Origin of the sequence: Aeromonas finlandensis (assembly GCF_000764645.1) — a bacterium.
GTDB classification, from domain to species: Bacteria; Pseudomonadota; Gammaproteobacteria; order Enterobacterales; family Aeromonadaceae; genus Aeromonas; species Aeromonas finlandensis.
Window position 1 is genome coordinate 1 of the sequence record NZ_JRGK01000286.1, and the last position, 57,671, is coordinate 57,671.

Below are 57,671 nucleotides of genomic sequence, written 5' to 3' on the forward strand. Positions count from 1 at the left end.
GCCATGTCCTATATCATGTAAAAGAGCTGCAACTAAAACAAGGTTTTTATCTCTCTCACAAATATCTATATTTATATTTGATAACTGCTTTTCAACATGTGAAATTATTTTTCTCATTACATGGTAAGTACCAATTGAATGTGAAAACCTTGTGTGATCTGCACTAGGAAATATCATGTTGGCAACTGACAACTGTTTGATTCTTCTTAGTCTCTGAAACTCATCAGAATTGATAACGTCAATGATTGATGAGCTAATATAAATGTCGCCGTGAACACTATCCCTAATTATTAAATCATTATTTTCATACCATTTACTAGGCATTAACAACTCCTAATGTTAAAAGCATATGTATTTAAAAAGCCCTTGAACAACTGATCATAAGAACCATCAAAGGTTCCTTATGGCAACCACCATATGATACTGCAAGGTGTACTAATAACAAGGTAGCTATACGAATAAACTTGCTCTTGCTGCTGTTAAAAAATAAACCTAAGCAGTAGTTGAGACCACTTAATGCGTTAGTTGATGATTAATTTCTTGATGCTTTGATAAAAACCTTAACGCAAAAAAGAACTCTGGCTATTAGCTAAAAACTAATGCTTCACACACTAATGTGAAGCAGTTTGCCAACCCCCTCCCCCTTGCTATTGGGCAGGGTCTGTTTAAAGGCGCCGAGCAGCTGATCGAGGTTGAGATCGCTGGTACCGAGGGAATCCTTGAGGGTATTGAGCTCGCTTTGCAGCGCATCGAGGCGGGTACTCTGGGTGCCGTTGGCCAGCTGGTTGCGGGCAGCATCGATGGCGGCAGGGAGGGATTGGCCGCCATTCTCCTGCCCCAGGGTCTGCATCAGCTCCCCCATAAAGTGGTTGATGGCCGCGCGGTTCTGTTCGCTGTCGGCATCCTTGATGCCGAGTCGCTGGAACAGACTCTGGACGGTCGGGGCGAGGTGCTCTTCCTGCACGGCAGGCTGCACGGGCTGGGGTTTACTACTACTGCTGAGCAGTTGACTGCCCAACTTGAGGGCGATCGAGGCAAGGGGAAGCAGGGTACTGATCATGATATCTCTCCGCGACGGCAGCCCTTGATGGTGATGTGAGAAAGTCTGCATAAGCGGGGCCAGAACGATGAAAAAAACGCCAACCATAGCCAACTCATTGAGCCACCGAACGATTTGCATGGCCGCCTCGTGCTTGGGCATGACCACGGCGAGTATCAGGAGGGAGCCGGGCGGCCAGCGGCTGCCGCGGTGGATCGGGGCGGCAAAGGGACATTGCCGGAGCAAACCGGAAGCGACGGGATTCCCTTCCCTCCACGCCCGCCACCCCTCGAGCACGCCATTTTTCATTCATGAAACTTATGACCATTAAGATCATGTAAATTTTCTTATATAGCATGTTCGCGCATGATGGCTCTCAAACCGGATTTGCCGTTGCCGCTATGCTACCCGGCAGCCGCGCTTCCCTTGCCTCTTTCGATTCTGGAGTCGTTATGTCCCTGATTACCCCCCATATCTCCCCCGAAGTCACTCAACTGGCCCCGGGCTTTCGCGCCCTGAGCATCACGGTGCAGGCCGCTGCAGTGGTTGACCCGAACGTGGGGGCGCGCGCCCTTGATGAAGCCAGCAGCGCCATGACGGCCGCCGATGTGCCGTGGGCAGAGGCGCACCTCGCAGCCTGGGGCGAGCTGTTCAGAAAGTTCGGCGCCAAACCGCAGCGGACCCCCTGCTCCGCCGAGGCTCTGAGAAAACGGGTCGCCCGTGACGGCAACCTGCCGGCCATCGATCCCGTGGTCGATCTCTACAATGCCATCAGCATTCGCTACGCCATTCCGGTGGGGGGCGAAAACCTGCTTGCTTATGAAGGGCAACCGCGACTGGTAGTGGCCGATGGCAGCGAGCAGTTCGATACCATGAAGGGGGGCGAGCCCGCCCACGAACCGGTGGAGCCCGGCGAGGTCGTCTGGCGGGATGACAAGGGGGTCACCTGTCGGCGCTGGAACTGGCGGCAGGGTGTGCGAACCCGATTGAGTGTCGATTCGGGCCAGATGTGGTTCATTCTGGAGAGCCTGCCCGAGATGCCGCTGGCAGCGCTGCATGAGGCGGGGGAAAAGCTGGTCGCCGGACTGCGGGAGATGATGCCGGAGGCGGTGATCACGCAGTGCCTGATCGGCGATGTCGAGTAAGCCGAAGGACGAGCCACCTCGTCACCGATAGATACAAAGAGGGGCGCCGCAGCGCCCCTCTCTCTTTCACCCGACTCAGCCCAGCAGCAGATAGAGCTGGTGCGCAGCCACCCCGGCGCACAGGCCGCCGACCGTGTGGGCGACGATGGCGCGGGAGGTGAGGTGGCGATAGCCGAGGGCATCCAGCATGGCAGTGTGGGTGCTCAAGAAACCGCTCCAGCACATCCCCATGGCGGTAAACACCGCGACCTCGTTACCGGTGATCCACCCCTTGGCAATAAAGGGGGGAACCAGCGACATAGCGGCACCGACCGCACCGAGCGAAGTAGCCGGGAAGGCGACCAGCTCAGGCTGCTGGAAGCCAAACAACAGGTCAAACAGCCAGCTCACCTTGGCGGCCAGCACCGGCAGCAGGGCAACCCCCTGAAACGCTTCGCCGGTATACCCCTTGTCGCCCGGGCCGAAGGTGAGCAGCATCACGAAGGTGCTGATGATCAGCACCCCGGGGATCACCGCCATCCCCAGCTCCACGCCGGATTTGCCGCCATCGAGCAGTGAGTTGAGGATCCGCAGCCAGCCGGGAGCGGCCTCTTTGGTCACTCCCACCTTGGGGCCGTTGCCCGCAGGCTGGTCATCGATCAGCACTTCCCCCACCAAGGGGCGGATCATCCGCTGCATCAGTCGGGTAGAGACCACCGAGCCAACCAACGCGCCAAGCAGGCCGATCAGCGCCGCGCTGGCGGTGGATTCGCCGCTCGGCAGTTGCAGGGTGGCCATAAAGGTGACCACGATCAGCCCCATGCCAAAGGCGGTACCGAAGTTGGTGAGCGACACCAGCTGCCAGGGGGTGAAGCCTTTGCGAAAGCGGCTGTCCTTGGCGAGGCTGATCACCGCCGGGTTGTCAGAGAAGAAGGTCATCAGGGCCGCCAGCGCGGTGCGGCCGGGCAGACGAAACACCGGCTTCATCAGCGGCGCCAGCAGCACCTCCAGCAGGCGGATCACCCCGAACTCGCTCAAGAGTTGGCTCAGGGCACCGGAGAGCACAGTGATCCCCATGATAAAGAGCACGGTATTGAGCAGCAGCTGGTGGGCGGTATTGAAGAGGGTGTTGACCATGGCGGAGAGGCCCATCTGGCTGCCGAGGTAACCGAACAGGCTGCCGAGAATAAGCAGCACCAGCACCGGCTCCAGCCAGTCCCGAATGGCGGCAAGTCGCCCCTTTGACTCTATAACTACATGATTTTCCATATCTATCCTGCGGTTCATCTGTGCGTGTGTGGTTGTTTTTATGGTTATAAACGGACTTGCCCCAATAGAAAAAAGCCCTTGTCTTGCGACAAGGGCTTTTTGAATTGGCTCCTCCTACTGGACTTGAACCAGTGACATACGGATTAACAGTCCGCCGTTCTACCGACTGAACTAAGGAGGAATTGTACTTCGGAGACCAGATATCGCTATCTCATCAACCTAATTGGTGCCCAGAGACGGAATCGAACCGCCGACACGGGGATTTTCAATCCCCTGCTCTACCGACTGAGCTATCTGGGCAAATGGTGCCGGCTACCGGAATCGAACTGGTGACCTACTGATTACAAGTCAGTTGCTCTACCTACTGAGCTAAGCCGGCACACTTTAAACCATTGTGCATGAACAAATTTTTTATTTCATGGCACCAAAATTGGTGCCCAGAGACGGAATCGAACCGCCGACACGGGGATTTTCAATCCCCTGCTCTACCGACTGAGCTATCTGGGCGTGGGCGCTATTAAACGGATTTTAAGGCGGATGGTCAACGGGAAATTTCACTTTTTGTCTCGTTCGTCTCTTTTTTGCGCAACATCACTCATTTCTGCCACTTCCTCGGCACAGGCAGCACGTTTTTTCCCCCATAGTCTGGGTTCCTCTCCCTTGAGTAGACGGGAGATGTTCTCGTGATGGCGGATCAGGATAAGGCAGGAGAGCAGCGAGACGGGCAGGGTGTATTCGGGTTTGATCAGGTAGGTAAATAGAGGAGTGAGCAGCACGGTAATGATGGAGGCCAGCGAGGAGTAGCCGCTCACCAGCAGCACAACCAGCCAGGTGCCTATCACAGCCCCCCCCATGGTAAAGCCGAGCGGCATCATGGTCCCCAGTGCCGTGGCGACTCCCTTGCCACCGCGAAAATGAAAGAAGATGGGGTACATATGGCCGAGACAGGCGGCGACCCCGATGAAGCCAAGATAGACGGGTTTGATCTGCAGATACCAGGCGAGATAGACGGGAGCAGTGCCCTTGATCACATCGAGCAGCAGCACCACCAGCGCCGCCATCCGGCCACCGAGGCGCAGCACATTGGTTGCCCCCGGATTGTGGGAGCCATGATCCCGCGGGTCGGGCAGACCGGTACAGCGGGAGACCAGCACAGCACTGGATAGTGAACCACCCAGGTAGGCCAGAATAATCATCAAAATCGTCAGGGCCGTCATCTTGGTCGTTTTTACCACGATATGAATGGGGTATGATGCGGGCCACATACGCTGGCATGGGCCCATGCCCACCCAGAGCGCCTCGGCAAGCCTGTTGCCCGGCCAGCATCCCTGCGCTGTCATCACAGCCCATCAAGAGTAAAGAAGAAGTACAGTCATGGACAAGGTGTTTATTCGCGGACTCGAAGTTTTGACCACCATCGGTGTATATGAGTGGGAGAAGGGCATTCGCCAGAAGCTCCGTTTTGACCTCGAGATGGGGTTCGACAACCGCCCCGCGGCAGCAACCGACGACATCAATCTGGCACTGGATTATGCCGACCTCTCCAACAAGATCTGCGAGCATGTCACCGGCAAGGTGGTCGAACTGGTCGAGACCATGGCCGAGCAGGTCGCCATGCTGGTTCTGACCGACGAGCGGGTGCAGTGGGTCAAGGTGACCCTCACCAAGCCGGGCGCCGTGCCCAATGCCGCCGGGGTCGGCGTCGAGATCCTGCGCCATCGCACGCCAGCCACGAGCAGCAACTGATGACCACCATCTATATCAGCCTGGGTTCCAACATCGCGCGAGATCGCCATATCCGCGCGGGGCTCGATGCCCTGCACGCCGAATTTGGCGAGCTGCGGGTCTCCCGGGTATTCGAGAGCGAAGCTGTCGGCTTCAACGGCCGCCCATTCTACAACCTGGTAGCGGCTGCCGAGACCGACCTGCCGCTGGCCACCGTCTGTCAGCGACTGCGGGCCATGGAGTTCGCCCACGGCCGCGAGCCGGATGCCAAGAAGTTCGCCCCGCGCACCCTGGATCTCGACCTGCTGCTCTATGGCGATCTGGTCTGCGACACCCCGCTGGTACTGCCGCGCGGTGAAGTGCTCACCAACGCCTTCGTGCTGTGGCCACTGGCCGAGCTGGCCCCCAAACTGCGCCACCCCGTCGATGGCCGCACCATGGGCGAGCTGTGGCTGACCTATGACAAGGCCTCCCAGCAGTTGTGCCCCATTCCCTTTCACTGGGAAGCGCGGGAGCTACAACACGACTGATCGAAAAGGGCACCTCGCGGTGCCCTTTTCGTTGATGCCACTTCTTATCCTTTGGCCTGAGCCGAAGTCGTTCCCCCATCGCGCGCCAGCTGGGCGAAGATCAGCGCCGCCAGCATGGAGAGCAGCCCGACACAGAGGTAGGTGAGGTGAAAGCCTCCCAGCCACTGCCCGTTGGCCGCTGACGATCCCGCCGAGAAGAGCCCCAGCAGGCTGGCGGCAATCGCTACCCCCAAACTCATGGAGAGCTGCATCACCACCGAGAGCAGGCCATTGCCGCTACTGGCCAGGGTCGGGCTGAGATCTTGCAGCGTGAGAGTGTTCATGGCGGAGAACTGCAGCGAGTTGATGGCGCCGAAGATCGCCAGCCAGCCCAGCAGCACGCCATAGGGAAGCTGGTTGTCGATAAAGTAGAAGCTGGCGATCATGGCGCCGAGCAACAGGGTGTTGCCGATCAGGATCCGGCGATAGCCCACCCTGGGGATGAGTTTGTTCACCAGCGTCTTGGTCAGCATGGCGCCCAGCACCGTCGGGATCATGGTCATCCCCGCCTTGCTCGGGGAGAAGCCGAGCCCCAGTTGCAGAAAGAGCGGGGTGAGGAACGGCATGGCACCGCTGCCGAGGCGGGCAAACAGGTTGCCCCAGACCCCGATGGCGAAGGTGGCGGTCTTGAACAGATTCAGGCTGAACAGCGGCTGCTCCGCATTGGCGGCATAAAGCCAGTAGCTCGCCATCGCCGCCAGCCCGAAGATCAGCGCAAACAGCGCCCAACCGGTAGAGATGCTGTGCTCCCCCAACCCCTGCAAGCCGACTGACACCAGCACCATGCCAACGCTGAACAGCACGAAACCCTGCCAGTCGAAGCGGGCGGTCTGCTGCCGCAGATCGGGCATGAAGTACCAACTCGCCATAAAGCCGAGCAGCCCCACCGGCAGATTGATGAGAAACACCCAATGCCAGCTCGCCACTTCCACCAGCCAACCACCGAGCGCAGGCCCCATCAGCGGGCCAAGCAGCCCCGGAATGGTGACGAACGACATCACCCGCAGCAGCTCGTGCTTGTCATAGACCCGCAGCACCGCCAGCCGCCCCACCGGCATCAACAAGGCGCCGCCGACCCCCTGCAACACCCGGGCAGCTACCAGCATGGAGAGGGAGTTGGAGGCGGCGCAGGCGAGCGAGCCCAGCGTAAAGAGCGAGATGGCGGCCAGATAGATGCGGCGGGTGCCGAACCTGTCCGCCAGCCAGCCGGAAGCCGGGATCAGCAGCGCCACCGTCAGCATGTAGGCGATGATCACCGACTGCATCTGCAGCGGGCTCTCCCCCAGGGTTTCGGCCATACTGGGCAGGGCGGTGTTGAGGATGGTGCCATCCAGCGCCTGCATAAAGAAACCGACCGCCGCCAGCAGGGGCAGCCACTTGCGCTGGGCCGGGGTCACCCCGAGTGAAACTTCCGCCATAACAGACCACCTCCACTTCAGGAATAAAAAGACCCGCTCTCGTTGTTACGGGCGGGTCATGTCAGACATCAGGCATCCGGCTGGCCAAGCATGGCCTTGAGCTGCTCTTCGATGCTGGGCTCGGGAGCCTTGAGCGTATCAAGAAACAACCGCTCTATCCCCGCCTTGTCCTGAGTTTTCACGATAAACACCAGTCGGGACTGGGCCTTGCCCTCCGGCCACTCACCCAGAGCCTGCAGCGGATAGAGCTGACCGTGGACGCCGTGGATCACCACCGGCTGGCTCTCTCCTTCCAGCTGCAAGATCCCCTTGAGGCGCAGCAGGGCATCGCCGTATTGGGCCTGCACCGCATCGATCGCAGCCAGCAGACGAGAGGGTTTGAGCGGCTCGCCGATGCGCAAAGAGAAACTTTCGATGTTGCCGTGCTCGAAGTGGGTGGGCGCCGCTGTGCCCACCTTGGCGGCGAACGGCTGCATCTTCGGCTGCATCGGTGAAGCCAATCCCTGCTTGGGGGATTCGGTACGCAGCCAGGCCAGCAGCTGGCGTACATCACGCCCAGCCGCTTCGTTGTAGGCACCGAGCTTCTCCAGCACCTTGGGCGAAAGCTCGCCATTGGTCACCAGCTGGAGCGGCGCCGCCGGATTGAGTGCCGCCAGCTGGATTTCGACCCGCTCCAGCTGCTCGCCATCCACCAGATCGCCTTTGCTCACCACCAGCAGATCCGCCAACGCCACCTGTTTCACCGCCTCATACTGGGCCGCCAACTGCTGCTCGATATGACCGGCATCCACCACAGTGACGGTGCCATCGAAGCGGTAGCGCTGGGCGATAAAACCCTCTTCCCTCAACGTGAAGAGCACGGGGGCCGGATCGGCGAGGCCAGTGGTCTCGATAATCAGCCGCTTGAACGGTTTGATCTTGCGCTGGATGGCCTTCATAAACAGCCCCTGCAACGCCTCAACCAGAGAGCCCTGCACCGAGCAGCAGATGCAGCCGGAGTCGAGCAGCATCACCTGCTCATCCACCTGCTGCACCAGATGGTGATCCAGCCCTACCGAGCCGAACTCGTTGATCAGCACCGCACACTCGCCGAGCTCCGGCTGCTTGACCCAGTGGTTGAGCAAGGTGGTCTTGCCGCTACCGAGAAAGCCGGTCAGCAGGGTCACTGGAATACGGGTATCTTGCATATCGGTCATGTCAGATCCTTACCGGTTGGCAAACAGGTCGCTGAGCCAGCGGTTTTCAAAGCGGCCATGGGGGTCGAGTTCACGCTGCAAGGCCACGAAGTCGTTCCAGCGCGGCAGCAGGGCCGGGAAGTCGTAGAGATCCATCGCCAGATGCTTGCCGAAGTGGGGAATGCCGCCGAGCGGCACCAGCAGTTGCTGCAGCTCGCGCATCTGCTCCATGGAGCCGTTGACGAAGGTGCCATCCGCCGCCAGATAGACCAGAAAACCGACCCAGCAGACCGACTGGCCATGGGCGGCGCTGAGCCAAGCCTCGGAAGGACCGGTGCAGCGCAGGATAAAGGGGTAGTGCAGCACACCCGGATTGGCCTGCTGCCACGCTTGCAGGGTCTCCAGCGCCTCGTTCATGCGATGGAGTGGTACTGCTACCTCGCAGTTGATCTGGGGTGCCGGGATCCCCTTGCAGAGGATCTGGTAGACGTTGCCCACCAGATCGGAGGCATCCTTGAAGCGTCGCACCGTCTCGAAGTGCTCCCCCGCCAGCGCCTCATCCTTGGTGTCCTTCGCCATCTTCTGCAAGGTGGCGTCAATGGTGGCATTCATGCGGGCGTCGATATCGCCCTCCAGCAGCAGCGGCTCGCTGCCACCGGCCCGGTAGCGAGCCACCTCGTCATCGGAGGCGGGATCCACCAGCCAGATGTGGCTCTCGCCGGTCCAGGCAAACCACCAGCTCTTCACGAAGCCGTGCTCGCGGTTGAGCCGCTCGTTGTGTTCCAGCAGGAAGGGGTAGTCGGTGGTGAACTTGGTGCAGCGCATGATGCGGTTGGGTACGGTGCGCAGAGTGACGTCGAGCAGGATGCCGAGCATCCCCATCCCCATCACGAAAGCGCCGAAGCGCGGGTCAGTGCGATCGACCCGGACGATGTCGCCACTGGCCAGCATCACCGTCATGGCCTCTACCGCATCGCAGAGGGCAGACTGGTGCAGCCCCTGACCGTGGGTGCCGGTGCTGAGGGCGCCGCCCAGGGTCTGGATACCGATAACGCCGGGGGATGCGGGCAGCATCCGCTCCATGGCGATCAGCTCGGCATAGACGGTATCGAGCGGCGTCCCCGCCTGATAGGTCACGGTATCGGCGGTTTTCGCCAGCTGGCCGCGCAGGTGGTGCAAGTCCACCAGCAGCGCCTGACTGCCCTCGGCATAGACGCTGTGAATGGGTTCAAAAGAGAGGCCGGAGCCGATAAGGCGTAACTTGCGCTCGGGGTGTTCCCGCAGCAGCGCTTGCAGCTCGTCGCGGGTTTTCGGGCGCCACACCTGATCCAGTGCTCCGAGGGGATTGGTTCTCGACCAGTTGAACAGCACCTCCCGATTACCGATCGCCTTGATGCTGTGAAATGCCTGGAACTGAACCGTCATACCGCGCCTCATCTTTTACTGACGTCAAAATGAGCGCCGATTCTACCGAAAAGCGAGCCACAAGGCATGGAAAACAAGCCCCTGCACTCGAGGGGGGATAGCGGGAGCACTCGCTACCGAACTAAAGCCAGTCATCACCAAGCGACACAAAAGCTAATTAGAATCACATATCCACAAACATTGGATTAATAGATCGCTTCTGCTTACAACTGCTGCTTTCGGCCTCCCGGTAACAACTCATCGCAAAATTGACGCAGTGACATGGGGCGAGCAAACAAATAACCCTGCAGATAATCGACCCCTTTGCTTCTGAGATAAGCCGCCTGTGACTCGGTTTCAACACCTTCCGCCACCAGGGCCAATCCCAAACGTGTCGCCAGATCGATAACATTATCCACAATATGTTCCGAAAGTGACTCGGTACCGATCCGGGTGACAAAAGATTTATCAATCTTGAGGTAATCCACATGAAATTGCTGCAGGTAAACCAGGCTGGAGTGGCCAGTACCAAAATCATCAATTGCCAATTTAACCCCCATATCATTCAATTGTCGAAACAGGGAAAGAGTCTGGGTATTTGCCACCAAGAGTTCCCGCTCAGTTAGCTCCAACACCAATACCACTTTACCGGGCGTAAACTGAGCGAGGAATAGGCGACACTCCTCCAACAAGGAAAAGTCGTGACAATGAGCAGCACAGATATTGAAACCGATGTGAAAATTATCTGGTAATAATGACTCTATCCGACTCAATCTTCTCGCCACCCCCCGAATAATATGGTCAGTCATCGGCACTATCAGCCCAGACTCCTCTGCCTGTGGGATAAATAAATCGGGCCTGATCAACCCCTCGGTCGCATGTCGCCAGCGCATCAAAACCTCGACTCCTATCATTCTGTGGTCATCACTGGCAAACAGAGGCTGTAGATAGGGGATAAACTCGTTGGCTTTCAGTGCTCGTCGCAGGTCATCAACCTGCGATGCTGGCCGCCCTAACAATAACCACACCAACTGGGTAAGCAGTAAAGAAAAACCGATGAGCAACAGCAATATCTGATACTCGGCCTTCCAGAACGATAACCAATATTGCGGCATGACATTACCGACATAAATAGTAAAAGGATAATGCGCGGAAGTGAGCTCTAAACTACTTCCAGAATGCAGAGCAGGATGAGTTGGAGAGGAGCGTAGAAAGCGGCCAAACTCATCAATCCAAACAGAACCAACCCGTAGAAACAACTCGCGGGAATTACCACTCAAGGCGAGCATGAAGGCAATTTGACCACCATCAATAGAGCTGAGGGTAGCATTCTTTCCCGAGTCACTGCGCAGCAACAGCAACGCATGGTTCTGTTGCACCTGATTACCATTAATCAGTAACAACTTGCGTTTAATATAAACCGAACTGTCATCCATATTATGGATTTCACCCAATAATGAAGAGCAATATTGCACACCATCGTGTACCAATATTATTCCGCGCAAGAAAGGTTCAAGTGCAGCCTTTTTACGCAGGATAAACAGGTTATCTACACAAGGTTGTTCGACCAGTGGCAATACCTCCCTGTTCGCTCGCTCGGCAACATCCAGCATTGAATCCATCATGTTGACTGCCTTGACGGCTGATGCACGCGAAACCATCTGCAGATGATGCTCGTAGTTAGTGTGTATTACCCACCCTCCAGCTGACAATGACAGGGAAAAAACCAACAAGGCACTGAAAAATCGCAACTTTGTTCTGGAAAGATCCATCCGGAGAAAAAACATAGTACACCTCGCTGCAACTCATCAGGCCTGCTTCAAGTAAGCGCACAGTGGCAAGGACCCACTTCACGTTAGTCGCAATAGAATCCTCATTACTGATAATAGCCAGATAACATAACGCAAAACGTTTATAAAACGCACGCCCAGTGTGATAAATAAATGTATAGCCTCATACAAGGTTCCGATTGGTTCAAATCAATCAACTTTTTTGTCATTGAAACCTGCCTAATACACATCTCTTTTGCCACAAATCATGGCAATTTAATAAATTTCAATCATCTATAGGTAGCTATTTACTTGTCATTACCTAAATCCATATATTGCGAACAAATAGTTATTTTCCAATATCAGCGCCAGTGAAAAATACACGGTTATTCAGATAGCCATAATAATAAGCACCTCCAAATATTTATATATTTGTTCGAATGTCACCACACTATTATCGAATCCCTTTAAATAGTACGAACCAGACCTTCGAGCACAACGAGATCAGGGCCGGAGGGGAGTTGCACTTTGTTATGACCGGCGACAAGAGGGAGGCAATGACCCGACTCTAACCGTCCGTATGAACGAAAGATCCGCATAAATGAAAAATGCCGCGTAGCTACGCGGCATTTTTATTGGCTGATACAGAGCCCCTGAAGGGGTCCTGTCATCCATTCACTCAGACGGCTTGCTGCAGGATCACCACATCGGCCTTCTTGGTGTAGGAGGCGATCTCGTTGAAGTTGAGGTAGCGGTAAGTATCTGCCGCCGTGGCATCGAGCGCCTTGGCGTATTGCAGGTACTCCGCCACGGTCGGGATCTTGCCGAGGATGGCGGCAACGGCTGCCAGCTCCGCAGAGGCCAGATAGACGTTGGCACCTTTACCCAGACGGTTCGGGAAGTTACGGGTGGAGGTAGAGACCACTGAGGCCCCTTCCGCTACCCGCGCCTGGTTGCCCATGCACAGGGAACAGCCCGGGATCTCGATGCGGGCACCGACCCGGCCGAAGATGCCGTAGTAGCCCTCTTCGGTCAGCTGATCCTTGTCCATCTTGGTGGGGGGCGCGATCCACATGCGGGTCGGCAGCTCGCCCTGATACTTCTCGAGCAGCTTGCCGGCGGCGCGGAAGTGGCCGATGTTGGTCATGCAGGAACCGATGAACACCTCGTCGATCTTGTCGCCAGCCACGTCGCTCAGCAGACGGGCATCGTCCGGATCGTTCGGCGCACAGAGGATCGGCTCCTTGATGGTGGCCAGATCGATCTCGATGATTTCGGCGTACTCGGCATCCTTGTCCGCTTCCAGCAGGGTCGGGTTGGCCAGCCACTCTTCCATCCCCTTGATACGGCGGGTAATGGTGCGCACGTCGCCATAGCCTTCAGAGAGCATCCATTTGAGCATCACGATGTTGGACTTCAGATACTCGATGATCGGCTCTTTATCCAGTTTGATGGTGCAACCGGCGGCGGAACGCTCGGCGCTGGCGTCAGCCAGTTCGAATGCTTGTTCCACTTTGAGGGTCGGCAGACCTTCGATCTCGAGGATGCGGCCGGAGAAGATGTTCTTCTTGCCCGCTTTCTCGACGGTCAGCAGCCCTTTCTGGATGGCGGCGTAGGGGATGGCATGAACCAGATCACGCAGGGTGATGCCCGGTTGCAGCTCGCCCTTGAAGCGCACCAGCACGGATTCCGGCATATCCAGCGGCATCACGCCGGTGGCAGCGGCGAAAGCTACCAGACCGGAGCCCGCCGGGAAGGAGATGCCGATGGGGAAACGGGTGTGGGAGTCACCACCGGTACCCACGGTATCCGGCAGCAGCATGCGGTTCAGCCAGGAGTGGATGACGCCGTCACCCGGACGCAAGCTCACACCGCCGCGGTTCATGATGAAGTCCGGCAGGGTGTGGTGAGTCTGCACGTCGATGGGCTTGGGATAGGCCGCGGTGTGGCAGAAGGACTGCATGGTCAGATCGGCGGAGAAGCCGAGGCAGGCCAGATCTTTGAGCTCGTCGCGGGTCATCGGGCCCGTGGTGTCCTGAGAGCCGACCGTGGTCATCTTGGGCTCGCAGTAAGTACCCGGGCGAATGCCCTTCACGCCGCACGCCTTGCCCACCATCTTCTGGGCCAGGGTGAAGCCTTTACCTGTATCGGCCACCGGCTGCGGGCGACGGAATACGGTGGAGAACGGCAGACCCAGCGCTTCGCGGGCCTTGTCGGTCAGGCCGCGACCGATGATCAGCGGAATACGGCCACCGGCGCGCACTTCGTCGATCAGCACGTCGGTTTTCAGTTCAAACTGCGCCAGCACCTGCTCGGTACCGTGCTTGCAGATCTTGCCAGCAAACGGGTAGATGTCGATCACATCGCCCATTTCCAGCTTGGAGACGTCCACTTCGATGGGCAGCGCGCCAGCATCTTCCATGGTGTTGAAGAAGATCGGGGCAATCTTGCCACCCAGACAGACACCGCCAGCGCGCTTGTTCGGCACGAACGGAATGTCGTCGCCCATAAACCAGAGCACCGAGTTAGTGGCGGATTTACGGGAAGAACCGGTACCGACCACGTCACCCACATAGGCCAACGGGAAGCCTTTCTCTTTCAGGGCATCGATGGTCTTGATGGGGCCGACGGCGCCATCCTTGTCGGGGGTGATGCCGGGACGGGCGTTTTTCAGCATCGCCAGGGCGTGCAGCGGAATGTCCGGGCGGGACCAGGCGTCCGGTGCCGGAGAGAGGTCGTCGGTGTTGGTTTCGCCAGTCACCTTGAACACGGTGACGGTGATCTTCTCGGCCAGTTCCGGGCGGGAGAGGAACCACTCGGCATCGGCCCAGGATTGCATCACCTGTTTGGCGTGGCCATTGCCCGCCTTGGCCTTCTCTTCCACGTCGTGGAAGGAGTCAAACATCAGCAGGGTGTGGGAGAGCCCCTTGGCGGCAAGTGGCGCCAGGGTCGCATGATCCAGCAGATCGATCAGCGGTTGAATGTTGTAACCACCCTGCATGGTGCCCAGCAGCTCAACAGCTTCGGCGGCAGTCAGGATGGGAGAGTGGGCGTCGCCCTTGGCGACAGCAGTGAGGAAACCGGCTTTGACATAGGCCGCTTCATCAACACCGGGGGGAATACGGGAGGACAACAGCTCTTTCAGAAAGTCTTGTTCGCCAGCGGGCGGGTTCTTGAGCAGTTCAACCAGGGCGGCGACCTGCTCTGCATCCAGAGGTTTGGCAACCACGCCCTCGGCGGCACGTTCTGCGACGTGTTTACGGTATGTTTCAAGCACGACTAATTCCTCTTTGGTCTTTTTTTGGGGTTCGCCCACGCTCGCGGCGATCGTCCTTGCGGGACACCCCGTAGGGTGCCCCCCACTATATAAGTTTTAACGACTAATTAAAATCCAAACCCTGTTTACTTATTCACCACAAAATCGTAACCAATTAAACAGGCTGGTATTTTTTGAAAATTTATTGGCCGACCACAACCAGAGTTAACAAATTGGCATCATTTCGGCATTATTCGAACGTACTGCCCAATTGCAGATAGAAGACGTCATTGCCCCCCTCCGCCATGCCGTAGCCAAGGAACACCGGGCCGAGGAAGCTCTCCACCCCGACATAGACGGATCCGGCGGTAAACGAGCTCTCCAGACTGATATCCTCACCCTTGTTCCAGACCCCGCCCTGCTCGATAGATCCCCCCAGATAGAGCGGCATCTTGAGGGCGCCGAAGTCGTTGTCCGCCACCCGATAGATGTAGCGCAGCCCACCAAACAGGCTGTAGCGACCGCTCAGCTGATAGCGCTGGAAGCCGGAGAGACGGAACAGCCCCCCCAGATCCTGAATATGCAGCGGCACCACCTCTTCACTGCCAGAGCCCCCCCCTTCCAGCATCAGGTTGAGACTGTGCCTGTCCCAGGACCAGGGCTTGATCATGGAGAGGTGATAATTCCAGCCTTCACTGCGGCCATCTGCCGACTCGAGTCCATCCACACTGACGTGGGAGTGGCCCAGTTTCATGTCCCATTTCACCCCCTGATAGGGGAAATAGCGGCTATCCAGATTGTCGTGTTCAAAGCGGGCATAGGGGCCCCACGCCGTGGCATCCATTTCGAGCCCCTTGACGTTCTTCACATCAATCGTGCCCAGTTGTCCCTCCAGCCCCATCGACAGCCGGCTCCAGGGCTGGCGGTTCCAGCCCACCGCCAAATCGGCACTGAAGAAGGAGTATTCGGAGTCGAGATAGCTTATCGCGACCGTCTCGGGATCCGGATTGGGGAAAAACAGGCGGCGCAGGGTCTGGTCATAGGCCAGACTCGCCTCGCCATAGAAGGTCTGGGAGGGTTCGAGCGGCGTATAGAAGTCGGTCTTGATATGTTTGGCGGTCCCCAGCGACGCCTCGGTCAGCCACTCGGCGCCCCAGTCATTGACGTTGGTGAGGGTGTAGGACATGCCGACGTTGTAGTTGGAGGTGTTCTCGAAGTCGTCGGTGAAGCCGAACTGGAAGTTGAGATAACCCGGCCCCCAGTTCTTCTCGCTGGCATCCACCACCAGCACGTTCTCCCCATCCCGCTCCTCCACCTCATAGGTGATGCGGTCAAAGGACTCAAGGGCATAGAGGCGACGAATCCCCGCCTCCAGACTCTCGTTGGTCTGTACCTTGTCCGGCCGCACTTTGAGCATGGCGCGTACCGTCTCGTCGGAGAGGCGCGACTTGTTGATGATCTCCACCTTGTCGATGAAGTAAGCGGGCTGACCGCTGCGCTCGGCGCGGCGACTCAGCTTCTGGTTGCGATAGGCGTTGTACTGCTCCTTGGTGAGCGACAACCGATCGAGTTGCAGCGACGCCTTGTCGGCTGCCGCCTCACCGATCTTGATCCCCTCTGGCATGCGGGCAAAGTCGGCGATCCCCATGCCACCAAACTCGGGCACCAGCAGAATATCCTTGGGCCCCATCAGCGCCTTCTGCTTGTCGGTGCCCACCTGGGTCATGTAGGTGGTGAGCTGGTCGACCATGGCCAACCCTGATTTGAGGGACTCCCGGGTACGCAGCTTGGCACCGATATCCACCGCGATCACCACGTCGGCCCCCATCGCCTTGGCGACATCCACCGGCATGTTGTTGACGCTGCCGCCGTCCGCCAGGATGTGGCCCTCCCACTCCACCGGCTTGAGCGCGCCGGGGATGGACATGGAGGCCTGCATCGCCTTGGCGAGGCTACCGTGATCCAGCACGAAGGGGGTGACTGTCTCCATGTCAGTCGCCATGGCGCGGTAGGGAATGGGGAGATCGTCGAAACTCTGCTGTACCGGCAGGTTGGAGGTGGCCCCCCGCAACAGGCTGGCCATGGATTGGCCCTGGAAGAACCCGTCCGGCAGCTGGGTGGTGTCACCATTCACCCCGATGTCGGTGCGCAGCTGATACTGCTCGTTCTGCTGCTTCTTGCGCAGGGAGAGCTCATCACGGCCAACCTTGTCCTGATACCCCTTGTTCCAGTCGATGGCCAGGGTGGTGCGCTCCACCTCCTCGGCACTGAGCCCCATGGCGTACATCCCCGCCACATAGGAGCCCATGCTGGTGCCGACGATGATGTCGACTGGTATCCGCTTCTGTTCCAGTACCTTGAGGATGCCGATATGGGCCGACCCCTTGGCACCGCCACCGCTGAGTACCACCGCAATTTTCGGTCGCTCCCCTTGTGTCGCCATGACCAACATCGGACAAGCCGCCAGGATCACCAAAAGCAGACGGGTCCATCCCGCACCAAAGCTGCGTATCATATTTTCCATATTATTCAGGGGGTCAGTCACCAAGGATGGCCTCTACTATAAGGGGCCGGGCAGTTAGCGCAACCGTCAATCCGCATCCAAAATGGCCAGCACGCAGGAAGGGCGAGCCGTCGCCTGAGTGAGCGCAAACACAATCTGCAAATAAAGGCCCACCTGCCACATAGGCGGGGCTGTGCGACCGCTAATATAAGAATCGTCAATCCTCAACTTTTTGAGAACCTTATGCTGGCAACCCTCACTCTCAAACAGAAAATACTGGCTACGGTCACCCTGGCCGTGGTCGTCTCCTGCCTGCTGGTGGGCTACTTCAGTCAACGCTCGGCCCAGCAGTTGATCGAAAAACGAATGTTCGAGCAGGAGCTGCCCAACCTGACCCAGCGGATCAGCAAGGAGATTGAACAAGATCTCCACAGCATCGCTCAGGCGGCTCAGCAACTGGCCACCGACCGTTTCATCCTCGACTGGGTGGATCGGGGCATGCCCAAGGAGCAGGAGCCCATCCTCATCAACCAGCTCAAGGATGTAGCCAACCAGTATGGTCTGGTGACGGCCTCCTTCGCTGATCGTCAGACCGCCGCCTACTACAACCAGGACGGCTTTCTACGTAACATGACGCCCGCGCGGGATGCCTGGTTTTTTGACTACACCCAGGGGCAGAAGGCGATGGCCATCCGCACCTACCGCGAAAAGAGCAACGGAGAGATGAAGCTGTACGTCAACTTCCAGCAGCTCAATGGCCGTGGTATGGCTGGCTTTGCCAAATCCCTCGACACCATGGTGACCATGATCTCCAACTTCCGGCTGGAACAGAGCGGGATCGTCTTTATGATCGATGGCAGCGGCCAGGTGAAGCTGCACCCCGAGGCCAACCGCATCGAGCGTGACACCCTTGGCAGCATTGCCAGCGGTGATACCGGCAGCCTGCTGGCCAAGCGTCCCTTTGCCGTCATCAACGCCGAAGTGAACGGCGAGCCCATGGTACTGGCCAGCAGCTATATCCCGCTGCTCGACTGGTATCTGGTAGCCCAGGTGCCGGAAGCCGAGATCTATGCCGAGCTGGATCAGACCCGCAACGATATCCTGATGATCTCGCTGGTGATTGCGCTGGCCATGGGGCTGATGGGGATGCTGCTGGCAGGCTCGGTCAGTCGTCCGCTCAACGAGCTGGCCCGCCTGTTCAAGGAGCTGGGCAGCGGCGATGGGGATCTCACCCAGCGTCTCAAGGTGGAAGGTCGTGACGAACTGAGTCAGGTAGCCACCGGCTTCAACAACTTCGTCGCCAAGATCCATGCCTCCATCGAGCAGGTGGCCGAGAACTCCCGCCAGCTCGCCAACACCGCCAACGAGGTGGCCAACAAGGCGCAGCTGACCCAGCACAACTGTACCGCCCAGCGCGACCGCACCGTGCAGGTGGCCACCGCTATCCACGAGATGGGGGCGACGGTGAGCGAGATTGCCGGTAATGCCTCGCAAGCAGCAGACGTTGCCAAACAGGCCAACGATCAGGCCGATGCGGGAGCTGTGGTGGTGGCGCAGGCGCGCCTCGGCATCGTCGGACTCTCCGGCGAGATTGAGCAGGTGTCAGGGGTTATCGAGTCACTGGCGAGCCAAACCGACTCCATCGGCAGCATCCTCGACACCATCCGCAGCATCTCGGAGCAGACCAACCTGCTGGCACTGAACGCCGCTATCGAGGCCGCTCGCGCCGGTGAACAGGGTCGCGGTTTCGCAGTCGTGGCTGACGAGGTGCGCAATCTGGCCAACCGCTCTGCCGCCTCGACCGCCGAGATCCAGGGGATGATCAACCGCTTGCAGGAGCAGAGTGCCCGCGCCGTCAGCGCCATGGCGCAAGGCCGTAACCAGAGTCTGGAGGCCGTGGCACAGGCCGATGAAGCCAACGCCGCCCTCGGCCATATCACCGCCCACATCACCCAGATTAACGACATGAACATCCAAGTCGCCACCGCCACCGAGGAGCAGTCCAGCGTGGTGGGCGAGATCAACCGCAACGTGGAGGATATCAACCAGCTCACCATGGAGACCGCCGATATCGCCCACCAGCTGACCGAGTCGAGCCGCAGCCTGCAGCAGCTCTCCGGCCAGCTGGACAAGCTGGTTGGCAACTTCCGGCTATGACCCGCACCTTGATCTGAGCCATCAACAACAGAGAGCGCCGTGGCGCTCTCTGTTGTTTCTCTTACCGCATAGCCGTCAGCGCTTGGCATCCCGCTTGCGCTGATACATCAGTTCATCCGCACGGGTGAGCAGCTCAGTCAGCGAAACACTGCCGAGCCCGTCATAGCTGACAATCCCGGCACAGCAGGCCAACGCATAACCGCAACCACTGCGCTGATTGTGCTCGGCCAACATGGCATTGAAACGCTCATAGGCCAGTTGCGCCTGCGCCTCCACCACATTGGGCAGCAGGACGGCGAACTCATCGCCGCCGATGCGGGCAAACACGTCTGCGCCGCGAAAAGCCTGCTTGAGCAGCGTGGCAAAGGCAATCAGGGCCCGATCCCCTTCCGCGTGCCCCCATCGATCATTGATCCCCTTGAAGCCATTGAGATCCAGATAGAGCAACGCCAGTGGCATCTGCAGGCGACTGGCCAGCGAGAGACTCTTCTCTGCCAGCATCACGAACCCGCGCCGATTGGAGATCCGGGTCAACTCATCAATGGTGGCCAGCTGCACCGCTTCGAGCTCCCGCACCACCATCGCCGCCAAATCCTTGAGCAGACCCACATCCTCGTCGTTCAATTCCCGCGGCACCGTATCGATGATACAGAGCGTACCCAGCTTGCAACCGTTGGCGATCTGCAGTGGCTGTCCGGCATAGAAACGGATGCCGGGCCCGCCCACCACCAGCGGATTGTCGGCAAAGCGGGGATCCTGCGAAGCATCCGGCACGATGAAGGTCTCATTACCCATGATCGCGTGGCCGCAGAATGAGATATCCCGCGCGGTCTCACTGACCTCCAATCCGATACAGGATTTGAACCACTGGCGATCTTCATCCACCAGACTCACCAGCGCGATAGGGACATTGAACACTCGCCGGGCCATGCGGGTCAGCCGGTCAAACCGCTCCTCGGCCTCGGAATCAAGCAAAGAGAGCCGCCGCAGGGTGTCCAGTCGCAATGCCTCATCGGGTGGAATGGGTGCCTCTAGCATGGGTTCTCTCTCATTAGCGCCAAAACCTACCTTTAGCATATGTGGCCTGAGAAAAGTCAAAGCGGTGCGGAGAAAAACAAAAAGCCGCTCGATTGAGCGGCTTTTTCAGGCTAGCGGGGGAAGAAAATTACTTTTTCTTCTTGGCCTTGGCGTTCGGCAGGTCGGTGATGGAGCCTTCGAACACTTCGGCAGCCAGACCCACAGACTCGTGCAGAGTCGGGTGAGCATGGATGGTCAGCGCGATATCTTCGGCGTCCGCACCCATCTCGATGGCCAGACCGATTTCACCCAGCAGTTCACCACCGTTGGTACCGACGATGGCACCACCGATGACGCGGCCGCTCTCCTTGTCGAAGATCAGCTTGGTCATGCCGTCGGAGCAATCAGAGGCAATGGCGCGACCGGAAGCAGCCCACGGGAAGGTGGCGACTTCGAAGTTCAGACCTTGTTGCTTGGCCTCTTTCTCGGTCAGACCCACCCACGCCATCTCTGGCTCGGTGTAGGCGATGGACGGGATCACTTTCGGGTCGAAGTAGTGCTTCTTGCCAGCAATGACTTCGGCGGCAACGTGACCTTCGTGAACACCTTTGTGGGCCAGCATCGGCTGACCAACGATGTCACCGATGGCGTGGATGTGAGCCACGTTGGTACGCAACTGCTTGTCCACCTCGATGAAACCGCGCTCGGTCACGGCAACGCCAGCCTTCTCGGCATCCAGCATCTTGCCGTTCGGCACACGGCCGACGGCAACCAGCACGTTGTCGTAACGGACCGGCTCGGCCGGAGCGTGCTTGCCTTCGTAGGAGACGTACAGGCCATCTTCACGAGCTTCAACTGCGGTGACCTTGGTCTCCAGCATGATGTTGAACTTCTTGGCGACACGCTTGGTGTAGATCTTGACGATGTCTTTGTCGGCAGCCGGAACCAGCTGGTCGGCAAATTCCACCACGTCGATCTCGGAACCCAGAGAGGAGTAAACGGTACCCATCTCCAGACCGATGATACCGCCACCGATAACCAGCAGTTTGCCGGGAACGGTTGTCAGCTCCAGCGCATCGGTAGAGTCCCATACGCGCGGGTCATCGTGGGGGATGAATGGCAGCTTCACCGGACGGGAACCGGCAGCGATGATGGCGTTGTCGAAGGTAACGGTGGTCTTGCCGTCTTCGCCGGTCACTTCGAGGGTATTCGGGCCGGTAAATTTACCAAAGCCGTTAACAACCTGCACTTTACGCATCTTGGCCATGCCAGCCAGACCGCCGGTCAGCTGGTTGATAACCTTCTCTTTCCACAGACGGATCTTGTCGATGTCAGTCTGCGGCGCACCGAAGACGATGCCGTGCTCGGCCAGCGCCTTGGCTTCTTCAATCACTTTGGCTACGTGCAGCAGCGCCTTGGAGGGGATGCAGCCCACGTTCAGGCAGACGCCACCCAGGGTGGAGTAACGCTCGACGATAATAGTATCCAGACCCAGATCAGCCGCACGGAAAGCAGCGGAATAACCGGCAGGGCCAGCACCCAGTACTACAACCTGAGTTTTGATTTCTTTACTCATCATGACCTCTTTGTCGTTCTTATATCCCCGGACAGCGCAGTCTTAAGCCTTCTTTTTGTTACAAAACAAGAGGCCGCTGCAGCCGTGAAAAAAACGGGGCAAGTTTACGATCATGTTAATGAAATGAGAAGTAAAAAGGGCAGGCTCTGGGCCCGCCCTCTCACTTACAGGACCAGTCGACGAATGTCGGACAGTACGCCATTCATGGTGGTGATGAAGCGAGCGCCATCAGCACCATCGATCACGCGGTGGTCGTAGCTCAGAGCCAGCGGCAGCATCAGGCGCGGCGCGAACTCTTTGCCGTTCCACTTCGGCTTCATCTCAGACTTGGAGACACCGAGGATGGCCACTTCCGGCGCGTTGACGATCGGGGTAAAGCTGGTACCGCCGATGCCACCCAGGCTGGAGATGGTGAAGCAACCGCCCTGCATGTCGGCAGCGGTCAGCTTGCCGGCACGGGCCTTCTTGGAGATCTCTGCCAGATCGCGAGACAGCTCCATGATGCCCTTCTTGTTAACATCACGCACCACGGGCACAACCAGACCGTTGGGGGTATCCACCGCCACACCGATGTGGATGTACTTCTTCATGATCAGCTTGCTGCCATCTTCGGACAGAGAGCTGCAGAAGCGCGGGTGAGCTTCCAGCGCCTTGGCGGCGGCTTTCAGGATGAACACCAGCGGGGTGATCTTCACGTCCGACTTCTGCTTCTCGAGCATCGCGTTCTGCTCTTTGCGGAACGCTTCCAGCTCGGTGGTATCGGCTTCGTCGAACTGGGTGACATGAGGGATCATGACCCAGTTGCGGTGCAGGTTCGGACCGGAGATCTTCTGGATGCGGGTCAGATCGACCTCTTCCACATCACCGAACTTGCTGAAATCGACCTTCGGCCACGGCAGCACACTCATGCCGTTGCCAGTACCGGTGCCAGCAGCCGGAGCAGACTCGGCGCGCTTGATGGCATCCTTCACGTAGGCTTGCACGTCTTCTTTGACGATGCGGCCCTTGCGACCGGAGGCTTTTACCTTGGCCAGGTTGACGCCGAACTCGCGCGCCAGACGGCGTACTGCCGGGGAAGCATGCACGTAAGCATCGTTGGCAACGAAATCGGTCGCAGCGGCAGCAGCCTGAGCAACCGGTGCCGGAGCAGCAGCAACGGGGGCTGCAGCGACCGGAGCGGCAACTTGAGCAACCGGTGCGGCAGCAGGGGCAGCGCCAGCCACTTCGAATACCATGATCAGGGAACCGGTGGAGACCTTGTCACCCGCCTTCACCTTGATCTCTTTGACCACACCGGCGAACGGTGCTGGCACTTCCATGGAGGCCTTGTCACCTTCCACGGCGATCAGGGACTGGTCGGCTTCAACCTTGTCACCCACGGCAACCATGATCTCGGTGACTTCCACTTCGTCGCCACCGATGTCCGGTACGTTGACCTCTTTGGCAGCAGCGGCAACCGGGGCAGCAGCCACGGGCGCAGCGGCCTGGGCCGGAGCAGCAACGGCAGCTGGCGCAGCGCCAGCCACTTCAAAGACCATCACCAGAGAGCCGGTAGAGACCTTGGCGCCAGCGGCAACCTTGATTTCGACCACGCGGCCTGCGAACGGTGCCGGGACTTCCATGGAGGCCTTGTCACCTTCCACGGCGATGATGGACTGGTCAGCTTCAACCATGTCGCCCACGGCGACCATGATTTCAGTCACGTCCACTTCGTCGTCACCGATGTCCGGTACGTGCACATCTTTGCGCACGGCAGCGGCAGGTGCGGCGGCCGGAGCAGCAGCAACCGGTGCAGCCACTTCAGCAGGGGCGGTAGCGCCTTGCGCTTCAAAAATCATGATCTGGGAACCGGTGGCAACCTTGTCACCCACCTTGATCAGGATCTCTTTGACGATACCGGCAGACGGCGCCGGTACTTCCATGGAGGCCTTGTCGCCTTCTACCGCGATGATGGACTGGTCCAGCTCGACCTTGTCACCCACGGCCACCATGATCTCGGTGACTTCAACTTCATCGGCGCCGATATCCGGCACCATAATCTGTTTGGACATTGTGCTTTATCCTCTTGCGTGCATCCGCGTGACTGACTGCTGTCACGCGTCTCTCGCGTTAACCTTTGCAAGGTCGTGCCGGGCAGCGAGTCCCGGCACGACACTTGATCCTCTTACGCGTACAGCGGGTTGACCTTGTCGGCATCGATGCCGTACTTGGCGATGGCGTCGGCCACAACCTGCTTGTCGATTTCACCGCGCTTGGCCAGTTCGGTCAGAGCAGCAACCACCACGTAGAATTCGTTCACTTCGAAGTGACGACGCAGGTTGGCACGGCTGTCGGAACGGCCGTAACCGTCGGTACCCAGCACGCGGTAGTTCTCGGTCGGAACGAAGGCGCGAACCTGATCGGCGAAGGACTTCATGTAGTCGGTCGCAGCGATGGTGGCTTCGGAACCCAGTACCTGAGCGATGTAGGGAACACGCGCTTCAGAGGTCGGGTGCAGCATGTTCCAGCGATCCGCGTCCTGACCGTCACGGGCCAGCTCGTTGAAGGAGGTGACGCTGAACACATCGGAACCGATGCCGTACTCGGTCGCCAGGATCTGGGCGGCAGTGCGCACATGACCCAGGATGGAACCACAACCCAGCAGCTGAACTTTCGCCTTGGCACCGGCGACGGATTCCAGCTTGTAGATACCCTTGCGGATGCCTTCCTCGGCGCCTTCCGGCATGGCCGGCATGGCATAGTTCTCGTTCAGGGTGGTGATGTAGTAGAACACGTTCTCCGGGTTCTCACCGTACATGCGGCGCAGGCCGTCCTGTACGATCACCGCCACTTCATAGGCGTAAGACGGGTCGTAGGAGATGCAGTTCGGGATGGTGTTCGCCAGGATGTGGCTGTGACCATCTTCGTGCTGCAGACCTTCGCCGTTCAGGGTAGTACGACCGGAGGTCGCACCCAGCAGGAAGCCACGGGCTTGCTGGTCACCGGCTGCCCACGCCATGTCGCCGATCCGCTGGAAGCCGAACATGGAGTAGTAGATGTAGAACGGGATCATCGGGCAGTCGTTGGTGCTGTAAGAGGTCGCAGCAGCCAGCCAGGAGGACATGGCGCCCAGCTCGTTGATACCGTCTTGCAGAACCTGACCCTGCTTGTCTTCCTTGTAGTAGGAGACGATGTCGCGGTCTTGCGGGGTGTACTGCTGACCGTGCGGGCTGTAGATTCCGATCTGGCGGAACAGACCTTCCATACCGAAGGTACGGGCTTCGTCAGCCAGGATCGGCACGATGCGCTTGCCGATGGACTTGTCTTTCAGCATCACGTTCAGGGAACGCACGAACGCCATGGTGGTGGAGATTTCGCGCGCCTGCTCACCCAGCAGCGGGCCGAAGGCATCCAGCGCCGGGATTTCCAGCTTGGTGGTGCTTTCGCGCAGGCGGGTCGGCAGATAGCCTTTCAGGGCGGCGCGACGGTCGTGCAGGTATTTGTGCTCGGCAGAACCGGCTTCGATCTTCAGGTAAGGCAGATCGGCCAGCTGCTCGTCGGCCACCGGCAGGTTGAAGCGGTCACGCAGGTGACGCACGGAGTCCAGCTCCATCTTCTTGACCTGGTGAGCGATGTTCTTGCCTTCAGCCGCTTCACCCATGCCGTAACCCTTGATGGTCTTGGCCAGAATAACGGTCGGCTTGCCCTTGGTCTGGGTCGCCTTATTGAACGCAGCGAACAGTTTGCGAGGATCGTGACCACCGCGGTTCAGAGCGAAGATCTCCTCGTCGGTCATGTCTTTGACCAGCGCGGCAGTTTCCGGATAACGGTTGAAGAAGTGCTCGCGGATGTAACCACCGTCACGGGACTTCATGGTCTGGTAGTCACCGTCCACGGTCTCGTTCATCAGCTGGATCAGCTTGCCGGAGGTGTCTTTCTTCAGCAGCTCATCCCACTTGCGACCCCAGATGACCTTGGTGACATCCCAGCCGGCGCCCGCGAACAGGCCTTCCAGCTCGTTGATGACCTTGCCGTTACCAACAACCGGACCATCCAGACGCTGCAGGTTGCAGTTGACCACGAACACCAGGTTGTCGAGCTTTTCACGCACGGCAACGGTCAGGGCACCCTTGGCTTCCGGCTCGTCCATCTCGCCGTCACCCAGGAAGGCATAAACGGTCTGCTCGGAGCAATCTTTGATACCACGGTCGGTCAGGTACTTCAGGAAGCGAGCCTGATAGATGGCAGCGATGGGGCCCAGACCCATGGATACGGTCGGGAACTGCCAGAAGTCCGGCATCAGTTTCGGGTGCGGGTAGGAAGGGATACCCTTGCCGTCCACTTCCTGACGGAAGTTGTCCAGCTGCTCTTCGGTCAGACGACCTTCAGCGAAGGCACGGGCATAGATGCCCGGGGAGATGTGACCCTGGAAGTAGACCAGATCACCACCATCCTTCTCGTTGCGAGCACGGAAGAAGTGGTTGAAGCAGACATCATAGATGGTCGCAGAAGAAGCGAAGGAAGACATGTGACCACCCAGGTCCAGGTCTTTCTTGGAGGCGCGCAGCACGATCATCATGGCGTTCCAGCGGATGATGGCGCGAATGCGGCGTTCCATCTCCAGGTCACCCGGGTAGTCCGGCTCGTCGCTGGACGGGATGGTGTTGATGTAATCGCGATTTGCCTTGGCAGCCACGTCCACACCGCTTACACGGGCTTTCTCGGCCAACTGTTCAAGGATGAACTGAGCGCGTTGCGGACCCTCTTCACGCAGCAGGGATTCCAGAGAGGCAAGCCACTCCAGCGTTTCTATCGGGTCCACATCGTTCTTCAGGATATCAGACATGGCTGGTTCCTATTTTGTTGTGATTGCACGGCATTGCACGGCGAAGGGCGCAAGCATTCGACAATAAAGCCTTGTGGGATTAGTTTTCCTGCTGACGGATCCGACGCATGGATCGCTGGATCCGGCTGTCTTCCCTCTGCATATCCAACAAGGTGTCCTCGATAAAGGCCAGATGCTCATGACAAGCTGTTCTGGCCCGCTCCGGAGCCCCCGAAAGAATAGCTTCGATAAGATTCGCTCGATGGCGACGTATCTTGGCTACCACTCCCGGGCGGCGATTCAAAATCTCGTTATTTTGCAGAATGTTCAGCTCGAGCATCGGGCTCATGGCCCGCAGCAGGTGCAGCAGCACCACGTTGTGGGACGCCTCGGCCACCGCCAGATAGAACTGGGTCACGGCTGCCGACTCGGCCACCAGCGAGCCCAACTGGCCCGCCTCTTCGATGGTGCTTTGCACCTGACGAATGCGCTCGAAATCAGACCCGGTTCCCCGCAAGGCCGCGTAGTAGGCACAGATGCCTTCCAGCGCGTGGCGAAACTCCAGCAGGTCATACTGAGCTTCCGGATGGGTACTGAGCAGTTCGAACAGGGGATCGGCGATCCCCTTGCTCAGGGCATTCTGCACATAAGTGCCGCCGCCCTGACGGCGATAAAGCAACCCGCGCGCTTCCAGCCGCTGGATGGCTTCGCGCAGGGAGGGGCGCGATACCTGAAACTGGATGGCGAGTTCCCGCTCGGGAGGCAATTTCTGCCCCGGCTGAAGGCTGCCTTCCAGAATCATCTGTTCCAGCTCGGCGACAATGGAGTCGGCCAACTTGGGTTGCGTAATCTTGCGATAGGGCATGAGGCTACTTTGTTAAATTGGTATTACCAATTTCATGGATGGGGCGAAAATTATCAGAGGCCTTTTGAAAAGTCCACTCAAAAGATGATCTGCATCAAGAATCGACCCCACCCCTTAAGGGGTAAAACAGGCTAAACATGATTTAGCTCATAGAAAATGGTCTGACCAATATTCTTGATGGCGCTCACAGATAACATCTGCGCAACCAGAGACAAAAATGGCCTGCCAGATCGGCAAGCCATTGATTTTAAAACCCAAACTAAATTTTAATAATTACTTTAGCTGTTTAGTAACTGCCGGTAATAATCCCACTGAAAACTGGCACCAGGATCCGTTTTGCGCCCTGGCGCTATGTCACAATGGCCGACAATTTTTTCGTGGGTAATCGCCGGATAGCGCACTGAAATGGCTCGGGTGAGCCCCACCAGCGCCCGGTACTGGGCCTCGGTATAGGGGGTCTCGTCGGTCCCTTCCAGTTCGATGCCGATGGAGAAGTCATTGCACGCCTCCCTCCCCTGCCAGCTCGAGACACCTGCATGCCAGGCGCGCGCGCCAAACGGCACATACTGCACCAGCTCGCCATCACGGCGGATCAGACAGTGGGCCGAGACCCGCAACTGATGGATACCGGCAAAATAGGGGTGAGCATCAGGGTCGAGCCGCCCCATAAAGAGATCGTCGATAAAGGGGCCGCCAAACTCCCCCGGCGGCAGGCTGATGCCATGCACCACCAGCAGGGAGATATCGTCCGGCGCGGCCCGTTCATTGTGATGAGGAGAGAGCACCTGGCGCGCCTGCTGGCACCAACCAGCGGCATCGATAGAAAAGTGAGGTTGCGGAGCGAGTTGAATCATCGGCTACTCGAGTTGGCTGATTAATGGCGAAAAGATGACGATACCTGATAGACAACCTGGCACCAACTCGCTGAATCAACGGGAAATTGTATGTTAGGCTGAGTCATCTTCCGCTCGATATGGATGGGGTATGCAGCACACGGCACGCTGGATGTGGTTACTGGCCTGGCTCTCTTTGATGGGCCTGCTGACCCTCTACTTCCACTCCCGCTCGCAACCGAGCGTCACCGCCAGCGGCGAGCTGCTGCTGCGGGCCGACCAGAGCGGCCACTATCGTCTGGAGGGTGCCATCAACGGTCAGCCGGTGCAACTGCTGCTCGATACCGGCGCCACACGCATCACTATCCCGCAGCAGGTTGCCGAGCGGCTCGGCCTGACGGCTCATGGCAGCAGCCAGGCCAATACCGCCGCAGGGCAGATCCGGGTCGGCAACGGCACTATCGAAACGCTGGCGATGGGGCCATTGACCTTGTACGATCTGGCCATCTTTATCAATCCGGCGGCAGACGGTGACGAAGTGCTGGTTGGCATGAACGCCCTCGGTCGGCTGGAGCTGGTTCAAAAGGAGCGGCAACTGCTGCTCAGACCCTTGCAGGAATAAGGCATGTTTCAACAGGATGTCAGCCGCGCCGTGCGCGCCGCACTACTCGAAGATCTGGGCGATGCCCTCACTACGCTGGACCAACCGGACGCCAGCGCCGATATCACCGCCCAGTTGATCCCGGCAGACCGGACCTCCAGCGCCCGGGTCATCACCCGCGAAGCTGGCGTGTTCTGCGGCCAACCCTGGGTGGATGAAGTGTTCGCGCAGCTGGGCGGCGAGGTGAAGGTGGAGTGGAAGGTGCAGGATGGCGAAATGCTCGCCCCCAATCAGGAGCTGTTCCGCCTCCATGGCCCTGCCCGCCTGCTGCTGACCGGCGAGCGCAATGCGCTGAACTTTGTCCAGACCCTCTCCGGCGTCGCCACCCTCACCGCCCGCTATGTGGCTGAGCTGGAGGGCACCGACTGCCGCCTGCTCGACACCCGCAAGACCATCCCTGGGCTGCGTACCGCCCAGAAGTACGCGGTCACCTGCGGCGGCGGCAAGAATCACCGCATCGGCCTCTATGACGCCTACCTCATCAAAGAGAACCATATCCTCGCCTGTGGCGGCATCGCCGAAGCGATCAATGAGGCTCGTCACCTCAATCCCGGCAAACCGGTCGAGGTAGAAGTCGAAACACTGGCAGAGCTGGAGCAGGCGCTGGCGGCAAAGGCCGATATCGTGATGCTCGACAACTTCGATGTGGCCATGATGCGGGAAGCCGTCGCCATCAATCAGGGGCGCGCCAAGCTGGAAGTCTCCGGCAATGTCACCCTCGACACTCTGGCCGAATTTGCCGCCACCGGCGTCGATTTTATCTCTGTCGGGGCGCTCACCAAGCATGTGCGGGCTCTCGATCTCTCGATGCGCTTTATCCAGCAGTAAGGCGAACCACTTAAGATTGAGCAAATACTCGACCTAACCGGATAAACAACTTGCAAAAGGCGCCATAGGCGCCTTTTCTTTATGCAGGTTCTCTCAGCAAAGGAGTGTGATGATGGGCCTGACCCGGCGATAAAAAAGAGTCGATAGAAGCCGCTTGTTTTATGATTTCTATCATGTTTTTGGTAAATGATAGAAAAGTGGTTAACAAAGACTGCAATCTCTGTTGCCACCCCTGACAGCTCGGATAAGATACTGACGTGCGGATGGTTTTCTACCGGCACTTCCCAGGAACCAAGGATAAAAGGACATTTGAAATGAAGAAACAATCGGGTTTTACCCTTATTGAACTGATGATCGTGGTCGCGATCGTAGCCATTCTGGCGGCGGTAGCACTGCCGGCGTATCAGACATACACACAAAAGGCGAAGTTTTCTGAAGTAATTGCTGCAACCGGACCCGTTAAAACTGCTGTCGAATTGTGCTTTCAGAGCACAGGGGCAGTAACTAGCTGCCAAGCTCAAGGGGCCAATGGTATTCCTAATGCCCCCAGCGCTGCCGGTAGTGTAGCGAGCGTAGTTTTGGCCGCAGGTCCAACAGCAGCTAGCCAGTTTAAAATTACAGCCACCTCACAAAATCTATCGACCAACTACAACTATGTGCTTGTTGGCGATACAACCAATGGAAATGTTGTCTGGACACCAAATCCTTCTGGCTCTGCCGGTACATGTGCCGCAGCAGGTGTTTGCTGATAGATACATGACCTCTAGCCCTAATAGCGGCCTGGCGTTAAGCCTGGCCGCCTCTTCACTGATCAGTGAAGAGGATTCCCAGCGCTATCTGAGCCAGGCCAAGGCCCAGCGCAAACCCTTTGTGACATTTCTGATAGAGAACGACATCCTAGACAGCAAGGCCCTCGCCGATTTCTGTGAGCTGGAGTATGGGGTACCTCTGCTGGATCTTGCCGCCTTCGACTTGGCCGAGATCCCGCAGAAGTACCTCAATCAGAAACTGATTGAGAAACATCACGTACTGCCCATCTACACCCAGGGCCACACCCTCTATATCGCCATGTCGGACCCGACAAATGTCTCGGCCCTGGAGGACTTTGGCTTTAGCTTCGGCCTTCATACCGAAGCGCTGCTGGTAGAGGAGAACAAACTCACCGCCGCCATCGGCAAGCTGCTGGAGAGTGAAAACGATGCTCTCGGCATGGAAGATATCGACGAATCGGAGATCTCCGAGCTGGAAGTCTCGGATGAAAATTCCCGACTCGACGAGAGCGTCAATACCACAGATGACGATGCCCCCATCGTCAAGTACATCAACAAGATCATGATGGATGCCATCAAGCGCGGCGCCTCCGACCTGCACTTCGAACCCTACGAGTTCAAGTATCGGGTGCGCTTTCGCATCGACGGCATTCTGCACGAAATTGCTACGCCGCCGGTCAACCTCTCAAATCGCTTCTCCGCCCGCCTCAAGGTAATGGCGCGACTCGATATCGCCGAGCGGCGGCTGCCACAGGATGGCCGCATCAAGCTAAAGCTGTCGCGCAACAAGTCGATGGATATGCGGGTCAACACCCTGCCCACCATGTGGGGGGAGAAGATCGTTATCCGTCTGCTCGACTCCTCGGCGGCGCGCCTCAATATCGAGCAACTCGGCTTTGATGACCGGCAGAAGGCGCAATACCTGCGCGCCCTCTCCAAACCACAGGGGATGATCCTGGTGACCGGCCCCACCGGCTCGGGCAAAACGGTCTCTCTCTATACCGGCCTCAATATTCTCAACACCACCGAGGTGAACATCTCCACCGCCGAAGATCCGGTGGAGATCAACCTGCCCGGCGTCAACCAGGTGCAGGTCAACCCCAAGGCGGGGCTCACCTTCGCCAGCGCCCTGCGCTCCTTCTTGCGGCAAGACCCGGATGTGGTGATGGTGGGGGAGATCCGCGATCTCGAAACCGCCGAAATCGCCATCAAGGCGGCGCAAACCGGCCACCTGGTGCTATCCACCCTGCACACCAACTCCGCCGCCGAGACCCTGACCCGGATGATGAACATGGGGGTGCCCGCCTTCAACATCGCCTCCTCGGTAACCCTGATCATGGCCCAGCGGCTGGCTCGTAAACTGTGCGACCACTGCAAAGCGCCGGAAGTGGTGCCGGAAGCCGAACTGCTGGAACTGGGCTTTACGCCGCAGCAACTGGCGGCCGGACTGCGACTGTTCAAACCGGTCGGTTGCAAAGAGTGCTCGGGCGGCTACAAGGGACGGGTCGGCATCTACGAAATCATGCTGATGTCGGAGAACATCGCCAAATTGATCATGCAAGGCGCCAACTCCCTGCAGATCGCCGCTATCGCGCAAAAAGAGGGAATGCGTACCCTGCGCACCTCCGGACTTGAGAAGGCCCGGCTAGGGGTCACCAGTCTGGCCGAGGTCAACCGGGTCACCACCAACTAATTCACGTGGTGCAGCGTTCTACCGGTTCGGTTGGCAAAGGGGCTGTCACCCACGAATACAGAACGGATGATAGCCCCGGCAATAGAGTAATCAGACATTCAAGTTACCGGGTTGGCGCCAAGAAGGTACCACCCTACCCGATAAGTACCCCGCAGGCATCAAGCCAGTCGGGCACCTTGACCAGGTTGGTAACGCACAGAGCCCGGCTCTGACAACCAACCCCATTGCAGGATGCAAAGATGGCAACCCTAACGAAAAAGAACAATGCCCCCAAGAAAGTCTTCGCCTTCCGCTGGCACGGGGTAAACCGCAAGGGGCAGAAAGTCTCCGGCGAACTGCAAGCCGACAGCATCAACACCGTCAAGACCGAACTGCGCAAGCAGGGGGTCAACGTCACCAAGGTAGCCAAGAAATCCCAGGGACTTTTCTCCAAAGGCGGCGCCAGGATCAAACCGATGGATATCGCCATCGTCTCCCGCCAGATCACCACCATGCTCTCCGCCGGTGTCCCGCTGGTGCAGAGCCTGCAGATCATAGCCCGCAGCCACGAGAAAGCCTCCATGCGCGAGCTGATGGGGCAGATTGCAGCCGATGTGGAGACCGGTACTCCCATGTCGGAGGCGCTGCGCCGCCACCCCCTCTATTTCGATGATCTCTACTGCGATCTGGTGGAAGCCGGTGAGCAATCCGGTGCGCTGGAGACCATCTACGACCGTATCGCCACCTATCGGGAAAAGTCGGAAGCACTCAAGTCGAAGATCAAGAAGGCGATGTTCTACCCCACCATGGTCATTCTGGTCGCCATCGTGGTGACCTCCATCCTGCTGCTGTTCGTCATTCCGCAATTTGAAGATATCTTCAAGAGCTTCGGCGCCGAGCTGCCGGTGTTCACCCAGTTTGTCATCGGCATCTCCCGCTTTATGCAGAACTGGTGGTATGTCTTCTTTGGTGGCACGGCCCTTGGCATCTTCCTCTATGTACGAGCCTGGCGCGCCTCCCAGAAGGTGAAAGACAATACCGACAAGTTCGTCCTCACCATCCCGGTGGTCGGGATGATCCTGCACAAGGCCGCCATGGCTCGTTTTGCCCGCACCCTGTCTACCACCTTCTCCGCCGGTATCCCGCTGGTGGATGCGCTGATTTCGGCGGCAGGCGCCTCCGGCAACTATGTCTATCGCACCGCGGTAATGGCCATCCGCAACGAGGTGGTGGCGGGCATGCAGATCAACGTGGCGATGCGCACCGTCGATCTCTTCCCCGACATGGTGATCCAGATGGTGATGATCGGTGAGGAGTCCGGTGCCATCGATGATATGCTCTCCAAGGTCGCCACCATCTTCGAACAGGAGGTGGATGATCTGGTCGATGGCCTCACCAGCCTGCTGGAACCCCTCATCATGGTGGTGCTCGGGGTGCTGGTCGGCGGCATGGTTATCGCCATGTACCTGCCCATCTTCAAGCTTGGCGACGTGGTAGGCTGATTTATCAGGGCATGGCACCACAACCATGCCCTCCCCCTCATTCAATAACTGACGGTTGGTTATGACACTTCTTCTCGAGCTGGCTCACAGCTTGCCCTGGCTCTACTTCTCGCTGGTTTTTCTCTTCTCCCTGATGATCGGCAGCTTCCTCAACGTAGTGATCCACCGCCTGCCCATCATGTTGGAGCGGGAGTGGCAGGCCGAGTATCGCAGTTACTTCGCCCCCGATGAGGAGGCCACTGCGCCAGAGCGCTACAACCTGATGGTCCCCCGCTCCGCATGTCCTCACTGTGGCCACGCCATCACTGCGCTGGAGAACATCCCGCTGTTGAGCTGGCTCTGGCTCAAAGGGCGTTGCCGCGACTGTCAGGCCCCCATCTCGGCCCGCTATCCGCTGGTAGAGCTGCTGACCGCCCTGCTCTCGGTGGCCGTAGCCATGGTCATAACGCCGGGCTGGGGTACGTTGGCCGCCCTGTTGCTGACCTGGGTGCTGGTCGCCCTCACCTTTATCGATCTCGACAAGATGTTGCTGCCCGACCAGCTCACCCTGCCACTGCTGTGGGGCGGGCTGCTGTTCAACCTGGCAAGTGGCTTCGTGCCGCTGGCGGATGCCGTGATCGGTGCAATGGCGGGCTATCTGGTGCTCTGGAGCCTCTACTGGGCTTTCAAGCTGCTAACCGGCAAGGAGGGGATGGGCTATGGTGACTTCAAGCTGCTGGCGGCACTGGGCGCCTGGCTCGGCTGGCAGGCGCTGCCCATAATTCTGCTGCTCTCATCTCTGGTCGGTGCCGTGATCGGCATCAGCCTGATCGCCTTGCAAAAACATCATCAGGGCAAGCCCATCCCCTTCGGCCCCTACCTCGCCATCGCGGGCTGGATCGCCCTGCTATGGGGCGATACCATCACCCGCTGGTATCTCTCTACCCTGCTTTGAGCAAGAGGCCCCCATGTATGTAGTTGCTATCACAGGTGGTATCGGCAGCGGCAAGACCACTATCGCCAACCAGTTTGCCGAGCTGGGTATCGAGGTGGTGGATGCGGATGTGATCGCCCGCGAAGTCGTTGAGCCAGGCACCCCAGCCCTTACTGCCATCGCCGACCATTTTGGCCCGGATGTGATTGATCCGAGCGGCCAACTCGATCGTCGCGCCCTGCGCGAGCGGGTCTTCAGCGACCCACAGGCCAAGGGGTGGCTCAATGCCCTGCTCCATCCGCTGATTCGCAGCGAAATGCAGCGCCAGTGTGCCGAGGCACGCTCACCTTATTGCCTGCTGGTCGTGCCGCTGCTGGTGGAGAACAAACTCACTGGCCTCGCCAACCGGGTGCTGGTGATCGATGTGGATGAAGCCACCCAGATTGAGCGCACCTGCCACCGGGATGGGGTATCGGCCGAGCAGGCCAAGGCCATCATCGCCGCCCAGGCGAGCCGGTCGGAGCGCCTCGCCGCGGCGGATGATGTCATCGAAAACCACAATGGCAGCGAAATGGCGATTAAAACGCGGATTTTGGCGCTGCACGAGACATATCTGGCAATTGCCTCTCAACAAGCCCGCCAAGTGTGAGTACACTAGGCCGGTTTATGGCTGGCCAGGATTAGGCATGATTTACGATTTCCCCCTCAATGAAAAAAGCCGGACCTATCTTCGTCTGGAGTCCCTGTTTTCCCAGATCCGCGACAATCTGGAGAGTGAACAATCCTGGGCACATATCGCCTTCTTCAAGGGGCTGTTCGATCTGCAGGAGTTGCTGGAGCGCGGCGACCTGCGCGCCGACCTCATCAAGGATCTGGAGCGTCTCGGCCAGCGTCTGAGCCACTGGGCCAGCCTGCCCGACGTCGATCTAGAGCAGATCAAACAGATGCAGCAAGAGAGCAGCCAGCTCTCCCGCAACCTGCTCAACTCGCCACGCCCGGGTGCCCGCCTGAAAGAGGATCGCCTGCTCGGCTCCATCCGCCAGCGCTTTTCCATCCCCGGTGGCCTGTGTGCCTTCGATGTGCCGCAACTGCACCACTGGCTCGGAACCCCGGCCATAGCACGGCACCAACAGATGCAGGGCTGGCTGAGTGACATCAACCTGCTGATGAATGCCATCACCCTGCTGCTGGGGCTGTGGCGCGAGTCAGGCAGCTTCACTGAACAGGTCGCCAGCAACGGCTTCTTTCAGGATACCGCCGAGAGTGCCGAGCTTATCCGCATCAAGCTGCCGGGCAATCTGTTCTGCTACCCGACCCTGAGCGGTCACAAGAACCGCTTCGCCCTGCGCTTTCTGCCCACCGCAGAACAGCCGATTGGCGATGTGCCGTTCCAGCTCGCCTGCTGCTAAGGAGTAGCCATGGTTACCAAGGTCAAGTGCCCGACTTGCCAAACCGAGCTGGAATGGGGCCCGCAGAGTCCGTTCCGCCCCTTCTGCAGCAAGCGCTGCCAGCTGATCGATCTCGGCGAATGGGCCGATGAAGAGAAGCGCATTCCGGGGGAGATCAATCCGGATCTGCTGCCGGAGCCGGAAGAGGGCGATCAGTGGCTATAAGCCAGTGGTCACTCACCGCTGCAAAATGAAAAAAGGGCCGATGGGCCCTTTTTTGATGCTTATTGATTGCTACCGGTTCAAGCCAGCAGGCCCTGTAGCCGCGCCACAATCGGGCCATTCGCATCGGGAAAATGGTAGTTGTGCAGCTCGGCCACCGGCACCCACAGACACTCCTGACCCTCTTTGCCGAACGGTTCGCCGCTGAAACGGGTCACCTTCCAGATATCCAGCAAGACCTGCTTCTCGGGGTAGTCGTGCTGCAGCTCCATAAAGGGAGCGCAATCCTGCACCCGAATACCAATCTCTTCCCACAGCTCCCGATCCAGTGCGGTGAGCAGATCCTCGCCCGACTCCACCTTGCCACCGGGAAACTCCCAGCGATCCCCCTGATGACGATCGGAGGAGCGTTTAGCTATGAAGATCTCACCCTGTTCATTCTCAATGACGCCAACCGCCACCCAGATCCGTTTTTTCTGTTCCATCTTGTTACCCTTGCACGCTATGCCTGACCGGACCGTTCGATGAGCCCAACCTCCGGCTGGGTGAGCGGCCGATCATGCCTGATATCCGATTTCCCTTCGCCAAGCGACGCAACAACCATGACTTCGCCGCCATCTGACAAAAACAAGGCGGGCACCGGGCCCGCCTTGTCATGGCATTGCGTCGATCAGGTCAACTGACCGTGGCAATGCTTGTACTTCTTGCCGGAGCCGCACGGGCAGGGATCGTTGCGACCGACCTTCTGCTCGTCACGTACGAAGGTGGTGTGCCCCTCTTCGCCTGCGGCCTGTTCATCGGCCAGCTGGCTCTCGGCAGCGGCGTGGGTATAGGTACGGGGAGCGGCTTCCGCCTGCTGGCGCTGCTGCTCTTCCATCGCTTCCACATCACGCTCCTGCACCTGAACACGGCTCAGGATGCTGACCACGTCGCGCTTGAGGGTTTCCAGCATCTGGGTGAACAGATCGAAGGATTCGCGCTTGTACTCCTGCTTGGGGTTCTTCTGGGCGTAACCGCGCAGATGGATGCCCTGACGCAGGTGATCCATGGCCGCCAGATGCTCTTTCCACAGACCATCCAGGGTTTGCAGCATCACCGCCTTCTCGAAGTTGCGCAGCACCTCTTTGCCGACCAGCTCTTCCTTGTGGGCATAGAGCTTGGTGGCTTCGTCCAGAATGCGCTCGCGCAGCTTCTCTTCATACAGCTTGTCATCTTCCGCCAGCCACTGTTGCAGCGGCAGATCCAGCGCGAAGTCCGCCTTCAGGCGTGCTTCCAGACCCGGCACGTCCCACATCTCTTCCAGAGACTGGGGCGGGATGTACTCGTCGATCACCGCGCCGTACACGTCGTCACGGATAACGTGAATAGTCTCGGAGATGTCGTTGGTATCCAGCAGCTCGTTACGCTGCTCGTAAACCACCTTGCGCTGGTCGTTGGCAACGTCATCAAACTCCAGCAAGCTCTTGCGGATGTCGAAGTTGCGACCCTCCACCTTGCGCTGGGCGTTTTCGATCGCCTTGGTGACCCAAGGGTGCTCGATGGCTTCGCCCTCTTCCATGCCCAGCTTCTTCATCATGCCGGTCACGCGATCGGAGGCGAAGATCCGCATCAGGGTATCTTCCATGGAGAGGTAGAAGCGGGAGGAACCCGGGTCACCCTGACGACCGGAACGGCCGCGCAGCTGGTTGTCGATACGACGGGATTCGTGACGCTCGGTACCGATAATGTGCAGACCACCGGCGGCCAGCACTTCATCATGACGCACCTGCCAGGCTGCTTTCAGCTCGGCAATCTGCTCGCTGGTCGGGTTATCCAGCTTGGCAATCTCTGCCTGCCAGTTGCCACCCAGCACGATGTCGGTACCACGACCGGCCATGTTGGTGGCGATGGTGACCGCACCAGTCTGACCTGCCTGGGCGACGATCTCCGCTTCCATAGCGTGGAACTTGGCGTTCAGCACCTTGTGCGGGATCTTCTCCTTGGTCAGGATGCCGGAGAGCAGCTCGGAGTTCTCGATAGAGACGGTACCGACCAGTACAGGCTGGCCCTTGGCCACGCACTGACGGATATCTTCGATGATGGCGGCATACTTCTCATTGGCGGTCAGGTAGACCAGATCGCCCATGTCCTTGCGCACCATCGGCTTGTTGGTCGGGATAACCACGGTATCCAGGCCATAAATCTGTTGGAATTCAAAGGCTTCAGTATCCGCTGTACCGGTCATCCCCGCCAGCTTGTTGTAGAGACGGAAGTAGTTCTGGAAGGTGATGGATGCCAGTGTCTGGTTCTCGTTCTGGATCTTCACCCCTTCCTTCGCTTCTACGGCCTGATGCAGACCATCGGACCAGCGACGACCCGGCATGGTACGGCCGGTATGCTCGTCAACGATGACGATCTCGTCCTTCTGAACGATATAGTCAACGTTGCGTTCGAACAGGGTGTGAGCACGCAGACCCGCGCTGACATGGTGCAGCAGGCTGATGTTGGAGGCGGAGAAGAGGGAGTCATTCTCGTCCAGCAGCCCCTCTTTCTTGAGCAGCTCTTCCACGAAGATCTGGCCGTTTTCAGTCAGCAGCGCCTGACGGTTCTTCTCATCCACCGTGTAGTGGCCGTCGCCGGTGTACTCCTCGGTGTCTTCCTTGTCCTGCTTGACCAGCAGCGGGATCAGCTTGTTGACGCGAATATAGAGCTCGGAGCTGTCTTCGGCCGGGCCGGAGATGATGAGCGGAGTACGGGCTTCATCGATAAGCACCGAGTCCACCTCATCCACCAGCGCATAGTTGAGCGGGCGCTGTACGCGCTGCTCCGGCGAGAACGCCATGTTGTCGCGCAGGTAGTCAAAACCGAATTCGTTGTTGGTACCGTAGGTGATGTCGGCAGCGTAAGCGTCACGCTTCTGGGACGCATCCATACCGGGCACGTTGCAATCGACGGTCATGCCGAGGAAGGAGAATAGCGGACGGTTCGCTTCCGCATCACGTTTGGCCAGGTAGTCGTTGACGGTCACCACGTGCACACCACGGCCACTCAGGGCGTTCAGGTAAGCAGGCAGGGTTGCGGTCAGGGTTTTACCTTCACCGGTCTTCATTTCCGCGATGCGGTTGGAGTTCAGCACCATGCCGCCGATCAGCTGCACGTCGAAGTGACGCATGCCGAACACCCGCTTGGAGGCTTCACGCACGGTCGCGAACGCTTCCGGCAGCAGCTGCTCCAGCGTTTCGCCCTGCTCGATACGCTGACGGTACTCGGCCGTTTTGGCCTGCAACTCGGCATCGGACAAAGCCTCGAACTGCGGCTCCATCGCATTGATCTGTTTTACAATTTTGCGCAAAGCCTTGAGCGTTCTGTCGTTCCGGCTGCCGATAATCTTGGTAAGCAGTGTGCTAATCATGGGTACCAACTATTTCTGGTTATAAAAGCGTTCCGTCACTGGAACCTGGAGAAAAAAAAACCTAACCCCGTCTGGCACTCAGAAAGCGTGCGGGGTTGACCTGACGACCGTCTTTCAACACTTCGTAATGCAAATGGACCCCGGTCGCGCGACCGGTCCGCCCCATCAAGGCAATCTTCTGACCCTGATCAACCAGGGTGCCCACCTCGACCAGCAACTTGGAGTTGTGGGCATAGCGGGTGATCAGACCATTGCCGTGATTGATCTCCACCATGTTGCCAAATTCCGGATGACGGCCCGCCCAGCTGACAATGCCGGGCCCGGTGGCCAGAATGGGGGTTCCGGGCTTGCCACGGTAATCTACCCCTTTGTGCATCTTTGCACGCCCATTGAACGGGTCAACCCGTCCGCCAAACCCGGACGAGACCCAAACCCGCTCCTGTTTGACTGGCGTGCCGGAAATAAAACCGGCATCGGTGATATGGTGATTCATGATGAAAGATTCAAGTACCGACAGCTGCTCTTCGCGGCTGCTGAGCTGCTGGCTGAGGTGTTTCATCGAGGCTTGCAGCTCGTTGAGGCTCACTTCCAGCTCTTCATCATAAGAAGGACCGCCCATCGGGGGCAGCTCTTTGAAATTGAACTCGTCAGGATCGAGATCAGCCTGCTCGGTCAATCGCTCCCCGAGGGCATTGAGACGGCCAAGCTGGCCCTGCATGGTGCCTACCTGAGCAGCCAGCATCGCCAACTGTTCACGGGCTTCGTCGCCACTCTGGTCGACGGACTGTTGCTCGGCAACGGCAAGCGCCACTTCCAGCGCCTCCATTTTCTGGTGCCAGCTCTGCCAGAGCCAACCACCACCAAGAGCCAACAGGGAGAAGAGAATACCGCCGACCCAGGCCAGACGTTGTTTGGGCAGGTGCAACTTGCGTCGCTGCTTGCCGTGGAGGATCAGGGTAATGCTCATAGAACTAAGTCTGCTCGGTCAGGTGCGGCCAGGAGCCTGCACGGGAAATAAAACCGGGAGATAATCGGTATTAAAGGATGGAGTAAACAAATGACGGAACGTCGGTGCGGAGAGAGGACCGACGTTCCGTTGCACAGCTATCAGGCCAGAACCAGACCGTTATCGTAGTAAGCGATAGGCGCTTTGTCGCCCTCACCCTCGAAGGTCACCAGTTCCCAAGCCTCCTGCTCGGCCAGCAAGGCACGCAGCAGCTTGTTGTTCAGGGCGTGTCCGGTCTTGTAGGCACGGAACTCACCGATGATGCTGCGGTTACACATATAGAGGTCACCGATCGCGTCCAGCATCTTGTGCTTGACGAACTCGTCCTCATAACGCAAACCGTCTTCGTTCAGCACCCGATAGTCGTCCAGTACCACGGCGTTTTCCAGGCTTCCGCCCAGCGCCAGGTTCTGGGAACGCAGGTACTCGATATCACGCATGAACCCGAAGGTACGGGCACGGCTGATCTCTTTCACGAAGGAGGCACCGGAGAAGTCCAGTACGCAACGCTGGTTGCGCCCTTCAAAAACCGGATGCTGGAAATCGATCTCGAGATCCATCTTGAAGCCGTTGCGATAGGGGTGGAATTCCGCCCACTTGTCACCGTCTTCAACCCGGATGCTCTTCTTGATCCGTACAAACTGCTTGGCAGCATTTTGCTCACGGATCCCGACTTCCTGCAGCAGGTAGATAAAGGGATGCGCACTGCCGTCCATCACCGGAATCTCGGGCGCGTCAACCTCGACATAGAGGTTGTCGATCCCCATCCCGGCCAGCGCGGCAGAGAGGTGCTCAATAGTAGAGACACGGACACCGGCTTCGTTGACCAGAGCGGTACAGAGCACGGTATCGCGCACCTGATCGGCATTGGCTGGCAGCTCCACCACAGGATTCAGGTCGGTACGCAAGTAAACGATCCCTGTGTTCACAGGCGCCGGACGGAACGTCATGGTGACTTTCCGGCCCGAATGCAGGCCGACACCGGTCGCCTGTACACTCGTTTTCAAGGTTCTTTGTCTAATCATGGGTGTACCCTAAACAGCTTAAAATCCGGACCAGATGGTCGTTGGCAGGCCATCTTAGCACATTCCTTGAACAACAAACAAACAAGAGCCATAAGAGGCTTAGTCAGCTTGCTTGCGCAGGAACGCCGGAATATCCAGGTAATCCGGTTCGCGACGAGCTTGCGGCTCGGCGTTGACCACCTTGGCCGGGGCTTCGTCCATCACGCGGCCTTGCATCATGTCGCTGACCAGCGGCTGACGTACCGGGCGCTCTTGCACCTGGCTGCTCTTGACTAGCGTGATGTCCGGCTTGCGCTCGGCACCGATACCGGTAGCAACCACGGTCACACGCAGTTCGTCGTGCATTTCCGGATCGATTACGGTACCCACTACTACAGTGGCGTTCTCGGAAGCGAAGGCCTTGACCGCGTTACCCACGGTTTCGAACTCTTCGATGGTCATGTCCATACCAGCAGTGATGTTGACCAGGATGCCACGGGCACCGGCCAGATCCACATCTTCCAGCAGCGGGCTGGAGATGGCTTTCTCGGCCGCTTCTTCGGCACGGTCATCACCGGAGGCAGAACCGGTACCCATCATGGCGGTACCCATTTCACGCATTACGGTACGCACGTCCGCGAAGTCGACGTTGATCAAGCCCGGACGGGTGATCAGCTCGGCAATGCCCTGTACCGCGCCAAGCAGTACATCGTTGGCCGCCTTGAAGGCGTCCAGCAGGGAGATACCGCGACCCAGCACCTTCAGCAACTTGTCGTTGGGGATGGTGATCAGGGAGTCGACGTTTTTGGAGAGCTCTTCGATACCGTGCGCGGCGAAGCCCATCCGCTTCTTCCCTTCGAAGGAGAACGGCTTGGTGACGACGGCAACGGTCAGAATGCCCATCTCGCGCGCCACTTCGGCCACGATCGGCGCAGCACCGGTACCGGTACCACCACCCATACCGGCGGCGATGAACACCATGTCGGAACCGGTCAGCAGCTCACGCAGCGCTTCGCGATCTTCCATGGCCGCATCACGACCCACTTCCGGATTGGCTCCGGCCCCCAGACCCTTGGTGATGCCACCGCCGATCTGCAGGGTAGTGTTGGCGCTGGAGTTACGCAGTGCCTGGGCGTCGGTGTTGACGGTAATAAACTCAACACCCTCAATATTTTGACGAACCATGTGCTCGACAGCGTTACCGCCGCCGCCACCTACACCGATCACTTTAATGACGGCTTCGTCAGTGTGGCTATCCATAAATTCAAACATGTTGTCTCTCCGCTTTATTTGCCTGACTCAGCAAAATTCTTAGAACTCGCCACGCAGCCAGTTACTAACCCGTTTGACCAGGCCACCGACGCTTGCCTTGGCGGCATATTCTTTGTTGCTACCTGTGGCTTGATGGGTGCGGCCATATTGCAGCAACCCGACCGCAGTCGAGTACACTGGAGCCTGCACGTAATCACTCAAACCACGTATGTTCATGGGCTCTCCCACCCGGACCTGGCTCTGGAAGATCTGCTCTGCACACTCCACAATGCCTTCAATCTGGGCAGCGCCGCCGGTCAAGACCACACCGGCTGCCAGCTGATGCTTGACCCCCTGCGCTTTCAACTCGCTCTGTACCCGCACCAGCTCATCATTCACCATGGAGAGCAACTCGGTGTAACGGGGCTCAATCACTTCAGCCAGTGTCTGCCGTTGCAGGCTGCGCGCCGGACGACCGCCGACACTGGGCACTTCAATATTGTCTTCCTTGCTGACCAGACGACCGAGGGCGCAGCCGTAGCGCACCTTGATCGCTTCTGCGTCGAGCGGCGGCGTGCCGAAGGCGTAGGCAATGTCGCTGGTAACAGTGCTGCCAGCGTACGGGATCACCTTGGTGTGGCGCAGGGCACCGCCGGTAAACAGCGACATGTCCATGGTGCCACCACCGATGTCCACCACGCAGACACCCAGCTCTTTCTCGTCTTCGGTCAACACGGCATAGCTGGAGGCCAGCGCGGAGAAGATCAGCTGATCCACGCGCAAGCCGACCTTCTCCACACATTTCTCAATGTTGCGGGCCATGTCGTTGTGGCAGGTGATCAGGTGAACCTTGGCCGCCATCCGCACACCGGAGAGGCCAACCGGATTCTTGATCCCTTCCTGATAATCGATGGCAAACTCCTGAGGCAGCACATGCAGCACGCGCAGCTCATCGGAGAGGCGAACCGACTTGGCGGTATGGATCACGTTGTCCACATCCTCCTGAGTCACCTCCTCATCGGAGATGGGCACCATACCGGTCTCGTTGCGGCAATCAATATGCTTGCCGGACAAACCCAGATAGACCGAGCTGATCTGGCAATCTGCCATCATCTCGGCCTCTTCCACCGCACGGCGCAGTGACTTGACCACGGAGTCGAGGTCATTGACCCCGCCCTTCTCCATTCCGCGGGAAGCGTGACTGCCCATACCGATGACGTTCAGTTCACCGTCCGGCAATACTTCCCCGACCAGAACCGCCACCTTGGTTGTGCCGATATCCAGTCCGACAATCAAATTCCTATCTGCGGTGTTGGTCATGCACTTTCTCTTCGCTCTTCTTCCAGCCAACTGCCATTCCGGTGTCGTATCGAAGATCCACGTAGGCAACTTGCGCACGGGGTTCGATAACCGGGAAGGCATCGATAAACCGCTGCAGCCGGAGCGCAATGTCATTGCGTCCCAGGAACAGCTTGATATTGCCATCCAGGGTCAGTTCCCAGGCATGGCGGGGGGTCAGATTCACCCCCAGCAACTTGTATCCCTTGGCAGCCAGTTGCGACTCGTACTGCCGACTCTCTTTCAACACCCGGGCGGCCTGGTCATCCGGCCCTGACAGCTGCAGCAGCGGCGTCTTGACCCGATCCGGGGCACTGAATACCTTGCCCCTGGTGTTGACGAAGCGGTTGCCATTCCAGCGCGCCGCCACATCTTGTTCCGTGAGGTAGATCTTGATCTTGTTCGGCCACTTCTTTCGTACCGAGACCTGAGCTACCCATGGCAGGGCATTGAGCCGTGCCTGCAATTCGTTGACGTCCAATTCGAAGAAGTTGCGCAGCTCAGCGCCATCCAGCACGGCCATCCGCAGCTCTTCGGTTTGCAAATACTGGTGTTGCCCCTGCAGCAACAGCTCGCTCATGGGCAACCGGTTGGCATCTGTCAGCCAACCTTTAACATCCAGCGCCGTCCGGTAGCAGCCCCATATCACCAGCAGGAAAAACACTACCCCTGCGATGAAGCCACCCTTGGTGCGCCCCTGTGCCCTTGCCTCCACCCGATCGATCCCCGTGTAACGCGCTAAACCGGCCTTTTGACAGACCGGTTCGCCATTATATAGGCCCCGGCTTGGCGGTCAAAATACTCATTGGGCCCTCAGGCGCCAGATTTCATGCTATCTATGCTCAATTTCATCTCTCCGAGACGACGGGCAAGCGCCCCGACGTTCCCGGCGCCTTGAGTCAGCACCAAATCGCCCTCGCCGATCAGGTCGGCCAGCACGGCTGGCACGTCATCTGGTGTGGCGACGAAGATGGGGTCCAGGTTGCCGCGCGAACGAATGGAGCGGCACAGTGCCCGTCCATCAGCGCCCGGGATTGGCTCCTCACCGGCAGCATAAACCTCCAGCATCACCAGCACGTCTACCTTGGAGAGCACATCGGCGAAGTCCTCGTAGAGGTCGCGGGTGCGGGTGTAGCGGTGCGGCTGGAACACCATCACCAGACGTTTCTCGGGCCAACCGGCACGGGCGGCGTTGATGGTGACCTTCACTTCACTCGGATGGTGGCCGTAATCGTCCACCAGCATCGCCTTGCCGCGACCGGTTTCAAACTCGCCATACTGCTGGAATCGACGGCCAACCCCTTCAAATTTGGCCAGTGCAGAGATGATGGCCTCATCGCTGACACCGTCCTCTGTCGCGACAGCTATCGCCGCTGCGGCGTTCAATGCGTTGTGAATACCCGGCAAATTGAGGGTAACCTGCAACTCACCGGCATCTTTACGGCGAACCCGGAAGCAGCTGTGGTTGGTGGTCTGGACAAAATCCAGCACCTGTACATCGGCATCGTCAGAGAGACCATAGGTCAGCGTCGGGCGGGCAATCTCGGGCAACATGCCACGGATCACCGGATCATCGATGCAGACCACCGCCAGTCCGTAGAAGGGCAGATTGTGCAGAAACTCGATGAAGGTGGCCTTCAGCTTGGAGAAATCACCGCCGTAGGTATCCATGTGATCCGCTTCGATATTGGTCACGATAGAGACCATCGGCTGCAGATGCAGGAAGGAGGCGTCGCTCTCGTCCGCCTCGGCAATCAGGTAACGGCTGCTGCCCAGACGGGCATTGGTGCCGGCACTGTTGAGCAGACCACCGATGACGAAGGTCGGGTCGCGGTCGGCTTCGGCATAAATGCTCGCCACCAGGCTGGTGGTGGTGGTCTTGCCGTGGGTACCGGCGATGGCGATGCCATGACGGAAACGCATCAGCTCGGCCAGCATCTCGGCGCGGCGTACGACCGGGATCCGCAGTTCGCGGGCGGCCAGCAGCTCCGGGTTATCCTGCTTGATAGCGGTAGAGACCACCACCACGCTGGCACCCTCGACATGTTCGGCACTGTGGCCGACGAAGATGTGGGCGCCCAGTCCGGCCAACCGCTCGGTCACGGCGTTGCGAGCCAGATCAGAACCCGTTACCTGATACCCTTCGTTGGCAAGCACTTCGGCGATCCCGCCCATACCGGCACCACCGATACCGATAAAGTGGATGCGACGCACGCGGCGCATTTCGGGGATCACAGTTCGCAGTTTTGCCAGTTCAACCTTGGTCATAATCGTCTCTTTAGTCTGCCGCAGGCCAGGTGCCATCAAAGAGCGGCTGCACGGCGGCATCAATACATACAGGTACAAGGCTGCACGGTGTCACCGCTGCAACCTTGCTCATCAATCTTTACCACTCTGCCCGGTGGCGAGCTGTTTGCACTCATCCGCAACCCGCTCGGCCGCATCGGTGATGGCGACGCGGCGAGCCGCTTGCGCCATGTTAAACAGGGTCTCTCGGCGGCCAGACAGCCAGGTCAGCCGCGCCGCCAGTGAAGCGGTATTCAGCTCGGACTGGGGCAGGAACTCAGCCGCACCGCCGTCGACCAGGGTCAGGGCGTTACGGGTCTGGTGATCATCCACCGCATGGGGCAACGGCACGAAAATGGCAGGCACACCGGCTGCTGCCACTTCGGAAACGGTCAGGGCACCGGCACGGCAGACCACCAGGTCGGCCCAGGCATAGGCACTGGCCATATCCTTGATAAATTCACTCACCTCGGCATGGATGCCGTGCTGGGCATAGGCTGCGGAGACTGTCTCACCATTACCCTTGCCACACTGATGACGCACTTCAATGGCCACGCCGGACGCCGCCACCGCAGCAGGTACCTGCTCGTTGAGCACCCGGGCACCCAGACTGCCACCGACGATCAGCAGATGCAGCGGCTCGCTGCTGCTGCGCAGTTGCGGATCCGGCAAGGCGACCACTTCGGGACGCACCGGATTGCCCACCACAGCGGTACGACGGCTCGGCGCGAAGGCCCCCGGAAATGCCATCAGCACCCGCCTGGCAATCCGCGCCAGCAGCTTGTTGGTCATGCCGGCAGCGGCATTCTGCTCATGAAGCAGCAACGGGATACCGGAGAACCAGGCAGCCACACCACCCGGGCCGGAGGCAAAACCGCCCATGCCGAGCACCACATCAGGACGAACGGTCTTGAGCACCTGACGTGCCTGCAGGATCGATTTGACGATGCGATAGGGCGCAACCAGCAGTCGTTTGATGCCGTTGCCACGCACCCCCTGAATATCGATGAAGGAGATGGGATAACCGTGGGCGGGCACCAGCTCCGCCTCCATCCGGTCGGCAGTGCCGAGCCAGTGGACAGTCCAGCCCTGGGCCTTCAGGCGATCGGCCACGGCCAGTCCGGGGAACACATGCCCACCGGTACCACCTGCCATCACCAACAGAGTCTTGCTCACTAAACCTCCCGCACGCGCGCCTGGGCTGTCGCCTGACGCAACTCAAAATCGATTCGAATCAACATGCTCACCGCCACCGCCATGATGATGAGACTGGAGCCACCGTAACTGACCAGCGGCAGGGTCAAGCCCTTGGTCGGCATCATGCCACTGGCCGCGCCGACGTTGACGAAGGTCTGGAAGCTGAACCAGATGCCGATACCGATGGCCAGATAGCCGTCATAGAGCCGCTCTGCCACCAGCGCGCGATGCCCCAGCTTGAGCGCCTTGATCGACAGCGCAAAAATCAGGAACAGGGCGCCCAGCACCCCGACATAGCCCAGCTCTTCGCCAAGGATCGCAAACACGAAGTCGGTGTGCGCTTCCGGCAGGTACTCCATCTTCTGGATGGAGTTGCCAAGCCCTTCGCCAAACCAGCTGCCACGACCAAACGCCATCAGCGACTGGGTCAACTGGTAGCCGCTGCCGAACGGATCGGCCCAGGGATCCATAAAGGAGGTCACCCGCCGCATCCGGTAGGGCTCGACGATGATCAGCATCACCACCGAACCAAGGCCCGCACCAATCAGGGTCAGGAATTGCCCCAGCCGGGCACCGGCCAGAAACAGCATGCCGAACGAGGTGACGAACATCACCACGGTGGAACCCAGGTCAGGTTGCAACAGCAGCAGGACCGCCAGCACCCCGAACACCGCCAGCGGTTTCAGGAAGCCGATCCAGGCTTCACGTACTTCGCTCTGGCGCCGCACCAGATAACCGGCCAGATAGACAAACAGCGCCAGCTTGCCAAATTCCGCAGGCTGCAGGTTGAAGGGGCCGAGCGGCAACCAGCGCACCGCACCGTTGACGTTGCGACCCACCAGCAGCACCAGCACCAGCATCAAAATCGCCAGCAGCAGCATGGGGCCATTGTGCTGTTGCCAGCGCGCCATCGGCACCTGCAACACAAACCAGGAGATACCCAGCGCCATCACCAGAAACAGGGCGTGACGCTTCACGAACATGAAGGGGTCATCCCCCAGCGCGATCCCTTCGGGGATCGAGGCAGACGCCACAATCACCACCCCGACGGCCATCAGGGAGAGCGCCAGCAGTACCAACTGCCGATCGTAGAGACCGGCAGGGCGCGCCGGTAACAACCAGCGTTGGAAAAGACCTGCTACTGCGCGAAGGGCGTTCATAGTGCCAGCACCTGTTCAGCGGTAAGGCGATCACCGCGAACGTTGAAAGATGTGAAGAAGTAAAGCCCGTCCAGGCTGCTGGCAAGGTGTGCGTTCATAGCATCTGTACCATCTCGGTGAAGCGATCGCCACGCACCTCGAACGACTTGAACTGATCGAGGCTGGCACAAGCTGGCGCCAGCAGTACCCAGTCACCGGGCTGGGCATCGGCCGCAGCCTTGGCGACCGCTGCGGCCAGATCGGCCACCCGTTCGGTCTGCTCGCCCAGCGCCAGCAGCACATCGGCATCCTGACCGAAGCAATACATGTGATCGATCTGGTTGCCCAGCAGCGCCTGAATGGGGCCAAAATCCTGCCCCTTGCCCTGACCACCAGCCAGCAACAACAGGCGCCCCTTGACCGACTCGCGCACACCGGCCACGGCAGCCAGAGTGGCCCCCACGTTGGTGGCCTTGGAATCGTTGATCCAGCGCACCCCGTTCACCTCGCGCACGAAGCGGGCTCGGTGCGGCAGACCTTCAAAGCGGCGCAGCACGGTGAGCTGGGCAGCACGGGGAATGCCGACCGCATCGCACAGGGCCATGGCGGCCAGCGCATTGGCCTGATTGTGGGCACCGACGATCTTCATCTCGTCCACCGCCAGCAGCGGTTCGCCGTGCAGGGTCAACCAGTAGCGGCCATCCAGCAGGCAACGGCCATAGCCATTGCAGTCGAGGCCAAAGCTCTGCCACACCTGACCCACATCGGGCAGGGTCTGGGCATCATCGCGATTGACCAGAATGTGTTTGGAGTGCTGATGGATCTCCATCTTGGCAGCGCGATAGTCGGCCATGCCCTGATAGCGATCCATGTGATCTTCGGAGAGGTTCAGCACCACGGACGCGGCAGCACGCAGGCTGTAGGTGGTCTCGAGCTGGAAACTGGAGAGCTCCAGCACGCAGAGATCCATCGGCTGCTTGAGCAGATCGAGCGCCGGTGTACCGATATTGCCACCCACACCGACATTGAGCCCGGCTTCGGCAATCATCTCGCCCACCAGGGTAGTGACGGTGCTCTTGCCGTTCGAGCCGGTGATGGCGATGACCGGGGTCTGGGTCTCGCGAACAAACAGTTCGATGTCGCCGACGATCTGAACGCCACACTCGGCAGCCGCTTTCAGTTCGGGGGTCGCCAACGCGATACCGGGGCTAGCAACGATCATGTGCGCCTGCTTGAGCAGTGCCTCGTCGAGCCCGTGAATGAGCTCCACCTCCGGCGGCAGTTGATCCTTGCCGGGCGGGTTGACGCGGGTGTCCATCACCAGTGGCGTCACGCCACGGCCGAGGAAGTAATCGACACAGGAGAGTCCGGTTTTGCCCAATCCGATGATGATGACCATGGCCTTACCTCACCTTCAGGGTGGCAAGACCCAGCAACACCAGCACGAGGGTGATGATCCAGAAGCGCACGATAACGCGCGGCTCCGGCCAGCCCTTCTTCTCGTAGTGGTGATGGATCGGCGCCATGCGGAAGATCCGCACGCCGCGCAGTTTGTAGGAACCCACCTGCAGGATCACCGAGACGGTCTCCATCACGAAGACGCCACCCATGATCACCAGCAGGAACTCCTGACGTACCAGCACGGCGATGGTGCCGAGCGCGCCGCCCAGCGCCAGGGAACCAACGTCCCCCATGAAGACCTGAGCCGGATAGGTGTTGAACCAGAGGAAACCCAGACCCGCCCCGACAATGGCGGTACAGACGATCACCAGCTCGGAGGTATAGGGCACATAGGGAATATGCAGGTAGTTGGCAAAGTTGACGTTGCCGGTGGCCCAGGCAATCAGGGCAAAGCCCCCCGCCACCATCACGGTCGGCATGATCGCCAGCCCGTCGAGACCATCGGTCAGGTTGACCGCGTTGGAGGTGCCGACGATGACAAAGTAGGTCAGCACGATAAACATCAGGCCAAGCTGCGGCATCACATCCTTGAGGAAAGGCACCACCAGCTGGGTCTGACCCTCATGGGTCGCGGTCGCATAGAGGAACACCGCCACCGCCAGCGCTACCGCAGACTGCCAGAAGTACTTCCAGCGCGCGATCAGACCGTCGGTATTCTTGCGCACCACCTTGAGGTAGTCGTCGGCAAAGCCGATGGCACCGTAGGCCCCCAGCACAAACAGCACCAGCCAGACATAGGGGTTGTCGAGGCGGCACCAGAGCAGCACAGAGATGAAGATGGCCGCGATGATCATCAAACCACCCATGGTCGGGGTGCCCCGCTTGCTGAGGTGGGACTCGGGACCGTCGTTGCGGATCACCTGACCGAATTTCAGGATCTGCAGACGACGGATCAGGCGCGGCCCCATCCAGAGGGCAACCCCCAGTCCGGTGATGATCGACAGGATGGCGCGAAACGTCAGGTAGGAGAAGACGTTGAAGAAGGTGAAGTGCGGGGTGAGCAGTTCAGCCAGCCAGACTAACATGTGGCTGACTCCTGATGGCCTTTGACCATCTCGACGATATCTTCCATACGGGAGCCACGGGCACCCTTGACCAGAATCGAAATTTCCTGATGTGTATTTATCATTTGCGCAAGCACTTCAAACAACGACGCCTTGTTATCGAAATGTCGTCCCGCCGCGGCATCTGCGGTGTGGCGACTCTCTTCCCCCACTGTCAGCACGGCATCCAGGCCGCGCTCGCGGGCATGACGGCCAACCCGGGCGTGTTGCTCGGCAGACTCCTCACCCAGTTCCCGCATGTCACCGAACACCAGCACCTTGAAGCCGCCCATGGCGGTCAGGGCATCGATGCCCGCCAGCACGGACTCCACGCTGGCATTGTAGGTATCATCCACCAGGGTCAGACCACCCCAGCGCTGCACGCAGAAGCGCCCCTTGACCGGTGCCATCTGCTCCAGCCCCGCCTTGACGGAGTCGAGGGATGCGCCGAGGGCCAGACAGCCCGCGGCAGCAGCCAGTGCGTTGGCCACGTTGTGACGACCCGGGATCGCCAGGGTCAGGCTCAGCTCGCCCTGCGGGGTCACCATCACGAACTCGGCGCAGCCTTGCTCGTTGAGTACCATGTCGCGCGCGTGGAACGGCTGGCTCTGATCTTCGATGGAGAAAGCGCAGCGAATACCGCGCTCCCGCCACTTCGGCCAGAATTCGTTGTCGGCATTGACGATGGCGGTGCCGCCTTCGCTCAGGCCCTCAAAAATTTCGCTCTTGGCGTGAAACACCCCTTCCAGCGAGCCGAAGCCCTCCAGATGGGCCGCCGCTACATTGTTGATGATGGCGGCATCGGGTTTGGCCAGTGAAGTGGTCCAGGCGATTTCGCCCGGATGGTTGGCACCCAGCTCCATCACCGCAAACTTGTGTTGCGGCTCGAGGCGCAGCAGGGTGAGCGGCACGCCCACCTCGTTGTTGAAGTTGCCAGCGGTGGCCAGCACTTCCCCTTCGTTGCGCAGGATGGCGGTTGCCATCTCCTTCACCGTGGTCTTGCCGCAGCTGCCGGTAATGGCCAGCACTTTCGGATTGATGCGCTCGCGCACCAGCTTGCCGATACGGCCCAGCCCCTTGAGGCTGTCGGCCACCACCAGCTGGGGGATGGCCAGCGGCAGTTCACGCTCGACCAGCAGGGCAGAGGCCCCTGCCTGAACGGCCTGCTCGCAAAAATCGTGGGCATCGAAGCGCTCGCCGCGCAGTGCAACGAACAGGGCACCCGCGCCCAGAGTGCGGGTGTCGGTACTGACGACGGAGATCTCGCCATCTTCACCAATCAGACGGGCATCGAGTACCTGCGCCAGCTCGGCAAGCCTGAGGGTCATCATTTGAATGACTCCAATAATGTGTGCAAGGCAGCCGCGACGGTTTCCCGGTCGCTGTAGTGCCGCTTGTCGGTTCCAATGATTTGATAATCCTCGTGACCCTTACCGGCCACCAGGATGATGTCCTGTTTGCTCGCCTGACCGATGGCCAGCGCAATCGCCTTGACCCGGTCGTGCTCTACCTGCACCGCAGCAGGATCGCGAAGACCCGCCACCATGTCGGCCATGATCCGGGCCGGCTCCTCGGTACGGGGATTGTCGTCGGTCAGGATCACGCGATCCGCATACTGCTCGGCCATCGCTGCCATCATGGGGCGCTTGCCGCGATCGCGGTCGCCACCACAACCAATCAGGCACCAGAGCTGGCCGGTACAGTGCACCCGCAGGGCCTGCAATGCCTTCTCCAGCGCATCCGGGGTGTGGGCGTAATCGACCACCGCCAGCGGCGTATCGCCACCGCCAAAGCACTCCATGCGGCCGGTCACCGGCTGCAATTGAGACGCGGTCGCCAGCAGCTCGTTGAAGTCGTAACCGAGCACCAGCATCACGCCCATCGCCGCCAGCACATTGCTGACGTTAAAGCGCCCGAGCAAGGGGGCGGATAATACACCATTCCCCCAGCTGGAGTTAATCTGCGCGCGAAAACCTTGCTGGTGAAAATCGAGCTGCTGCGCCGTTAATTGACGGCCAGAATGGTTGTCAATCGGACCATCCACACTGAAGGCCACCGCAGCAGGGTATTTTTCAAGCCACTTGGCACCCAGCTCGTCATCCCGGTTGATCACCGCATTCGACTCATCGACCAGTTGCAGCAGCAACTCTTTGGCCGCGCCATAGGCTTCCATGGTGCCGTGGTAGTCGAGGTGATCCCGGCTCAGGTTGGTGAAAACCGCGGCGGCAAAGGGCAGTGCGGCGACACGGTGCTGCACCAGACCATGGCTGGAGACCTCCATTGCCACAAGATCCGCGCCCTGCTCTTGCAGCGCAGCCAGATTGGCTTGCACCTGCACGGCGCTGCCGGTGGTGTTTTCCGCTTCAATCAGATTGCCGAACAGGCCGTTGCCGATGGTGCCCATCACCCCGGCCTTGCCACCCAGCAGGGTGCGCCAGTTGGCAACCAGCAGCGCCGTGGTGCTCTTGCCGTTGGTCCCGGTGATCCCGACCAGTTCAAGTTTTTTGGCTGGCTGGTCGTAGAAGGAACCTGCGAGGGCAGAGAGGTGAGCAGGAAGATCCCGCATCCCGATACAGGGAACCGGAGTTGATGGCGGGATAAATTCACCATCCTCCTCAAACACAACAGCGGTCGCTCCCTGAGCCACCGCCTGTTCGATAAACCGTCTGCCATCCACCTGATGACCGCGAATGGCAACAAAGAGAGTGCCGGGGCCGACCCGCCGACTATCCAGCTGGATATCGGTCAGGGTGAGCGACGGCGCCTGGATACCGAAGGGGCGCAATAATGCATCAAGTGCGCGGGACAAGGGGAGCCTCCGTACGGGCAAGTTTGGTGGGCACCGCTGGCGGCACCGCATCGGGACGAATATTGAAGAGCTGCAGCACCCCGCCCATGGCCTCTGCAAACGGCGGGGTCGCCACGGCGCCGCCATAATAGGCGCTGCCTTTTGGCTCGTTGATCACCACCACCATGACGAAACGGGGGTCACTGGCAGGCGCGAAACCGGCAAACCAGGCCATGTAATCCTTGCCATAGCCACCGGCGACGGCGACCTTGGCGGTACCACTCTTGCCGCCGACCCGATAGCCCGGGATCTTGGCTTTTGGAATGGCGTTGTCGACCACATACTCGAGCGCCTGCAACATGGCGGTGGCGTTGTTGTGGTCGATCACCTGCTCACCCTTGGGTGGCGTGGTCACCTTGACGATGGAGAGCGGCACCCGCTTGCCCTTGTTGGCCAGCGTCGCGTAGGCGGAAGCCAGCTGCAGCGGGGTAACGCGCAGACCATAACCAAACGAGAGGGTCGCCCGCTCGATATCGGACCAGCGGCGACGCTGGGGCAGCATGCCGCTGCTCTCACCCATCAGCCCGCTGCCGGTATCCATGCCGAAGCCAAACATGCTGAGGGTATTGATCATCTCCTGCGCCGGCATCCGCAGCGCGATGCGCGACATACCGATGTTGGAGGAGTAGCGCAGGATGTCGTAGAGGTTGGTCGCCCGGTGGATACTGACGTCCTTGATCTGCTTGGCGCCGATAAAGAGCGGCCCGCCCTGGATAGTGTCTTTCCAGCTGGTCACGCCAGCCTGCAAGGCACTGAGCAAAATCAATGGCTTGACGGTAGAACCCGGCTCGTAGGTATCGGTCACCACCCGGTTGCGTACCCGGAAACTCTGGTACTGGCCTCGGTTGTTCGGGTTGTAGGAGGGGGTGTTGACCATGGCGAGCACTTCGCCGGTCTTGATATCCAGCATCACCATGGAGCCGGAGGTCGCCTTGTTCTCGTCGGTTGCCCGCTTGAGCGCACGGTAGGCCAGCGCCTGCACCCGCTGATCGATACTGAGCTGCAGATCGTTGGCGTTCTTGCCCTCTTTGACGATGCCAAGACGCTCGATGACCCGCCCCTGACGATCCTTGCGTACCCGCATCTCGCCGGGTGTCGCCGTCAGCCACTCGTTGTAACTGCGCTCAATCCCTTCAATACCGCTGCCATCGATGTTGGTCACCCCCACCAGATGGGCGCTGATCTCGCCGGTCGGGTAAAAGCGGCGCGCTTCGGGGCGCAGATAGATGCCACCCAGCTTGAGGCCCTTGATATATTCCGCCACCGCAGGGGTAACCTGACGCTGCAGATAGACAAAGCGCTTGCTGGGGTTGGCGATACGGTGTTTGAGGGTATTGATGTCGAGCTTGAGCACGGCGGAGAGCGCCAGCCAGGCTCGCTCATTATTGATGGCGCCGGATTCGTGGACGGTCTTGGGATCGGCCCAGACCGCTTCGACCGGTACTGAAACCGCCAACTGCTCGCCATTGCGATCGGTGATCATGCCACGCACTGCCTGGGTGGCGGTGGTACGCAGGGAGCGCATGTCCCCCTCCTGACGCAGACGATCCGGATTGATCACCTGGATCCAGGCCAGACGCAGGATCAGACCCACAAACGCGATGCCGATAAACACCGCAAGCGTGCGAAAGCGCCACGGATAGATCGATGGCGCTTTGACAGTCGCTTTGGCAGCTTTGGCTGTAGCCTTGCGTTTCATGGTTGGGTAATTACCTTCTCGGTGGTCACCAGCGGACGACCCATCTGCAACTTGTCCATCGCCAGACTCGCCACCCGGGAGTGTTCAGCCAGGGTGCCCTGCTCCAGCAGCAGATGGCGCCATTCGATATTGAGGCGATCCTCTTCCGCCATCAGATCGTTCTGCTTGGCCGTCAGACCGCGGGTCATGTTGGTCACCAGGATCACGGCAAACGCGGTCACCAGCACGGCAACCGACAGAAGAATCTGCAACTTGTGCCGCCAGAGATCACTGATGATCTCCTTGGCCAGATGAACGCGCACTTCGCTCATCGCTTACTCCGCCAGCCGCTCGGCAACACGCAGCACCGAACTGCGTGACCGGCTGTTTTCAGATACTTCATGATCAGAAGGCTTGAGCGCCTTGCCGACCGACTTCAATTTGCGACCGCCAGCCAGCTGGGCTTCGGTCAACGGAATGCCGTAAGGCACTTCCGGCCCCTTCTCGTGCTTGCGGATGAAATGCTTCACCAAGCGGTCTTCCAGCGAATGGAAGCTGATCACCGACAGGCGGCCATGGGGCGCCAACACCTCCAGCGCACCGTTGAGCGCGGTTTCGATCTCGTCCAGCTCGCTGTTGATATAGATGCGGATGGCCTGGAAGCTGCGGGTTGCCGCATGCTTGCCCTTCTCCTTGCTCGGATTGACCCGGGCAATCATCTCCGCCAGTTGACGGGTACGCACGTAAGGCTCGGTCACGCGGTCGTGGACGATGGCGCGAGCGATCTTCTTGGCAAAACGCTCCTCACCGAAGGTCTTCAGCACCCAGGCGATGTCGTCAACATCAGCCTTGGCTAGCCACTCGGCAGCGCTCTGGCCGGAGGTGGGGTCCATCCGCATATCGAGCGGACCATCTTTCATAAAGCTGAATCCGCGCTCGGCATCATCCAGCTGGGGTGAAGAGACCCCCAGATCCAGCAGAAAGCCATCCACCTTGCCCAGCAAACCGCGCTCATCCAGATAGGAGGCGATACCGGAGAAGGGACCATGCACGATTTCGAAACGGGGATCCTGGATCTTGGCCGCTTCGGCAATCGCCTGGGGATCGCGGTCGATGGCGATCAGGCGGCCATTGGGACCAAGGTGCTGCAGGATCAGGCGAGAATGACCACCACGGCCAAAAGTACCGTCGACGTAGACACCGTCCGGCTTGATGGCCAGACCTTCGACGGCTTCGTGCAACAGCACTGTGATGTGTTCAGCGGCTTGGGTCATTTATAAAGAGAAATCCTGTAGTCGTGGTGAGTTTGCCCAATCGTCCCCGGGCAGACCCAAGATGTCGTCATTGACCTGTTGTTGCCAGCGGGCTTCATCCCACAGCTCAAACTTGTTGAGCTGGCCCACCAGCATGATTTTCTTGTCCAGCCCCGCATGGCTGCGCAGTGGCTGGCTGAGCAGCAGACGGCCATTGCCATCCAGCTCGCATTCAGTTGCATGACCCAGCAGCAGTCGCTGCAAACGGCGCTCTTGCGGATTCATGCTGGAGAGGGTCTTGAGCTTGCGCTCGACCT

Annotated in this window: 47 protein-coding genes and 4 tRNA genes (1 of these 51 running past the window's edge); 13 read left to right on the forward strand and 38 right to left on the reverse strand. The window is 59.1% G+C overall.

The genetic code is table 11. From position 1 onward, the window contains the following. A partial coding sequence (locus LD28_RS22595; RefSeq protein ID WP_156120281.1) for an HD domain-containing protein occupies window positions 1-324 on the reverse strand: 324 nt, incomplete at its 3' end. Between the two features lie 280 nt (window positions 325-604). Beyond that, window positions 605-1,060, reverse strand: a complete 456-nt coding sequence (locus LD28_RS0116905; protein WP_033138259.1) for a hypothetical protein — start codon at window positions 1,058-1,060, stop codon at window positions 605-607. Between the two features lie 431 nt (window positions 1,061-1,491). Here LD28_RS0116905 and LD28_RS0116910 point away from each other — a divergent pair, with 431 nt between their 5' ends. Further along, the gene (locus LD28_RS0116910) at window positions 1,492-2,184 is read left to right on the forward strand and encodes a B3/B4 domain-containing protein (protein WP_033138104.1); all 693 of its coding nucleotides are present in this window, start codon (window positions 1,492-1,494) and stop codon (window positions 2,182-2,184) included. 75 nt (window positions 2,185-2,259) lie between these two features. On the opposite strand, the gene LD28_RS0116915 is transcribed toward LD28_RS0116910, so the two are convergent. The 6 genes from LD28_RS0116915 to plsY form a co-directional block, all read right to left on the reverse strand. After that, window positions 2,260-3,432: a CD0519/CD1768 family membrane protein gene (locus LD28_RS0116915; RefSeq protein WP_033138105.1), complete on the reverse strand. Its 1,173-nt coding sequence runs from the start codon at window positions 3,430-3,432 to the stop codon at window positions 2,260-2,262. A 105-nt stretch (window positions 3,433-3,537) separates the two neighbouring features. After that, window positions 3,538-3,613, reverse strand: a tRNA-Asn gene (locus tag LD28_RS0116920). A 43-nt stretch (window positions 3,614-3,656) separates the two neighbouring features. Beyond that, window positions 3,657-3,732 (reverse strand) — tRNA-Phe (locus tag LD28_RS0116925). A gap of 3 nt (window positions 3,733-3,735) precedes the next feature. Continuing rightward, window positions 3,736-3,811 (reverse strand) — tRNA-Thr (locus LD28_RS0116930). Between the two features lie 52 nt (window positions 3,812-3,863). Beyond that, window positions 3,864-3,939: transfer RNA gene (locus LD28_RS0116935), tRNA-Phe, on the reverse strand. Between the two features lie 47 nt (window positions 3,940-3,986). Beyond that, entirely contained in the window at window positions 3,987-4,649 is a 663-nt protein-coding gene (gene plsY, locus LD28_RS0116940; RefSeq protein WP_033138106.1) for a glycerol-3-phosphate 1-O-acyltransferase PlsY, read from the reverse strand. A gap of 157 nt (window positions 4,650-4,806) precedes the next feature. Here plsY and folB point away from each other — a divergent pair, with 157 nt between their 5' ends. Beyond that, on the forward strand, window positions 4,807-5,178 hold the full coding sequence (gene folB, locus LD28_RS0116945) for a dihydroneopterin aldolase (RefSeq protein ID WP_033138107.1): 372 nt from the start codon (window positions 4,807-4,809) through the stop codon (window positions 5,176-5,178). Next, a complete protein-coding gene (gene folK, locus LD28_RS0116950; protein WP_033138108.1) occupies window positions 5,178-5,687 on the forward strand; it encodes a 2-amino-4-hydroxy-6-hydroxymethyldihydropteridine diphosphokinase in 510 nt (169 codons plus the stop codon). Before folB ends, folK begins: the two co-directional genes overlap by 1 nt. Before the next feature lie 44 nt (window positions 5,688-5,731). Here folK and mdtD read toward each other — a convergent pair whose 3' ends face one another. From mdtD to LD28_RS0116980, 6 genes are all read right to left on the reverse strand, one after another. Continuing rightward, window positions 5,732-7,144 (reverse strand): multidrug transporter subunit MdtD, encoded by a 1,413-nt coding sequence (gene mdtD, locus LD28_RS0116955; protein WP_033138109.1) that lies wholly within the window; start codon window positions 7,142-7,144, stop codon window positions 5,732-5,734. A 68-nt stretch (window positions 7,145-7,212) separates the two neighbouring features. Continuing rightward, window positions 7,213-8,340, reverse strand: coding sequence for a CobW family GTP-binding protein (locus LD28_RS0116960; RefSeq protein ID WP_033138110.1), 1,128 nt, complete (start codon window positions 8,338-8,340; stop codon window positions 7,213-7,215). 9 nt (window positions 8,341-8,349) lie between these two features. Beyond that, window positions 8,350-9,744: a D-arabinono-1,4-lactone oxidase gene (locus LD28_RS0116965; protein WP_033138111.1), complete on the reverse strand. Its 1,395-nt coding sequence runs from the start codon at window positions 9,742-9,744 to the stop codon at window positions 8,350-8,352. 203 nt (window positions 9,745-9,947) lie between these two features. After that, a complete protein-coding gene (locus LD28_RS0116970) occupies window positions 9,948-11,510 on the reverse strand; it encodes an EAL domain-containing protein (RefSeq protein WP_033138112.1) in 1,563 nt (520 codons plus the stop codon). A gap of 661 nt (window positions 11,511-12,171) precedes the next feature. Beyond that, window positions 12,172-14,769, reverse strand: a complete 2,598-nt coding sequence (acnB, locus tag LD28_RS0116975) for a bifunctional aconitate hydratase 2/2-methylisocitrate dehydratase (protein ID WP_033138260.1) — start codon at window positions 14,767-14,769, stop codon at window positions 12,172-12,174. A 229-nt stretch (window positions 14,770-14,998) separates the two neighbouring features. Continuing rightward, window positions 14,999-17,260, reverse strand: a complete 2,262-nt coding sequence (locus tag LD28_RS0116980; protein ID WP_033138261.1) for a patatin-like phospholipase family protein — start codon at window positions 17,258-17,260, stop codon at window positions 14,999-15,001. 234 nt (window positions 17,261-17,494) lie between these two features. Here LD28_RS0116980 and LD28_RS0116985 point away from each other — a divergent pair, with 234 nt between their 5' ends. Beyond that, window positions 17,495-19,408, forward strand: coding sequence for a methyl-accepting chemotaxis protein (locus LD28_RS0116985; protein ID WP_033138113.1), 1,914 nt, complete (start codon window positions 17,495-17,497; stop codon window positions 19,406-19,408). A gap of 75 nt (window positions 19,409-19,483) precedes the next feature. Here LD28_RS0116985 and LD28_RS0116990 read toward each other — a convergent pair whose 3' ends face one another. From LD28_RS0116990 to ampD, 6 genes are all read right to left on the reverse strand, one after another. Continuing rightward, window positions 19,484-20,446, reverse strand: a complete 963-nt coding sequence (locus tag LD28_RS0116990; RefSeq protein ID WP_033138114.1) for a GGDEF domain-containing protein — start codon at window positions 20,444-20,446, stop codon at window positions 19,484-19,486. A 127-nt stretch (window positions 20,447-20,573) separates the two neighbouring features. Beyond that, a complete protein-coding gene (gene lpdA / locus LD28_RS0116995) occupies window positions 20,574-22,001 on the reverse strand; it encodes a dihydrolipoyl dehydrogenase (RefSeq protein WP_011707561.1) in 1,428 nt (475 codons plus the stop codon). A gap of 164 nt (window positions 22,002-22,165) precedes the next feature. Then, a complete protein-coding gene (aceF, locus tag LD28_RS0117000) occupies window positions 22,166-24,052 on the reverse strand; it encodes a pyruvate dehydrogenase complex dihydrolipoyllysine-residue acetyltransferase (protein ID WP_033138115.1) in 1,887 nt (628 codons plus the stop codon). 113 nt (window positions 24,053-24,165) lie between these two features. Further along, window positions 24,166-26,826 carry a pyruvate dehydrogenase (acetyl-transferring), homodimeric type gene (aceE, locus tag LD28_RS0117005; protein ID WP_033138116.1) on the reverse strand — a complete coding sequence of 887 codons (2,661 nt, stop codon included), beginning with the start codon at window positions 26,824-26,826 and terminating at the stop codon, window positions 24,166-24,168. Window positions 26,827-26,905: 79 nt separating this feature from the next. Beyond that, complete coding sequence (gene pdhR, locus LD28_RS0117010) at window positions 26,906-27,670, reverse strand: pyruvate dehydrogenase complex transcriptional repressor PdhR (RefSeq protein ID WP_033138117.1); 765 nt, start codon at window positions 27,668-27,670, stop codon at window positions 26,906-26,908. 278 nt (window positions 27,671-27,948) lie between these two features. After that, on the reverse strand, window positions 27,949-28,524 hold the full coding sequence (gene ampD, locus LD28_RS0117015) for a 1,6-anhydro-N-acetylmuramyl-L-alanine amidase AmpD (protein WP_033138118.1): 576 nt from the start codon (window positions 28,522-28,524) through the stop codon (window positions 27,949-27,951). A gap of 130 nt (window positions 28,525-28,654) precedes the next feature. Between ampD and LD28_RS0117020 the strand changes: the two genes are divergently transcribed. The 9 genes from LD28_RS0117020 to yacG all read left to right on the forward strand — a co-directional run bounded on the left by LD28_RS0117020 (window position 28,655) and on the right by yacG (window position 36,462). Next, complete coding sequence (locus LD28_RS0117020; RefSeq protein ID WP_033138119.1) at window positions 28,655-29,125, forward strand: retropepsin-like aspartic protease family protein; 471 nt, start codon at window positions 28,655-28,657, stop codon at window positions 29,123-29,125. A gap of 3 nt (window positions 29,126-29,128) precedes the next feature. After that, window positions 29,129-29,992 carry a carboxylating nicotinate-nucleotide diphosphorylase gene (nadC, locus tag LD28_RS0117025; protein ID WP_033138120.1) on the forward strand — a complete coding sequence of 288 codons (864 nt, stop codon included), beginning with the start codon at window positions 29,129-29,131 and terminating at the stop codon, window positions 29,990-29,992. 314 nt (window positions 29,993-30,306) lie between these two features. Further along, window positions 30,307-30,741, forward strand: a complete 435-nt coding sequence (locus LD28_RS22605; RefSeq protein WP_033138121.1) for a pilin — start codon at window positions 30,307-30,309, stop codon at window positions 30,739-30,741. 7 nt (window positions 30,742-30,748) lie between these two features. Beyond that, on the forward strand, window positions 30,749-32,455 hold the full coding sequence (tapB, locus tag LD28_RS0117035) for a PilB family type IVa pilus assembly ATPase TapB (protein WP_033138122.1): 1,707 nt from the start codon (window positions 30,749-30,751) through the stop codon (window positions 32,453-32,455). Between the two features lie 239 nt (window positions 32,456-32,694). Continuing rightward, a complete protein-coding gene (locus tag LD28_RS0117040) occupies window positions 32,695-33,936 on the forward strand; it encodes a type II secretion system F family protein (protein WP_033138123.1) in 1,242 nt (413 codons plus the stop codon). Between the two features lie 61 nt (window positions 33,937-33,997). Beyond that, a complete protein-coding gene (locus tag LD28_RS0117045) occupies window positions 33,998-34,870 on the forward strand; it encodes a prepilin peptidase (protein WP_033138124.1) in 873 nt (290 codons plus the stop codon). 13 nt (window positions 34,871-34,883) lie between these two features. Next, a complete protein-coding gene (coaE, locus tag LD28_RS0117050) occupies window positions 34,884-35,498 on the forward strand; it encodes a dephospho-CoA kinase (protein WP_033138125.1) in 615 nt (204 codons plus the stop codon). 37 nt (window positions 35,499-35,535) lie between these two features. Next, on the forward strand, window positions 35,536-36,258 hold the full coding sequence (zapD, locus tag LD28_RS0117055) for a cell division protein ZapD (RefSeq protein ID WP_033138126.1): 723 nt from the start codon (window positions 35,536-35,538) through the stop codon (window positions 36,256-36,258). A gap of 9 nt (window positions 36,259-36,267) precedes the next feature. Continuing rightward, window positions 36,268-36,462, forward strand: coding sequence for a DNA gyrase inhibitor YacG (gene yacG / locus LD28_RS0117060; protein WP_033138127.1), 195 nt, complete (start codon window positions 36,268-36,270; stop codon window positions 36,460-36,462). A gap of 77 nt (window positions 36,463-36,539) precedes the next feature. On the opposite strand, the gene mutT is transcribed toward yacG, so the two are convergent. From mutT to mraZ, 18 genes are all read right to left on the reverse strand, one after another. Continuing rightward, window positions 36,540-36,944 carry an 8-oxo-dGTP diphosphatase MutT gene (mutT, locus tag LD28_RS0117065; RefSeq protein ID WP_033138128.1) on the reverse strand — a complete coding sequence of 135 codons (405 nt, stop codon included), beginning with the start codon at window positions 36,942-36,944 and terminating at the stop codon, window positions 36,540-36,542. 185 nt (window positions 36,945-37,129) lie between these two features. Continuing rightward, window positions 37,130-39,850 (reverse strand): preprotein translocase subunit SecA, encoded by a 2,721-nt coding sequence (gene secA, locus LD28_RS0117070; protein ID WP_033138129.1) that lies wholly within the window; start codon window positions 39,848-39,850, stop codon window positions 37,130-37,132. Between the two features lie 61 nt (window positions 39,851-39,911). Then, window positions 39,912-40,817, reverse strand: coding sequence for a M23 family metallopeptidase (locus LD28_RS0117075; RefSeq protein ID WP_033138130.1), 906 nt, complete (start codon window positions 40,815-40,817; stop codon window positions 39,912-39,914). Window positions 40,818-40,957: 140 nt separating this feature from the next. After that, a complete protein-coding gene (lpxC, locus tag LD28_RS0117080) occupies window positions 40,958-41,881 on the reverse strand; it encodes a UDP-3-O-acyl-N-acetylglucosamine deacetylase (RefSeq protein WP_005336146.1) in 924 nt (307 codons plus the stop codon). Between the two features lie 99 nt (window positions 41,882-41,980). Continuing rightward, window positions 41,981-43,132, reverse strand: a complete 1,152-nt coding sequence (gene ftsZ / locus LD28_RS0117085; RefSeq protein WP_005336147.1) for a cell division protein FtsZ — start codon at window positions 43,130-43,132, stop codon at window positions 41,981-41,983. A gap of 39 nt (window positions 43,133-43,171) precedes the next feature. After that, a complete protein-coding gene (gene ftsA / locus LD28_RS0117090) occupies window positions 43,172-44,431 on the reverse strand; it encodes a cell division protein FtsA (protein WP_005336148.1) in 1,260 nt (419 codons plus the stop codon). Further along, window positions 44,412-45,164, reverse strand: a complete 753-nt coding sequence (locus LD28_RS0117095; protein WP_033138131.1) for a cell division protein FtsQ/DivIB — start codon at window positions 45,162-45,164, stop codon at window positions 44,412-44,414. The genes ftsA and LD28_RS0117095 overlap by 20 nt, the downstream gene beginning before the upstream one ends. Before the next feature lie 98 nt (window positions 45,165-45,262). Beyond that, entirely contained in the window at window positions 45,263-46,717 is a 1,455-nt protein-coding gene (murC, locus tag LD28_RS0117100; protein WP_033138132.1) for a UDP-N-acetylmuramate--L-alanine ligase, read from the reverse strand. Between the two features lie 111 nt (window positions 46,718-46,828). Continuing rightward, a complete protein-coding gene (gene murG, locus LD28_RS0117105) occupies window positions 46,829-47,911 on the reverse strand; it encodes an undecaprenyldiphospho-muramoylpentapeptide beta-N-acetylglucosaminyltransferase (RefSeq protein WP_033138133.1) in 1,083 nt (360 codons plus the stop codon). After that, entirely contained in the window at window positions 47,911-49,092 is a 1,182-nt protein-coding gene (gene ftsW, locus LD28_RS0117110) for a cell division protein FtsW (protein WP_033138134.1), read from the reverse strand. The genes murG and ftsW overlap by 1 nt, the downstream gene beginning before the upstream one ends. A 94-nt stretch (window positions 49,093-49,186) precedes the next feature. Then, window positions 49,187-50,470, reverse strand: a complete 1,284-nt coding sequence (murD, locus tag LD28_RS0117115; protein ID WP_033138135.1) for a UDP-N-acetylmuramoyl-L-alanine--D-glutamate ligase — start codon at window positions 50,468-50,470, stop codon at window positions 49,187-49,189. 4 nt (window positions 50,471-50,474) lie between these two features. Next, window positions 50,475-51,557, reverse strand: a complete 1,083-nt coding sequence (gene mraY, locus LD28_RS0117120; protein ID WP_033138136.1) for a phospho-N-acetylmuramoyl-pentapeptide-transferase — start codon at window positions 51,555-51,557, stop codon at window positions 50,475-50,477. Then, the gene (locus LD28_RS0117125; RefSeq protein WP_033138137.1) at window positions 51,551-52,906 is read right to left on the reverse strand and encodes a UDP-N-acetylmuramoyl-tripeptide--D-alanyl-D-alanine ligase; all 1,356 of its coding nucleotides are present in this window, start codon (window positions 52,904-52,906) and stop codon (window positions 51,551-51,553) included. The genes mraY and LD28_RS0117125 overlap by 7 nt, the downstream gene beginning before the upstream one ends. After that, complete coding sequence (gene murE / locus LD28_RS0117130) at window positions 52,903-54,384, reverse strand: UDP-N-acetylmuramoyl-L-alanyl-D-glutamate--2,6-diaminopimelate ligase (RefSeq protein ID WP_033138138.1); 1,482 nt, start codon at window positions 54,382-54,384, stop codon at window positions 52,903-52,905. Before murE ends, LD28_RS0117125 begins: the two co-directional genes overlap by 4 nt. Next, a complete protein-coding gene (locus LD28_RS0117135) occupies window positions 54,368-56,122 on the reverse strand; it encodes a penicillin-binding transpeptidase domain-containing protein (RefSeq protein ID WP_033138139.1) in 1,755 nt (584 codons plus the stop codon). Before LD28_RS0117135 ends, murE begins: the two co-directional genes overlap by 17 nt. Continuing rightward, window positions 56,119-56,433, reverse strand: a complete 315-nt coding sequence (gene ftsL / locus LD28_RS0117140; RefSeq protein WP_033138140.1) for a cell division protein FtsL — start codon at window positions 56,431-56,433, stop codon at window positions 56,119-56,121. The genes LD28_RS0117135 and ftsL overlap by 4 nt, the downstream gene beginning before the upstream one ends. 3 nt (window positions 56,434-56,436) lie before the next feature. Beyond that, a complete protein-coding gene (rsmH, locus tag LD28_RS0117145) occupies window positions 56,437-57,375 on the reverse strand; it encodes a 16S rRNA (cytosine(1402)-N(4))-methyltransferase RsmH (RefSeq protein WP_005336168.1) in 939 nt (312 codons plus the stop codon). Further along, window positions 57,376-57,671, reverse strand: the 3' portion of a protein-coding gene (mraZ, locus tag LD28_RS0117150) for a division/cell wall cluster transcriptional repressor MraZ (RefSeq protein WP_033138141.1). The gene runs 163 nt beyond the window's last position; the window shows 296 of its 459 coding nt (coding positions 164-459); the start codon falls outside the window, past its right edge — the gene reads right to left on this strand; the stop codon is at window positions 57,376-57,378.

What these genes read in the sequence shown, in the direction of transcription:
- aceF (WP_033138115.1), bottom strand. Translation starts at nt 24,052, where the DNA reads ATGTCCAAACAGATTATGGTGCCGGATATCGGCGCCGATGAAGTTGAA.
- LD28_RS0116970 (WP_033138112.1), bottom strand. Translation starts at nt 11,510, where the DNA reads ATGTTTTTTCTCCGGATGGATCTTTCCAGAACAAAGTTGCGATTTTTC.
- mraY (WP_033138136.1), bottom strand. Translation starts at nt 51,557, where the DNA reads ATGTTAGTCTGGCTGGCTGAACTGCTCACCCCGCACTTCACCTTCTTC.
- LD28_RS0116915 (WP_033138105.1), bottom strand. Translation starts at nt 3,432, where the DNA reads ATGGAAAATCATGTAGTTATAGAGTCAAAGGGGCGACTTGCCGCCATT.
- nadC (WP_033138120.1), top strand. Translation starts at nt 29,129, where the DNA reads ATGTTTCAACAGGATGTCAGCCGCGCCGTGCGCGCCGCACTACTCGAA.
- tapB (WP_033138122.1), top strand. Translation starts at nt 30,749, where the DNA reads ATGACCTCTAGCCCTAATAGCGGCCTGGCGTTAAGCCTGGCCGCCTCT.
- rsmH (WP_005336168.1), bottom strand. Translation starts at nt 57,375, where the DNA reads ATGACCCAAGCCGCTGAACACATCACAGTGCTGTTGCACGAAGCCGTC.
- ampD (WP_033138118.1), bottom strand. Translation starts at nt 28,524, where the DNA reads ATGATTCAACTCGCTCCGCAACCTCACTTTTCTATCGATGCCGCTGGT.
- mutT (WP_033138128.1), bottom strand. Translation starts at nt 36,944, where the DNA reads ATGGAACAGAAAAAACGGATCTGGGTGGCGGTTGGCGTCATTGAGAAT.
- murC (WP_033138132.1), bottom strand. Translation starts at nt 46,717, where the DNA reads ATGACCAAGGTTGAACTGGCAAAACTGCGAACTGTGATCCCCGAAATG.
- coaE (WP_033138125.1), top strand. Translation starts at nt 34,884, where the DNA reads ATGTATGTAGTTGCTATCACAGGTGGTATCGGCAGCGGCAAGACCACT.
- LD28_RS0117125 (WP_033138137.1), bottom strand. Translation starts at nt 52,906, where the DNA reads ATGATGACCCTCAGGCTTGCCGAGCTGGCGCAGGTACTCGATGCCCGT.
- yacG (WP_033138127.1), top strand. Translation starts at nt 36,268, where the DNA reads ATGGTTACCAAGGTCAAGTGCCCGACTTGCCAAACCGAGCTGGAATGG.
- mdtD (WP_033138109.1), bottom strand. Translation starts at nt 7,144, where the DNA reads ATGGCGGAAGTTTCACTCGGGGTGACCCCGGCCCAGCGCAAGTGGCTG.
- plsY (WP_033138106.1), bottom strand. Translation starts at nt 4,649, where the DNA reads ATGACGGCCCTGACGATTTTGATGATTATTCTGGCCTACCTGGGTGGT.
- LD28_RS0116960 (WP_033138110.1), bottom strand. Translation starts at nt 8,340, where the DNA reads ATGACCGATATGCAAGATACCCGTATTCCAGTGACCCTGCTGACCGGC.
- murD (WP_033138135.1), bottom strand. Translation starts at nt 50,470, where the DNA reads ATGGTCATCATCATCGGATTGGGCAAAACCGGACTCTCCTGTGTCGAT.
- ftsW (WP_033138134.1), bottom strand. Translation starts at nt 49,092, where the DNA reads ATGAACGCCCTTCGCGCAGTAGCAGGTCTTTTCCAACGCTGGTTGTTA.
- LD28_RS0117135 (WP_033138139.1), bottom strand. Translation starts at nt 56,122, where the DNA reads ATGAAACGCAAGGCTACAGCCAAAGCTGCCAAAGCGACTGTCAAAGCG.
- LD28_RS0116985 (WP_033138113.1), top strand. Translation starts at nt 17,495, where the DNA reads ATGCTGGCAACCCTCACTCTCAAACAGAAAATACTGGCTACGGTCACC.
- LD28_RS0116990 (WP_033138114.1), bottom strand. Translation starts at nt 20,446, where the DNA reads ATGCTAGAGGCACCCATTCCACCCGATGAGGCATTGCGACTGGACACC.
- LD28_RS0117075 (WP_033138130.1), bottom strand. Translation starts at nt 40,817, where the DNA reads ATGAGCATTACCCTGATCCTCCACGGCAAGCAGCGACGCAAGTTGCAC.
- LD28_RS0117020 (WP_033138119.1), top strand. Translation starts at nt 28,655, where the DNA reads ATGCAGCACACGGCACGCTGGATGTGGTTACTGGCCTGGCTCTCTTTG.
- LD28_RS0117045 (WP_033138124.1), top strand. Translation starts at nt 33,998, where the DNA reads ATGACACTTCTTCTCGAGCTGGCTCACAGCTTGCCCTGGCTCTACTTC.
- LD28_RS22605 (WP_033138121.1), top strand. Translation starts at nt 30,307, where the DNA reads ATGAAGAAACAATCGGGTTTTACCCTTATTGAACTGATGATCGTGGTC.
- LD28_RS0116905 (WP_033138259.1), bottom strand. Translation starts at nt 1,060, where the DNA reads ATGATCAGTACCCTGCTTCCCCTTGCCTCGATCGCCCTCAAGTTGGGC.
- folB (WP_033138107.1), top strand. Translation starts at nt 4,807, where the DNA reads ATGGACAAGGTGTTTATTCGCGGACTCGAAGTTTTGACCACCATCGGT.
- zapD (WP_033138126.1), top strand. Translation starts at nt 35,536, where the DNA reads ATGATTTACGATTTCCCCCTCAATGAAAAAAGCCGGACCTATCTTCGT.
- pdhR (WP_033138117.1), bottom strand. Translation starts at nt 27,670, where the DNA reads ATGCCCTATCGCAAGATTACGCAACCCAAGTTGGCCGACTCCATTGTC.
- ftsZ (WP_005336147.1), bottom strand. Translation starts at nt 43,132, where the DNA reads ATGTTTGAATTTATGGATAGCCACACTGACGAAGCCGTCATTAAAGTG.
- ftsA (WP_005336148.1), bottom strand. Translation starts at nt 44,431, where the DNA reads ATGACCAACACCGCAGATAGGAATTTGATTGTCGGACTGGATATCGGC.
- ftsL (WP_033138140.1), bottom strand. Translation starts at nt 56,433, where the DNA reads ATGAGCGAAGTGCGCGTTCATCTGGCCAAGGAGATCATCAGTGATCTC.
- secA (WP_033138129.1), bottom strand. Translation starts at nt 39,850, where the DNA reads ATGATTAGCACACTGCTTACCAAGATTATCGGCAGCCGGAACGACAGA.
- LD28_RS0117040 (WP_033138123.1), top strand. Translation starts at nt 32,695, where the DNA reads ATGGCAACCCTAACGAAAAAGAACAATGCCCCCAAGAAAGTCTTCGCC.
- lpxC (WP_005336146.1), bottom strand. Translation starts at nt 41,881, where the DNA reads ATGATTAGACAAAGAACCTTGAAAACGAGTGTACAGGCGACCGGTGTC.
- aceE (WP_033138116.1), bottom strand. Translation starts at nt 26,826, where the DNA reads ATGTCTGATATCCTGAAGAACGATGTGGACCCGATAGAAACGCTGGAG.
- LD28_RS0116910 (WP_033138104.1), top strand. Translation starts at nt 1,492, where the DNA reads ATGTCCCTGATTACCCCCCATATCTCCCCCGAAGTCACTCAACTGGCC.
- lpdA (WP_011707561.1), bottom strand. Translation starts at nt 22,001, where the DNA reads ATGAGTAAAGAAATCAAAACTCAGGTTGTAGTACTGGGTGCTGGCCCT.
- LD28_RS0116965 (WP_033138111.1), bottom strand. Translation starts at nt 9,744, where the DNA reads ATGACGGTTCAGTTCCAGGCATTTCACAGCATCAAGGCGATCGGTAAT.
- folK (WP_033138108.1), top strand. Translation starts at nt 5,178, where the DNA reads ATGACCACCATCTATATCAGCCTGGGTTCCAACATCGCGCGAGATCGC.